Annotated in this window: 50 protein-coding genes and 1 tRNA gene (2 of these 51 running past the window's edge); 40 read left to right on the top strand and 11 right to left on the bottom strand. The window is 75.8% G+C overall.

The window, feature by feature from the left end; all coding sequences use genetic code 11:
• The 4 genes from HNR12_RS13580 to HNR12_RS13565 all read left to right on the top strand — a co-directional run.
• Positions 1–1003, top strand: partial view of a M20/M25/M40 family metallo-hydrolase gene (locus HNR12_RS13580; protein WP_179767826.1) — the 3' portion only. 320 nt of this gene lie to the left of the window's left edge; the window shows 1003 of its 1323 coding nt (coding positions 321–1323); its start codon lies beyond the left edge, outside the window; its stop codon occupies positions 1001–1003.
• Between the two features lie 394 nt (positions 1004–1397).
• Positions 1398–2561: a hypothetical protein gene (locus HNR12_RS13575; protein WP_179767825.1), complete on the top strand. Its 1164-nt coding sequence runs from the start codon at positions 1398–1400 to the stop codon at positions 2559–2561.
• A gap of 165 nt (positions 2562–2726) precedes the next feature.
• Entirely contained in the window at positions 2727–3524 is a 798-nt protein-coding gene (locus HNR12_RS13570; RefSeq protein WP_179767824.1) for a chaplin family protein, read from the top strand.
• Positions 3525–3842: 318 nt separating this feature from the next.
• Positions 3843–5357 carry a chaplin family protein gene (locus HNR12_RS13565; protein ID WP_179767823.1) on the top strand — a complete coding sequence of 505 codons (1515 nt, stop codon included), beginning with the start codon at positions 3843–3845 and terminating at the stop codon, positions 5355–5357.
• Positions 5358–5694: 337 nt separating this feature from the next.
• Here the strand turns inward: HNR12_RS13565 and HNR12_RS13560 are convergent, their stop codons facing one another.
• Positions 5695–5880 carry a DUF5703 family protein gene (locus tag HNR12_RS13560; RefSeq protein ID WP_179767822.1) on the bottom strand — a complete coding sequence of 62 codons (186 nt, stop codon included), beginning with the start codon at positions 5878–5880 and terminating at the stop codon, positions 5695–5697.
• 233 nt (positions 5881–6113) lie between these two features.
• On the opposite strand from HNR12_RS13560, the gene topA reads away from it, so the two are divergent.
• The 7 genes from topA to HNR12_RS13525 all read left to right on the top strand — a co-directional run bounded on the left by topA (position 6114) and on the right by HNR12_RS13525 (position 16313).
• Positions 6114–8918: a type I DNA topoisomerase gene (gene topA / locus HNR12_RS13555; protein WP_179767821.1), complete on the top strand. Its 2805-nt coding sequence runs from the start codon at positions 6114–6116 to the stop codon at positions 8916–8918.
• A 407-nt stretch (positions 8919–9325) separates the two neighbouring features.
• Positions 9326–11728 carry a dTMP kinase gene (tmk, locus tag HNR12_RS13550; protein WP_179767820.1) on the top strand — a complete coding sequence of 801 codons (2403 nt, stop codon included), beginning with the start codon at positions 9326–9328 and terminating at the stop codon, positions 11726–11728.
• A gap of 128 nt (positions 11729–11856) precedes the next feature.
• A complete protein-coding gene (locus HNR12_RS13545) occupies positions 11857–13038 on the top strand; it encodes a DNA polymerase III subunit delta' (protein WP_179767819.1) in 1182 nt (393 codons plus the stop codon).
• 86 nt (positions 13039–13124) lie between these two features.
• Complete coding sequence (locus tag HNR12_RS13540; protein ID WP_179770601.1) at positions 13125–14696, top strand: alpha/beta hydrolase; 1572 nt, start codon at positions 13125–13127, stop codon at positions 14694–14696.
• Positions 14697–14782: 86 nt separating this feature from the next.
• Positions 14783–14855 (top strand) — tRNA-Thr (locus HNR12_RS13535).
• A gap of 164 nt (positions 14856–15019) precedes the next feature.
• On the top strand, positions 15020–15373 hold the full coding sequence (locus HNR12_RS13530; RefSeq protein ID WP_179767818.1) for a hypothetical protein: 354 nt from the start codon (positions 15020–15022) through the stop codon (positions 15371–15373).
• 538 nt (positions 15374–15911) lie between these two features.
• Complete coding sequence (locus HNR12_RS13525; RefSeq protein WP_179767817.1) at positions 15912–16313, top strand: helix-turn-helix domain-containing protein; 402 nt, start codon at positions 15912–15914, stop codon at positions 16311–16313.
• 248 nt (positions 16314–16561) lie between these two features.
• Here HNR12_RS13525 and HNR12_RS13520 read toward each other — a convergent pair whose 3' ends face one another.
• Positions 16562–17941 carry a 6-phospho-beta-glucosidase gene (locus tag HNR12_RS13520; RefSeq protein WP_179767816.1) on the bottom strand — a complete coding sequence of 460 codons (1380 nt, stop codon included), beginning with the start codon at positions 17939–17941 and terminating at the stop codon, positions 16562–16564.
• Between the two features lie 142 nt (positions 17942–18083).
• On the opposite strand from HNR12_RS13520, the gene HNR12_RS13515 reads away from it, so the two are divergent.
• Positions 18084–19313, top strand: a complete 1230-nt coding sequence (locus HNR12_RS13515) for a carbohydrate kinase family protein (RefSeq protein ID WP_246425073.1) — start codon at positions 18084–18086, stop codon at positions 19311–19313.
• An 83-nt stretch (positions 19314–19396) separates the two neighbouring features.
• On the opposite strand, the gene HNR12_RS13510 is transcribed toward HNR12_RS13515, so the two are convergent.
• The 4 genes from HNR12_RS13510 to HNR12_RS13495 form a co-directional block, all read right to left on the bottom strand.
• Positions 19397–19558, bottom strand: a complete 162-nt coding sequence (locus tag HNR12_RS13510) for a hypothetical protein (protein WP_179767815.1) — start codon at positions 19556–19558, stop codon at positions 19397–19399.
• Positions 19559–19686: 128 nt separating this feature from the next.
• Positions 19687–19962, bottom strand: coding sequence for a response regulator transcription factor (locus tag HNR12_RS13505; RefSeq protein ID WP_394353913.1), 276 nt, complete (start codon positions 19960–19962; stop codon positions 19687–19689).
• Positions 19963–20005: 43 nt separating this feature from the next.
• On the bottom strand, positions 20006–20254 hold the full coding sequence (locus HNR12_RS13500) for a hypothetical protein (RefSeq protein ID WP_179767813.1): 249 nt from the start codon (positions 20252–20254) through the stop codon (positions 20006–20008).
• Between the two features lie 32 nt (positions 20255–20286).
• Positions 20287–21138, bottom strand: a complete 852-nt coding sequence (locus tag HNR12_RS13495) for an exonuclease domain-containing protein (RefSeq protein WP_179767812.1) — start codon at positions 21136–21138, stop codon at positions 20287–20289.
• Positions 21139–21516: 378 nt separating this feature from the next.
• Between HNR12_RS13495 and HNR12_RS13490 the strand changes: the two genes are divergently transcribed.
• Together HNR12_RS13490 and HNR12_RS13485 are read left to right on the top strand one after the other, a co-directional pair.
• On the top strand, positions 21517–21774 hold the full coding sequence (locus HNR12_RS13490; protein ID WP_179765511.1) for a hypothetical protein: 258 nt from the start codon (positions 21517–21519) through the stop codon (positions 21772–21774).
• 469 nt (positions 21775–22243) lie between these two features.
• Entirely contained in the window at positions 22244–22633 is a 390-nt protein-coding gene (locus tag HNR12_RS13485; protein ID WP_179767811.1) for a hypothetical protein, read from the top strand.
• Positions 22634–22762: 129 nt separating this feature from the next.
• On the opposite strand, the gene HNR12_RS13480 is transcribed toward HNR12_RS13485, so the two are convergent.
• Both HNR12_RS13480 and HNR12_RS13475 read right to left on the bottom strand, forming a co-directional pair.
• Positions 22763–23416, bottom strand: a complete 654-nt coding sequence (locus HNR12_RS13480; RefSeq protein WP_246425072.1) for a hypothetical protein — start codon at positions 23414–23416, stop codon at positions 22763–22765.
• Positions 23417–23968: 552 nt separating this feature from the next.
• Positions 23969–24628 carry an SDR family NAD(P)-dependent oxidoreductase gene (locus HNR12_RS13475; RefSeq protein ID WP_179767810.1) on the bottom strand — a complete coding sequence of 220 codons (660 nt, stop codon included), beginning with the start codon at positions 24626–24628 and terminating at the stop codon, positions 23969–23971.
• A gap of 380 nt (positions 24629–25008) precedes the next feature.
• Here HNR12_RS13475 and HNR12_RS13470 point away from each other — a divergent pair, with 380 nt between their 5' ends.
• Positions 25009–25488: a hypothetical protein gene (locus HNR12_RS13470; RefSeq protein WP_246425071.1), complete on the top strand. Its 480-nt coding sequence runs from the start codon at positions 25009–25011 to the stop codon at positions 25486–25488.
• A gap of 192 nt (positions 25489–25680) precedes the next feature.
• On the top strand, positions 25681–26349 hold the full coding sequence (locus HNR12_RS13465; RefSeq protein WP_179767808.1) for an RNA polymerase sigma factor: 669 nt from the start codon (positions 25681–25683) through the stop codon (positions 26347–26349).
• A 185-nt stretch (positions 26350–26534) separates the two neighbouring features.
• Here the strand turns inward: HNR12_RS13465 and HNR12_RS13460 are convergent, their stop codons facing one another.
• On the bottom strand, positions 26535–27056 hold the full coding sequence (locus HNR12_RS13460) for an inorganic diphosphatase (RefSeq protein WP_179767807.1): 522 nt from the start codon (positions 27054–27056) through the stop codon (positions 26535–26537).
• 190 nt (positions 27057–27246) lie between these two features.
• Between HNR12_RS13460 and dacB the strand changes: the two genes are divergently transcribed.
• The 14 genes from dacB to HNR12_RS13390 all read left to right on the top strand — a co-directional run bounded on the left by dacB (position 27247) and on the right by HNR12_RS13390 (position 43254).
• Positions 27247–28497, top strand: a complete 1251-nt coding sequence (dacB, locus tag HNR12_RS13455) for a D-alanyl-D-alanine carboxypeptidase/D-alanyl-D-alanine endopeptidase (RefSeq protein WP_338119761.1) — start codon at positions 27247–27249, stop codon at positions 28495–28497.
• A gap of 116 nt (positions 28498–28613) precedes the next feature.
• Positions 28614–29723 (top strand): zinc-dependent metalloprotease, encoded by a 1110-nt coding sequence (locus HNR12_RS13450; protein ID WP_179770598.1) that lies wholly within the window; start codon positions 28614–28616, stop codon positions 29721–29723.
• Between the two features lie 28 nt (positions 29724–29751).
• Complete coding sequence (gene tilS, locus HNR12_RS13445) at positions 29752–30750, top strand: tRNA lysidine(34) synthetase TilS (RefSeq protein ID WP_179767805.1); 999 nt, start codon at positions 29752–29754, stop codon at positions 30748–30750.
• Between the two features lie 191 nt (positions 30751–30941).
• Positions 30942–31496: a hypoxanthine phosphoribosyltransferase gene (gene hpt, locus HNR12_RS13440; protein WP_179767804.1), complete on the top strand. Its 555-nt coding sequence runs from the start codon at positions 30942–30944 to the stop codon at positions 31494–31496.
• 380 nt (positions 31497–31876) lie between these two features.
• Complete coding sequence (ftsH, locus tag HNR12_RS13435; RefSeq protein WP_179767803.1) at positions 31877–33985, top strand: ATP-dependent zinc metalloprotease FtsH; 2109 nt, start codon at positions 31877–31879, stop codon at positions 33983–33985.
• A gap of 19 nt (positions 33986–34004) precedes the next feature.
• The gene (gene folE, locus HNR12_RS13430; protein WP_179770597.1) at positions 34005–34601 is read left to right on the top strand and encodes a GTP cyclohydrolase I FolE; all 597 of its coding nucleotides are present in this window, start codon (positions 34005–34007) and stop codon (positions 34599–34601) included.
• Between the two features lie 287 nt (positions 34602–34888).
• Positions 34889–35740 carry a dihydropteroate synthase gene (gene folP, locus HNR12_RS13425; RefSeq protein ID WP_179770596.1) on the top strand — a complete coding sequence of 284 codons (852 nt, stop codon included), beginning with the start codon at positions 34889–34891 and terminating at the stop codon, positions 35738–35740.
• Positions 35737–36183, top strand: a complete 447-nt coding sequence (locus tag HNR12_RS13420; RefSeq protein WP_179767802.1) for a nuclear transport factor 2 family protein — start codon at positions 35737–35739, stop codon at positions 36181–36183. The genes folP and HNR12_RS13420 overlap by 4 nt, the downstream gene beginning before the upstream one ends.
• Positions 36180–36551, top strand: a complete 372-nt coding sequence (gene folB, locus HNR12_RS13415) for a dihydroneopterin aldolase (RefSeq protein WP_179767801.1) — start codon at positions 36180–36182, stop codon at positions 36549–36551. Before HNR12_RS13420 ends, folB begins: the two co-directional genes overlap by 4 nt.
• Before the next feature lie 59 nt (positions 36552–36610).
• A complete protein-coding gene (gene folK / locus HNR12_RS13410; protein WP_217781238.1) occupies positions 36611–37069 on the top strand; it encodes a 2-amino-4-hydroxy-6-hydroxymethyldihydropteridine diphosphokinase in 459 nt (152 codons plus the stop codon).
• Positions 37070–37074: 5 nt separating this feature from the next.
• Positions 37075–37674, top strand: coding sequence for a DUF3180 domain-containing protein (locus HNR12_RS13405; protein WP_372451044.1), 600 nt, complete (start codon positions 37075–37077; stop codon positions 37672–37674).
• Positions 37675–37920: 246 nt separating this feature from the next.
• The gene (locus HNR12_RS13400; protein WP_179767799.1) at positions 37921–38397 is read left to right on the top strand and encodes a DUF5946 family protein; all 477 of its coding nucleotides are present in this window, start codon (positions 37921–37923) and stop codon (positions 38395–38397) included.
• 309 nt (positions 38398–38706) lie between these two features.
• The gene (locus tag HNR12_RS13395) at positions 38707–39240 is read left to right on the top strand and encodes a PH domain-containing protein (protein ID WP_308118912.1); all 534 of its coding nucleotides are present in this window, start codon (positions 38707–38709) and stop codon (positions 39238–39240) included.
• Between the two features lie 2523 nt (positions 39241–41763).
• Positions 41764–43254 carry a PH domain-containing protein gene (locus tag HNR12_RS13390; RefSeq protein WP_179767798.1) on the top strand — a complete coding sequence of 497 codons (1491 nt, stop codon included), beginning with the start codon at positions 41764–41766 and terminating at the stop codon, positions 43252–43254.
• Between the two features lie 76 nt (positions 43255–43330).
• On the opposite strand, the gene HNR12_RS13385 is transcribed toward HNR12_RS13390, so the two are convergent.
• Positions 43331–43723 (bottom strand): VOC family protein, encoded by a 393-nt coding sequence (locus tag HNR12_RS13385; protein ID WP_179767797.1) that lies wholly within the window; start codon positions 43721–43723, stop codon positions 43331–43333.
• Between the two features lie 63 nt (positions 43724–43786).
• Here HNR12_RS13385 and HNR12_RS13380 point away from each other — a divergent pair, with 63 nt between their 5' ends.
• From HNR12_RS13380 to HNR12_RS13335, 10 genes are all read left to right on the top strand, one after another.
• Positions 43787–44842: a WYL domain-containing protein gene (locus HNR12_RS13380; RefSeq protein WP_179767796.1), complete on the top strand. Its 1056-nt coding sequence runs from the start codon at positions 43787–43789 to the stop codon at positions 44840–44842.
• Positions 44843–45195: 353 nt separating this feature from the next.
• Entirely contained in the window at positions 45196–45438 is a 243-nt protein-coding gene (locus tag HNR12_RS13375) for a chaplin family protein (protein WP_179767795.1), read from the top strand.
• A 503-nt stretch (positions 45439–45941) separates the two neighbouring features.
• Positions 45942–46184, top strand: coding sequence for a chaplin family protein (locus HNR12_RS13370; protein WP_179767794.1), 243 nt, complete (start codon positions 45942–45944; stop codon positions 46182–46184).
• A gap of 308 nt (positions 46185–46492) precedes the next feature.
• Positions 46493–47383, top strand: a complete 891-nt coding sequence (locus HNR12_RS13365) for a Rossmann-like and DUF2520 domain-containing protein (protein WP_179767793.1) — start codon at positions 46493–46495, stop codon at positions 47381–47383.
• A 46-nt stretch (positions 47384–47429) separates the two neighbouring features.
• A complete protein-coding gene (gene panC / locus HNR12_RS13360; RefSeq protein ID WP_179767792.1) occupies positions 47430–48290 on the top strand; it encodes a pantoate--beta-alanine ligase in 861 nt (286 codons plus the stop codon).
• A gap of 37 nt (positions 48291–48327) precedes the next feature.
• A complete protein-coding gene (locus HNR12_RS13355) occupies positions 48328–50928 on the top strand; it encodes an L-aspartate oxidase (RefSeq protein WP_179767791.1) in 2601 nt (866 codons plus the stop codon).
• A gap of 33 nt (positions 50929–50961) precedes the next feature.
• Positions 50962–51741 carry a type III pantothenate kinase gene (locus tag HNR12_RS13350; RefSeq protein WP_179767790.1) on the top strand — a complete coding sequence of 260 codons (780 nt, stop codon included), beginning with the start codon at positions 50962–50964 and terminating at the stop codon, positions 51739–51741.
• A gap of 85 nt (positions 51742–51826) precedes the next feature.
• A complete protein-coding gene (gene lysX / locus HNR12_RS13345; RefSeq protein ID WP_179767789.1) occupies positions 51827–53323 on the top strand; it encodes a bifunctional lysylphosphatidylglycerol synthetase/lysine--tRNA ligase LysX in 1497 nt (498 codons plus the stop codon).
• Positions 53324–54007: 684 nt separating this feature from the next.
• Entirely contained in the window at positions 54008–54268 is a 261-nt protein-coding gene (locus tag HNR12_RS13340; protein ID WP_179770593.1) for a LuxR C-terminal-related transcriptional regulator, read from the top strand.
• Between the two features lie 135 nt (positions 54269–54403).
• Positions 54404–54961, top strand: a complete 558-nt coding sequence (locus tag HNR12_RS13335; RefSeq protein WP_246425070.1) for an amino-acid N-acetyltransferase — start codon at positions 54404–54406, stop codon at positions 54959–54961.
• Positions 54962–54989: 28 nt separating this feature from the next.
• On the opposite strand, the gene HNR12_RS13330 is transcribed toward HNR12_RS13335, so the two are convergent.
• Positions 54990–57671, bottom strand: the 3' portion of a protein-coding gene (locus HNR12_RS13330) for a UvrD-helicase domain-containing protein (RefSeq protein ID WP_179767788.1). 762 nt of this gene lie beyond the right edge of the window; 2682 of the gene's 3444 nt are visible here — the last part of the coding sequence; its start codon lies beyond the right edge, outside the window — the gene reads right to left on this strand; the stop codon is at positions 54990–54992.

Here is a 57671-nt window from a genome sequence, read left to right as displayed (position 1 = left end):
GGTCGACGGGTGCGTCTGGGGCCGCGGCGCCGTGGACATGAAGGACATGGACGCCATGGTCCTGGCCGTCCTGCGGCAGCGGCTGCGCGAGGGGCGCACGCCGCCCCGCGACATCGTGCTCGCCTTCCTGGCCGACGAGGAGGCCGGCGGCACCTGGGGCGCCAAATGGCTCGTGGACCAGCACCCCGAGCTGTTCGCCGACTGCAGCGAGGCCATCAGCGAGGTCGGCGGCTTCAGCGTCACCGTCGCCGAGAACCGGCGCCTCTACCTGATCGAGACCGCCGAGAAGGGCATCGCCTGGATGCGCCTCAAGGCGCGCGGCACCGCCGGGCACGGGTCCATGGTCAACGACGACAACGCCGTGACCGAACTGGCCGACGCGGTCGCCCGGCTCGGCCGGCACCGGTTCCCCGTCCAGCTCACCACCACCGTGCGGACGTTCCTCGAAGAGGTCTGCGCCGAGTTCGCGATCCCGTTCGACGAGGACGACGTCGAGGCCACCGTCGCCCGGCTGGGCACGGTCGCCGGTATGATCGGCGCCACCCTGCGCCACACCGTCAACCCCACCGTGCTCAACGGCGGCTACAAGGCCAACGTCATCCCCGGCACGGCCACCGCCGAGGTCGACGGCCGGTTCCTGCCCGGGCTTGAGGACGAGTTCTTCGCCGAGGTCGACCGCCTTCTGGGGCCCAAGGTCACCCGCGAGTTCATCCACCACCTGCCCGCCGTCGAGACCGAGTTCGAGGGCGGGATCGTCAGCGCGATGTCGCAGGCGCTGATGGCCGAGGACGACGGCGCCAAGGCGGTGCCCTACTGCCTTTCGGGCGGCACCGACGCCAAGAGCCTCCAGACCCTGGGCATCAAGAACTACGGTTTCGCGCCGCTGCGGCTGCCTCCGGAGCTGAACTTCTCCGGGATGTTCCACGGCGTGGACGAGCGGGTGCCGGTGGACGGGCTGCGGTTCGGCGTCCGGGTCCTGGACCGCTTCATCGACCTGAGCTGAGCCGGCTCCGCTCGGCCCCGTCCGCGCCCGCCGCGCCGCGCTCCGCGTGCCCCGCAGGCGCGGCCGCGCGGCCCCGGCCGCGTGCCGGTGCTCGGCGGTTCGGGCGGTGTGGAACCCGATGGCCGATGAACGGCGATGTGCCGCCTGACCTGCCGATCATCCCTTTTGCGGCGGTCCTTGGGGAACCCCGCGGGAAATTCCGCGGGGTTCCTTCGTTTCTCACCCGGCATTGCGTTCGGTGATGCTATGGTGACTTTCGGTTGGCAGGAGCGGTGCTCCTCGGCCGGTCCCGCGGTGTCCCACGCCGCCTCCGGTCGGCTTACCGGCCGGATCTCCCGTCGCCTTCGCGCGGCGCGTCGTCCCGGTCGTCAGCGTGTTCAGCGGAAGAGGGTCCATGGTGCTCGGAGTGCGCAAGCGGCGGGTCGGTCCCGCCCTCGCGGGCTGCCGTCCCGTGGGCGACACCCTCCTGCGCCTGGGCGTGCTGAGCGGGATCGCCGCCGTGGGCTGGCTGCTGGGCGGAGTCGTCGCCGTCGCGGCCGACGAGCTCCCCGGCGCCGGCCTCGCGTCCGTCTCGGAGATCACCGACGCCGCCCCCGTCCAGCAGGTCGGCGCGGCCGTCGCACGCGGCCACGCGGAGTCCGCACAGGCGGAGGCCGCGGCCCAGACCGCCGAATCCGCGTCCGCCGCCCCGGCCCCGGCCGACGGCGGCCCGGTCGCCGGCGGCGCACCCGAGGGCGCCTCCGGTGCCTCCGGCGGCGCCGTGCGCGGCAGCGGACCGCTCGGCGGCCCGCTGCCCTCCGCCATCGGCGCCGCGCTCGCCGAGCACCGCGCCGACTCCGGCGCCGCCGCCCCGGGCGACTCCCGGCGCGGCGGCCGGCTCCTCGGCACCGTGGCCCGCACCGGCGAAGCCGCCGGCGCCGGAGCCCGCGACGTCGTCGAGCGGGCCGCCCGCGGCACCGGCGAGGTCGTCACCGGCACCGTCGAGGCGGGCAGCCGCGTCGGCGGGTTCGCCGACCGCTCGCTGCGCGAGTCCCGGCTCACCGGCCCCGTCCACCAGGGCCTGACCGGTGAGACCGCCCGGCTCAACGACCGGCTGGGGCAGGCGGTAGGCGCCGGATCCCCGGTCGACCTCGGCGTGGTCGGCACCACCCTGTTCCCGTCGGCCGGTCCGCCCGCCGCCATCGGCGCCGAGCCGCTGCCGGTGCCCGAGGCCCGCGCGTCCGCGGCCGAGCCCAACGCCAGGCCCGCCTCGGAGCGCACGGCACCCGCCGGCCCCGCCGAGGGCCCGTTCGGCTACGCCGTCGACACCGCGGGGGCCGCGGCCGCCCGCTCGGCCGACTCCGCGGGCGGTTCGGCTCCCGCCGCCGCCCCGGCCTGGCACGACACCTCCGACTCCACCGGCGCGGTGTCGTCCTCGCCCTTCCCCGCGGCTCCCGCGGGCTTCCTGATGACCCGCGGCCACACGCTCGGGCTCATCGCGCAGCGCGTCGCGCTGCCGGACGACCCGTCCGTGGTCGTCCGCTACACGGCGGACGACCCGTCGTTCTCTCCTGACTAGTCAGCGCCGCACCGGCGTGCTGACCGCGCACGCCTGACTCGCGGCGCGCTTCAGCGTGCCCGCCGTCGGGCCGCGCACACTCACCGCCGCGGGCTCCCGCCGCCCGACGCTCTGCGCATTCGCTGCTGTCTTCCTCGTATCGGACCGACTTCAAGGATTCGTCACATGTCCAGGAAAACCACGACAGTGTTCGCCGCCCTCATCGCGGCCGGCCTCTTCTCCGTCGCACCCGTCAGCCACGCCGACACCACCACGAGCGGCAACGGCTCCATCGGAGGGGGAAACCAGCTCGGTGCCGACGCCGACGTGCCGGTGAACGTCTGCGGCAACGCGGTGGCCGTGCTCGGCACCGCCGGAGCCCAGTGCCAGGGCGGCGGGGCCTCCACCGGCTCCGGCCACTCCGACCACCCCGACGGCTACGGGGGCCACGGCGGCGGCAGCGGCCCCGGCTCCGGCGCGCACGTCCGCGGCAACGACGGCGGCACCACCACCAGCGGCAACGGGTCGATCCTGGGCGGCAACCAGGCGGTCGTCGACGGCGACATCCCCGTCAACGTCTGCGGCAACGCGGTGGCCGTGCTCGGCACCGCCGGCGCCTCCTGCTCGGACGGCGCGGCGCCGGCCCCCGGCACCCAGGACCAGACCAAGCCCGAGGACCCGACCATCCCGCAGGACTCGCCCGCCTCGCCCGAACCCAGTCCGTCCACCCCCGCAAGCGCGCCGACGGAGACCAAGGGCGAGGCCGGCGCCCCCGACTCCGCCCCGCCCGCGGCCGCCCGGGTCGACGCCGCCGCCGACGACGACGGCGCCGCGCCCGCGGCGGACGACCCGGCCGCCGCCGGCGACCAACTCCCGCTCACCGGCATGGGCGTGCTGCCGCTGGTGGCCGGCGCCCTCGCCGCCCTGGTGGCCGGCGCCGGGATCCTCCTGGCGGTCCGCCGCCGGGGCCGGCGCTCGGCCTGACCCGGCGCATCGGCTTCCCGGTCCGCGTGGACCGGGGGCTGACGCGAGTCCCGCGACGCGGCCAGGCCGCGGGGCTCACGTCAGCCTCTCCTCAGCCGGAGGGGAGCTGCCCGAGTGTGCGGCACGGCCTCCGCGCGGACCAGCGCGGCGGCCCGGCCCGCCTTCCGTTCCACACGGCACGTACCCCCCAGGTGCGCGGCCACGGGACGACGTCTTCGGCACGGCACGCGCCGCTCCCGCCAGGAGCGCGCCCGGCCGCGGCCGTACACGATCCATCTCACTCTCAGCTGCATCTACGTTTCGAAAGGAACCTCCCACATGGGTAAGTGGGTTCGCACCTCCGCCACGGCCGCTGCGGTGGCGGCCGGGTTCGTCGCCTTCGGCACCGGCGTCTCCTTCGCCGACAGCACCGCCACCACCTCGGGCAACGGCTCCATCGGCGGCGGCAACCAGCTCGTCGGCAACCTCGACGTGCCGGTGAACGTGTCGGGCAACGCGGTGAGCCTGATCGGCGGCGTCTCCGGCGCCCGCTCCGACGACACCGGCGCGGTCATCCACGACCACGCCGCCGAGGGCCCCAGCACCACGGGCAACGGGTCGATCCTGGGCGGCAACCAGGCCGTCATCGACGGCGAGGTGCCGGTCAACATCTCCGGCAACGCCGTGGCGGCGGTGCTGGGCGTGGCCGGCGCCGCCTCCGACGACACCGGCGCGGCGGTCCTGGAGCACGGCCACCGCCACCACCAGAGCGACGACGTCTCCACCAGCGGCAACGGGTCGATCCTGGGCGGCAACCAGGCCGTCATCGACGGCGACATCCCCGTCAACATCTCCGGCAACGCCGTCTCCGCGGTGCTGGGCGTGGCCGGCGCGGCCTCCGAGGACACCGGCGCGCTGGTGCTGGAGGGGGGCCACCACGGCCACCACCACGGCCACGGCGCGCACCGCGGCGCCGGCCTGGACCTGGGCCAGGCGGCCGGCAGCGCCAAGGCCGACGGCTACCACCGCACGGCGCAGGCCGCCCCGGAGCCCGGTGCCGGCCTCCTGGTCGACACCCTGAGCGGCCTGGGCCGCCCCATCCACATCAGCTCGCGCAGCATCGACGCCGGCCCCATCCTGCACCAGCGAGCGGGCCAGGAGAGCGAGGTCGTGCACCAGCGCGCCGGCCACGGCGGCGACGAGGTCAGCACCTCGGGCAACGGCTCGATCCTGGGCGGCAACCAGCTCGTGGTGCCCCTGGACATCCCGGTGAACATCTCGGGCAACGCGGTGGGCGCGGTCGGCGGGGTCGCGGGCGCGGCCTCCGACGACACCGGCGCCGTGATCCTGGACAAGGGCGGCGACGAGGTCTCCACCAGCGGCAACGGGTCGATCCTGGGCGGCAACCAGGCGGTCGTCGACGGCGACATCCCCGTCAACATCTCCGGCAACGCCGTCTCGGCCGTGCTGGGCGTGGCCGGCGCGGCGTCCGAGGACACCGGTGCCGCGGTGGTCGAGGGCTCCGGCGGCGGGGTGCGCCACACCTCCCACGAGCAGGCGGCCCCCGCGGCCGAGCGGACCGCGCCCGAGCAGCCGGGCCTGCCCGCGCCGGGCGAGGTCGTCGGCCAGGTCACCAGCGAGCTGCCGCTGCGCAGCGAGCTGCCCGACCCCACCCAGGTGCTGCCGCTGCAGGCCGAGGTGCCCGCCGAGATCCCCGGCAGCGAGGCCGTGGAGTCGCAGGTGCCCGTCGACCTGCCGCAGCCGGGCGAGCTGTCGGGCCTGCCCCAGGCCGCCACGGGCGAGGCGGCGAGCCTCGACGCGGTCGGCCAGGCCACCGAGTCGCTGGGCCTGTAGCCCGGCGCGCGGCGCCCCGCCACGCGGGCGGGTCGGCCGCGCCAGATGAAGGAACCGGCTGAGCGGCCGGTGCCGCGGCCGTCCCGCCGCAAAGGTCGTGGTGGACCGGCGGGCGGCGGGCGGCCATCGGCCGCGTCAACCGGTGCGGAGGCGTCCCGGTCGGCGCCGCGCTCTCCTGCCGCACGGTCGTGGTGGACCGGTGGGCGGGTGCGGCGGCGGACCGCGACGCGGCGACGGCGAGCCCTCTCGGACGCTCCGAGGGGGCTCGCCGCTGTGCTGGGGCGGGCGGACCGGATCCGGCCACCGCCGCCGCACACCGAGAGAACTGTGTCGTAAATCACAACAAGCGGAGTTGCCGGATGATCTTCCGGCGCAGTGTCACCTTGCGGCTTCCGTCGGGGAACAGGCGTACCCGGGCAAGTTCCCATTTCCCGTACTCGGCCTGGTCGGTCAGCGCCTGTCGGGTGGCGTTACGCGACGTGCCGCGCGGGAAGCGGATCTCCCGGTATTCGTACTCAAGCATCATTCTTATTCTGCGACCGCCATGCGCGTTCGTGCCATACCGTTCGTACACGTGAGCGCCGCGACGCCGCGGCCGGCCGCCGCCCGCCGCGGCGCGGGAGCGACCGATCACGCCGACGCGGGCGGCGCGGCGCGGTGTCGTCGGTTACCGTCAGTGGCTGGGAATCCATCGGCCGGCGATCCGCGTTGACCGGTCGCACACAGACAGCGCAAGGCGAGATGTAGGGGAAGAGCGTGCCACCCAAGAAGGGCAGCGCCGGCGACAACGGCTCGAACGACAGTGAGCGGCGGGGCGGCAACCGCCTCGTCATCGTCGAGTCGCCCGCCAAGGCGAAGACCATCGCCGGCTACCTCGGCCGGGGATACGTCGTGGAGTCCAGCATCGGCCACATCCGCGACCTGCCCACCAAGGCCGCCGAGATCCCGGCGCGCTACAAGGGTGAGCCGTGGGCGCGGCTCGGTGTCGACGTCGACCACGACTTCGAGCCCCTCTACGTCGTCAACACCGACAAGAAGTCTCAGGTCAAGCGGCTCAAGGAGCTGCTGAGCGAGGCCGACGAACTCTTCCTCGCCACCGATGAGGACCGCGAGGGCGAGGCCATCGCCTGGCACCTGCGCGAGGAGCTCAAGCCCAAGGTCCCCGTCCGGCGCATGGTCTTCAACGAGATCACCAAGGACGCCATCCGCCGCGCCGCCGAGAACACCCGCGACCTCAACCTCCGGCTGGTCAACGCCCAGGAGACCCGGCGCATCCTCGACCGCCTCTACGGCTACGAGGTCTCGCCGGTCCTGTGGAAGAAGGTCATGCCCAAGCTGTCGGCGGGCCGGGTGCAGTCGGTGGCCACCCGCCTGGTGGTCGAGCGCGAGCGCGAGCGGATCGCGTTCGTGCCCGCCGACTACTGGGGCGTCAAGGCGGTCTTCGACTCCGTGTCGGGCCGGGGCACCGGCGACGACCCCGCCGCCTTCACCGCCCACCTGGTGTCGGTCGACGGCGCCCGCGTGGCCGTGGGCCGCGACTTCACCAGCGCCGGCGAGCTCCGTTCGGCCGCGGGCGTGCTGCACCTGGACGAGGACGCGGCGCGCGGCCTGGTGCGCCGGCTCGACGGCAGCGACTTCGCGGTCCGCACGGTCGAGAGCAAGCCCTACAAGCGCTCGCCCTACGCGCCGTTCCGCACCACCACCCTCCAGCAGGAGGCGTCGCGCAAGCTGAACCTGTCGTCCAAGCAGACCATGCAGGTGGCCCAGCGGCTCTACGAGAACGGCTTCATCACCTACATGCGCACCGACAGCACCACGCTGTCGGAGAGCGCCGTGGCCGCGGCGCGCGACCAGGCCACCCGCCTCTACGGCGCCGACTACGTCCCCGCCAAGCCGCGCGTCTACGCCAGCAAGGTCAAGAACGCCCAGGAGGCCCACGAGGCCATCCGCCCCGCCGGCGACACCTTCCGCACGCCCGCCGAGACCGGCCTGTCGGGCGCGGAGTTCCGCCTCTACGAGCTGATCTGGAAGCGCACCGTCGCCTCCCAGATGAAGGACGCCGTGGGCGAGTCGGTCACGGTGAAGGTCGAGGGCACCTCCAGCACAGGCGAGGTCGCGGAGTTCACCGCCACCGGCAAGATCATCAGCTTCCACGGGTTCCTCAAGGCCTACGTCGAGGGCTCCGACGACCCCAACGCCGAGCTGGACGACCGCGAGCGCCGCCTGCCCCCGATGGAGGAGGGCGACCCCCTCAAGGCCGAGGCCCTGGAGGCCGAGGGCCACAGCACCCGCCCGCCGGCGCGCTACACCGAGGCGAGCCTGGTCAAGGAGCTGGAGGACCGCGAGATCGGCCGGCCCTCCACCTACGCCTCGATCATCGGCACCATCCTCGACCGCGGCTACGTGTTCAAGAAGGGCTCGGCCCTGGTGCCGTCGTTCCTGGCGTTCGCGGTGGTGCAGCTGATGGAGCGGCACTTCGGCAACCTGGTCGACTACGACTTCACCGCGCGCATGGAGGACATGCTCGACGACATCGCCCGCGGCGAGACCGAGAGCGTGCCGTGGCTGCGCCGGTTCTACTTCGGCGCCGAGGAGGAGACCGGCCTCAAGACGCTGGTCGACGACCAGCTCAGCGAGATCGACCCCAAGGAGGTCAGCTCCTTCCCGCTGGCCGGCACCGACATCGTCATCCGGGTCGGCCGCTACGGCCCCTACATGGAGCGCCTGAGCGACGGCCAGCGGGTGAACATCCCCGAGGACATCGCCCCCGACGAGCTGACCCCCGAGAAGGCCGAGGAGCTGTTCGCCCAGCCCAGCGGCGACCGCGAACTGGGCACCGACCCTGAGACCGGGCGGCGGATCGTGGCGCGCAACGGCCGCTTCGGCCCCTACGTCACCGAGGTGCTGGAGGAGCCCGACGACTCCGCCGAGGCGGGCGGGGCCAAGGCCAGGTCCAAGGCGAAGGCGCAGGCCAAGCCGCGCACCGCCTCGCTGCTGAAGTCGATGTCGCTGGACACGGTCACGCTGGAGGACGCGCTGCGGCTGCTGTCCCTGCCGCGCGTGGTCGGCGAGATCGACGGCGAGGAGGTCACCGCGCAGAACGGCCGGTTCGGCCCCTACCTGCGCAAGGGCACCGACAGCCGCTCCCTGGAGACCGAGGAGCAGATGTTCACGGTCACCATCGAGCAGGCCCGCGAGCTGTTCTCCAAGCCCAAGCAGCGCGGGCGGCGCGCGGCGGCCGCGGCGCCGCTGCGCGAGCTGGGCAACGACCCCGAGACCGGCAAGCCGATGGTGATCAAGGACGGCCGGTTCGGCCCCTACGTCACCGACGGCGAGACCAACGCCTCGCTGCGCAAGGGCGACGAGGTGGAGTCCATCACCGACGCCCGCGCGGCCGAGCTGCTGGCCGAGCGGCGGGCCAAGGCCCCGGCGAAGAAGGCGCCCGCCAAGCGGAGCACCGCGAAGAAGTCCGCCACCACCACGGCCAAGAAGCCGGCGGCCAAGGCGAGGTCGGGCGCCGGCGCCAAGGACGGCACGCCCAAGGGCGGCGCGGGCGCCTAGCGCGGGCCGTACGGATACGCGCCCTGCCGCGCGCGGCGCCCCCGGCGGGGTCCCGCCTCCGCCGTGCCACCGGAGCCCCGGCGGGCGTGGTCGGCGGAGCCGGTCCGCCGCACGGAGGCCGGCAGGGCGCCGCGCCGGTCCCCGCCCGGCCGCGTGCCGGGGTGGCGCCCGCACCGCCCCGGCAGTACAGTTCCGCGAACGCTGTATCGCCCCGCGGGGCGGCGGCGCCCGCGAGCGCCGCACGCCCGCGCCGAGCGCGCGGCCGCCTTCTTCACGTTTCGCACTAGGCTGGCGCTGGAGTCCCGGCGCCGCCGCACCGTCCGGCCCCGTCGGGCCGCCGCACCATCCGGCCTCGGCCGTCGCACAGCCCACGTCCCCGTATCAGAACAGTCGATACCCTCACCGCTATGAGCAGATCTGCCCCCTTTGGAGCGCCGGGCGAAGCGCGCGGTGTCCTCGCGATCAAGCCGTTCCGCCGCCTGTGGATCTCGCTGTCGCTCTCCAGTCTCGGCGACTGGCTCGGCCTGCTCGCTCTTGTCGCGCTGGCCGCGGTCCTCACCCGCGACCTCGACCCGCTGACGCGGTCCTACGCGATCGCGGGCGCCGCCGCCGTGAAGCTCGGCCCGCCGGTGCTGCTGAGCCCGCTCAGCGGGCTGCTCGCCGACCGGTTCGACCGGCGCCTGACCATGGTCGCCGCCGACGCCCTGCGCGGCCTCCTCTACCTCTCCATCCCCATCGCAGGGCGGCTGGACTGGCTGCTGATCGCCGGCTTCCTCGCCGAGCTCGCCGCCCTGGCGTGGACCCCGGCCAAGGACGCCGCGCTCACCGACCTGGTCCCCAAGAAGAAGGTGCCGCAGGCCGCCCGCCTGGGCCTGCTGACCGCCTACGGCGCCGCCCCGGTGGCCGCCGCGCTGTTCGCGCTGCTGGCGTCGCTGAGCTGGCTCATCGGCGCCGCGCTGCCGGGCGGCCGGGCGCCCGCGGGCGACGCTTTCCTCAACCCGCAGGCCGACGCCGCGCTCTACGCCGCCGGGGTGGTGTTCGTCGCCGCCGCCGTCACGGCCTGGCTGCTGCCGGCCTCGCGCCGCGAGAGCCTGGAGACCCCGCCGACCGCCGCGCCCAAGCCGAGCGCGTCGGCGGCCACCCGCGAGGTCCCGGTGGCGCCCCCGCCCGACAACGAGCGCACCACGCCGCTGCGCACCACCGACCCGCTGGCCAACGAGCGCACCGCGCCGCTGGCCACCACGGGCGGGCACGCCGCCGAGAGCAACGAGCGCACCGCGCCGCTGGCCACCACCGGCGAGCAGGCCGCGGCCGGCGACGACCGCACCGCGCCGCTGGTGCCCGCCGGGGCCGAGATCCCGCCGGGCCCGGAGCTGCCGCCCGGTCCGGGTGCCCAGCGCCCGGCCAAGGAGCGCTTCCGCCCCGAGAACCTGCTGCGCACCCTGTGGCAGGGCGGCCGGTTCGCCGCCACCACGCCGCTGGTGCGCGGGCTGCTGACCGGTATGGCCGGCGTCTTCCCGGCCGTCGCGGCGGTGGCGGGCGTGGGCCGCGTGCACGCGGCCGGCCTGGGCGCGGGCAACGCCGGGTTCGCCGTGCTGTTCGGCGCGGCGTTCGCGGGCATGGCGCTGGGCATGATGGCCGGGCCGCGCATCCTGCGCCACCTGAGCCGGGCCCGCCTCTTCGGCGTCGGGATCGCCGCCTCCGGCCTCGCGCTGCTGGTCACCGGGCTCATCCCGAACATGGCGCTGGCCGCGGTGCTGGTGACCGCGGCGGGTGTGGCGGCCGGCGTCTCCTGGGTCACCGGGCTGACCCTCATGGCCCAGGAGCTGGAGGACGACGTCCGCACCCGCACGCTGGGCTACCTCAGCGCCGTGGCGCGCGCCCAGCTGCTGCTCGTCATGGTCGCCGCGCCGCTGCTGGCCGCCGCCGTCGGCGACCACACGCTGCGGCTGGGCGAGCTGACGTATGAGTTCCTGGGCACCGGCGCGGTGCTGCTCATCGCCGCCGTGGCGGTCCTGGCGGCCGGGTTCCTGGCCGCGCGCCGGGTCGACACCGGCGCCGACGTCCCGCTGCGCCGGGAGCTGTTCGCCGCGCTGCGCGGCGTGCCGCTGCCGGCCGACACCGCCGAGGAGGAGCGGCCGCCGGGCACCTTCATCGTCCTGGAGGGCGGCGAGGGCGCCGGGAAGTCCACGCAGGTGGGACAGCTGTCGGTGTGGCTGCGCGAGGAGGGCTTCGAGGTCGTCTCGACCCGCGAGCCCGGCTCCACCAAGCTGGGCATGCGGCTGCGCGCGCTGCTGCTGGACCGCGAGCACACCGGCATGTCGGCGCGGGCCGAGGCGCTGCTGTACGCGGCCGACCGGGCCGAGCACGTCTCCAAGGTCATCCTCCCGGCGCTGCGGCGCGGTGCGATCGTCATCAGCGACCGCTACATCGACTCCACACTCGCCTACCAGGGCGCCGGCCGCGAACTGGTGCGCGAGGAGGTCGAGCGGATCAACGAGTGGGCCACCGGCGAGTTGGCGCCCGACCTGACCGTCCTGCTGGACATCCCGCCGGACGAGGGCCTGGCCCGGCTGGGCGGCAGCACCGACCGCATGGAGGCGGAGTCCGCGGAGTTCCACGCGCGGGTCCGCAAGGGCTTCCGCGACCTGGCCGACCGCGACCCCGCCCGCTACCTGGTGCTGGACGCCCGCGAGCCCGCCGAGGAGATCACCCGCGCGATCCAGCGGCGGCTGCGGCCGATCCTGCCCGACCCGGTGCCCAAGGACGCCGAGGCGATCACCGGCATGCTGCCCACGATCAAGGACTAGCGCCGCGGCGCCGCCGCGTACCGGCCGCCGAGGGGTCCGCCCCTCGGCGGCCGGCGTGCTTCCACGGGGCCGGGTCGGCGCGGTGCCGCCGGGCGGGGGTGTCGGCGGGACTGCCTATGCTGGGTCGGGTGAGCGTCTTCGATGACCTGGTCGGCCAGGACTCCGTGGTCGACCAGCTGCGCGGTGCCGTGCGCGGGGCCGGCGGCCTGCTGGCCGGCGGCGCCGGCGAGGGCATGACCCACGCCTGGCTCTTCACCGGCCCGCCGGGGTCGGGCCGCGCCGAGGCCGCGCGCGCCTTCGCCGCCGCCCTCCAGTGCCCAGAGGCACCCGACACCGGCTGCGGCCGCTGCGACTCCTGCCACCAGGTGATGGCCGGCACCCACCCCGACGTGCTCTACGTGCGGCCCAGCGGGCTCAGCTTCGGCGTCGACAAGACCCGCGAACTCGTGCTGCGCGCCGCGTCGCGGCCCACCGGCGGCCGGTTCCGGATCGTGCTGTTCGAGGACGCCGACCGCGCCACCGAGGCCGCGTCCAACGCCCTGCTCAAGGCGGTCGAGGAGCCCTCGCCGCGCACCGTGTGGCTGCTGTGCACGCCCACCGCCGAGGACCTGCTCGTCACCATCCGCTCGCGCTGCCGCCTGGTGACCCTGCGCACCCCGCCCACCCAGGCGGTCGTCGACCTGCTCGTCAACCGCCACGGGGTGGCCCCCGACCAGGCGGCCGAGGCCGCGCGGGCGGCCGCCGGGCACGTGGAGCGCGCCCGGCAGCTGGCCACCGACCCCGCCGCGCGCGAGCGCCGCTCGGAGGTCCTGGCCATCCCGGCGCGCTTGGACGGCACGGGTGCGTGCGTGGCCGCCGCCGCCCGCCTCTACGAGCTGGCCGAGGCCGAGGCCAAGGCCACCACCGCCGGCCTTGACGACCAGGAGCGCTCCGACCTCAAGGCCGCCTTCGGCGAGGGCTCCACCGGCAAGGGCGTGGCCAAGGCCGTGCGCGGCGCGGCCGGGGCGCTGAAGGACCTTGAGGAGCAGCAGAAGCGGCGGGCCACGCGCATCAAGCGCGACACCTACGACCTCGCGCTGATGGACCTGGTGGCGTTCTACCGCGACGTGCTGGCCGTGCAGCTGGGCGCGCGGGTGGAGCTGTCCACGGCCGCGCACCAGGTCGACCTCCAGCGGGTCGCCCGCTCCTCCACGCCCGAGTCCACCCTGCGCCGCATCGACGCCGTCATGACCTGCCGCGCCCGGATCGCCGCCAACGTGCACCCGCAGATCGCCATGGAGGCCATGACCGCCGCCCTGTACCAGGGCTGACCCCTCCCACCGGGCGGGCCGGGCGCACAGCCTGTGGACAACCGGCGCGCGGGCGGGCGCGGCGCGGCTAGGGTTGCGGCGTGGACATGGGGACGGTGGCCGAACCCGCGGTGCGCCGCGGCCCGCGCGCGCGGCGCGCGGCCTGCGCGGCACTTGCTCTGGCGGTGGTGCTCGCGGGCTGCGGCGGGCCCAACCGCCCCGGCGGCTCCGAGGACGCCCCCGGCGGCCTGGCCGCGTTCTACGACCAGGAGATCGCCTGGTCCGACTGCGGCGACGGCTTCGAGTGCGGCGCGTTCGAGGTCCCGCTCGACTACGCCGACCCCGGGGGCGAGCGCCTTGACATCGCGGTGCGCCGCCTGCCCGCGGCCTCCGGCGACCCGCTGGGCTCCCTGGTCGTGAACCCCGGCGGGCCGGGCGGCTCGGGCTTCGACTACGCCGCCATGGCGCCCTCCGCCGTCAGCGCCGACGTGCGCGACCGCTTCGACGTGGTCGGCTTCGACCCCCGCGGCGTGGGGCGCAGTTCGCCGATCACCTGCCTGGAGCCCGCCGCCATGGACGACTTCCTCGGCGTCGACTACCTCAGCCGCGACGGCGACTCCGACCCCGCCGAACTCACCGCCGCGGGCGTGGCCGAACTCGTCGACACCAACCGCGCCTTCGTCGCCGGCTGCCGCGAGCGCGCCGGCGAGCTGATGCGCCACCTGGGCACCGCCAACGTCGCCCGCGACATGGACGTCCTGCGCGCCGCCCTGGGCGACCACCGCCTGACCTACCTCGGCAAGTCCTACGGCACCTACCTCGGCGCCCACTACGCCGACCTGTTCCCCGACCGCGTGCGTGCGCTGGTCCTCGACGGCGCCATGGACCCCTCCCTGGACGTGGTCGACCTCGGCGTGCAGCAGGCCCAGGGCTCCGAGACCGCGCTGCGCGCGTTCACCGCCCACTGCCTGGACCTCCCCGACTGCCCGCTGGGCGGCTCCGGCGACTCCGTGGAGTCCGGCATCGACCGCATCGAGGACATGCTCGACACCGCCGGGCGGCGCCCGCTGCGCAACGGCCTCGACAACGGCCTTGAGGCCCGCCGCTCGTGGCTGGAGCTGGGCGTGCTCTCGGCCCTCTACAGCGAGTCCTACTGGCCCCGGCTGAGCACCGCACTGGCCGACGCCTTCGACGGCGACGGCACCGGACTCCTGCGGCTGGCGGGCGACCTCTACAACCGCGACGACCCCCGGCACTACGCCAACTACACCTCGGCGCTGGTGGCGGTGAACTGCTCCGACCGCCCCGCGCCGCGCGCCGTCGACGCCTACACCGATGCCGTCGCCGACGCCGAGGACGCCTCGCCGGTCTTCGGCGCCGGCCTCACCTGGGGTGCGCTCACCTGCGCCTACTGGCCCCAGGACGCGGTCGCCGACCCCGAGCCGCTGGACGCCCCCGGCGCCGCGCCCATCCTGGTGGTGGGCACCACGCGCGACAACGCCACCCCCTACGCGTGGGCCGAGGCCCTGGCCGGCGACCTTGACTCCGGCGTCCTGCTCACCCGCGAGGGCGACGGCCACACCGCCTACCTGCGAGGCGACCCCTGCGTGGACACCGCCGTCGACACCTACCTCCTGCGCGCCGACCCGCCCGCCGACGGCACCGTCTGCCCCGAGTAGCCCCCGCCCCGACCGCCCCCGAATCCGTGTACCGGCCCGCCGCCGGAACACGTTAGACTGGGCACCGCCCCGCTGGTCGGGGCCGTGCCGCCTTAGCTCAGTCGGTAGAGCGATTCACTCGTAATGAATAGGTCGTCGGTTCGATTCCGACAGGCGGCTCCGCCCAAGGCCCCCTCCGGTCCCCGGAGGGGGCCTTCGCCGTGTCAGCGGCGCGGGTCCGCGGCCCGGTCCCGTGGGGCGCTCCCGCGCGCCCGCCCCCTTCCCGTGCGGGACGGCGGGGCGCGCGTGCGGCTGAGGGGCGCTGGCGTGGGTACAGGCCCGGTATGAGCCTGCTGATGATGCTGCTGGCCCTGCTGGGCGCGGTGGCCGTGCTGGGGCTGGGGAGTTGGGTGACCGGTCGGCTGCGGCGCTCGGGCGGGGCGGTCGACGACGGCGGGGCGCCCGCGCCGGCCGTGGAGGCGGCGGGGGCCGTGCCGCCCGCGGGCGGCTACACCCTGCTGGAGGAGCCGGGCGCGCCCGCGGTTCCGCTGTCGGCGGAGGACGTGGAGCGGGTGCGGGCGCTGCTCGCCCAGGGGCGCGGCAACGAGGCCGTCGGCGCGGTGCGCGACGCCACCGGCGCCGACGAGGAGCGTGCTGCGCACATCGTGCGGCGGATCCGCGCCACCGGCCGCCCGTGATGGCCACGACAGGCCATCCCGGCGGGAATTGAATTCATTTCACTCTGGAAATTCCGGCATTCCTGTCCTGTTTTATGGCGATGTGGCGGTGTGGGCGACCGGCTTCGCCACAAAACGGAATTTCGGCGCGTTCCCCTGCTGGAGAAACGGCGGGAAAGTGCACTGACGTGCACGAAAGTGCGTATGAGCGGAGTTGATCAAGATGTGCGCTGGGTGCGGCCGCTGGTGGATTGCTCCACCGGTGATCATCCTGTAATCTCGGCTGTGTCGGGCTGGAGAAGGAGGTACATCGCACCTCCTCGGCCGCGCGGAGCGCTCTGGCGCCCGCCCGCTCGCCCGGATCCACTTATAGGAGACGCGGGATCCTCCCGCAGGGTTTTCGCCTTCTCAAGTACGAATGAGCTACGTTCCTTCGTCGCTCGTCTACCCGAGAACGAAAAGACCCCGGCCTTGGTGCTGGCACACCAGAAGCCGGGGTGCGAACTGTTCGACCCAGATGCACGGACAGCACACCTTCAGCACATCTCAAAGGAGACTGATGTCAAACAAGTTCGATTGGCAGGATAACATTCCCACTCAGTCCGAGGAAACCCGCGCCGAGCACCGGAGTGCCCCCGGCCGTGCCGACAGCCCTGGTCACGGCCCCGACGGTGCCGATTCCGGCTGCGACCGCTCCTACCATTTCTTCGGCTCCGGGCCCAACGCCCCCGCCTACGTCTGCCGCGACGGCGAGCACCCGCAGTGGCTGCTGACCGTCGCCGACACCGCCTGCGCGCTGAACGTCTCGGTGCGCACGGTACGCGAGCTGATCGCCTGCGGCGACCTCGCCTCGGTCAAGATCCGCCGCAACCGCCGGATCGAATGGCGCGCCCTCCGGTCCTACATCGAGCGCCAGGCGCGGGTCGCCGAAAACCCGCGGCCGGCCGACGACCGGGCGTAAGGCGGTGGCCCCCGCGACCGAGCCCTGCCGGCCGCCGCGCGCGCGGCGGCCTACCTGCCCATCCTGCACCGCACGCGCGTCGACTCCGCCGTGGCGGTCGAGCGCCGCCGCCCGGACGAGCTGAGCGCGCTGCGCGCGGCCGTCGAGAGCCTGCGCGACCGCGGGCGCTGACCCCGCCCCCAAGTCCGGCGGCCGTCCGGTCCCCCTCCGGGCGGCCGCCGTCCCTCCTCCGCCGCCCGCGCGCCGCCCTAGGCGCGGGGCAGCACGTCCCGCAGTCCGGGGAACGCCTCAAGGTAGCCCTCCAGCAGCGCGCGCGCCCTGCCCACCGACCCCACCAGCGGGTGCGTGGCGAACGCCCGCAGCGCCCGCGCCCGCGACCCCGTGCGAACGGCCGCCAGCACGTCGCGCTCCACCCCCTTCACCGTCTGGACCAGGCCGAGCTGGTGCCCGCTCAGCGGCGCCACCGCCAGCGGCCGCGCGCCGTTGGCGTCGACCACACAGGGCACCTCGACCACCGCGTCGTCGTCCAGGCCGGCGAGCGCGCCCCGGTTGCGCACGTCGAGCACCAGCCGCGCCGGCTCGTCCAGCGCCACCGCCCGCATCACCGCCAGCGCCACCTCCTCGTAGCCGCCGCCGGCCAGGTCCTCCTCGGCGCGGTCCACGCCGCCCGCCGCGCGGCGGTTGTCGGCCATGTAGCCGCGCTCGCGCTCCAGCCGCGCCCGCTCCCACAGCTCCAGCGCGGCCTCGGGGCGCTCGGCCGCCTCCCGGTAGAACCCGCGCTGCTGGGCCGCCAGCTCCTCGCCGCGCGTGCGGCCCGCCCGCGCGGCCTCCGCCGCCGCGGCCTCCGCCTCGCGCGACCAGTAGTAGTAGTGCAGGTACTCGTTGGGCAGCGCCCCCAGCGCGCGCAGCCACTCCGCGCCGAACAGCCGCCCCTCCTCGAAGGACTCCAGCGCGGCGGTGTCGGCCAGCAGGTCGGGCAGCCGATCGCGCCCGCCGCTGCGCAGCCCGCGCAGCCAGCCCAGGTGGTTGAGGCCCGCGTAGTCGAGTTCGACCCGCGCGGGGTCCAGGCCCAGCGCGCGGGCGGCGCGCCGGCCCAGGCCCACGGGGGAGTCGCAGATGCCGATGACGCGGTCGCCCAGCACCGCCGACATCGCCTCGGTGACCAGCCCGGCCGGGTTGGTGAAGTTGACGACCCAGGCGCCGGGCGCCCGCTCGGCGACGGTGCGGGCGATGCGCTCGGCTACGGGCACGGTGCGCAGCCCGTAGCTGATTCCGCCCGCCCCGACCGTCTCCTGCCCGAGCACCCCCGCCCCCAGCGCCACGCGCTCGTCGCTGACGCGGCCCGCCATGGCCCCCACGCGGACGGCCGAGAACACCACCCCGCTGCCCTCGACCGCCCGCCCGAGGTCGGTCTCGACCCGTACCGTCAGCGGCGGCTCGCCGTGTGCCGCGCGGTGCGCGTCGCGCTGGCGCTCCAGCACCGCGCCGATGCCGCGCAGCCGGTGCTCGTCGGTGTCGTGCAGCACCACCTCGGTCACCACGGCGCCGCCCCGCAGGGTGTCGGCCAGCAGCGCGCGGTGCACCAGGGGCACCCGGAACCCGCCGCCGCCCAGGATCGCCAGCCGCACCTTCGTGTCTCCTTTCCGCCGGTGGCGCCGTCATGATCACCGTAGTGTGCCCGGGGATGCGGGTGGCGCGGGTGTGCCGGGAGGGTCCGGCTTGCGTACCCTGCACACCTGGACACAGGTAACGGGGCCGGCGATTGCGGGGATGACCATGGCGGTGGACGCGCACACGCCCGTGGACGGGCAGACGGGCGGCGAGGCGGGCAGGGCGCGCCGGGCGGGCAAGGCGCACCGGCCCGCCAAGCCCCACCTCTCGGGCAAGGCCAGGGGCAAGCTGGAGTCGGCGCCCCTGGTGGGCAAGCCGCACGACGTGCTCGCCGGCAACCGCGCGGCCGACGGCCCCGCGATCGACCTCGCGCTGAGCGGCACGGTCTTCTTCGACATCGTGCTCACCGGCCTGGCCGCGCCGCCCGCCTCGGGCACCGAGGTCGGCGCCGAGGGCATGGGCTCCTGCCCGGGCGGGGTGGCCAACCTCGCGGTGGCGGCCTCGCGGCTGGGCCTGCGCACGGCGGTCGCCGCCGCCTTCGGCGAGGACGTCTACGGCGACTTCGTCTGGGAGACCCTGGAGACCCAGGAACGGGTGGACCTGTCGGCGTCGCGCCGCATCCCCAACTGGCACTCGCCGTTCACCGTCTCCCTGGCCTACCGGGGCGACCGCAGCATGGTGACCCACGAGCACCCCTCGCCGGTGCCCCAGGAGGAGATGGCCTGCGCCCTGCCGCGGGCCCGCGCGGCGTTCGTCAGCCTCGACGAGGACCACGGCGTGCCGAAGTGGGCGCGCGATCAGGCGGAGTACGGGGCCCGGATCTTCGCCGACGTGGGGTGGGACGACAGCGGGGCCTGGAGCGGGTCGGTGCTGGAGCAGTTGCGGTACTGCCACGCGTTCATGCCCAACGCCATCGAGGCGATGTCCTACACCCGCACCGGAAGTCCCGCCTCGGCGCTGTCGGCGCTGGCGGAGTACGTGCCGGTGGCGGTGGTCACCGACGGCCCGCGCGGCGCGCTCGCCGTGGACCAGTGCACGGGGGAGTCGGCCGAGGTCGAGGGGCTGGTGCTGGAGGCCATCGACACCACCGGCGCGGGCGACGTGTTCGGCGCGGCGTTCATCGTCGGGACGCTGGCGCACTGGCCGCTGGAACAGCGGCTGCGCTTCGCCAACCTGGCGGCGGCGCTGTCGCTGCAGCACACCGGCGGCTCGCTGTCGGCGCCCGGCTGGGCCGACATCGCGGCCTGGTGGGGGCAGGTGCACGCGGGCCGCTCCGAGGCCGACCGGCGGCTGGCGCGCGACTACGGCTTCCTGGCCGACCTGGTACCGCTGCCGTGGCTGCCCACCGACCGGCGCCGCGCCAGCGCCACCATCGGCCTGCGCCACTAGCCGACCGGGGCCGCCAGCGTCGGCGCCCAGGGGGCGCGGGCGCCGCACGGCGGAGCGCCGGACCGCGGCGCGCGGCCCGGCCGTCAGCGGGTCGAGCCGCGCTGGCGCTGCCACCAGCCCCACGCGGCGGTGACGACGAAGAGCACCGCCGCCAGGACGGTCAGCCAGATGAGGCCCCGGACGACCGCGCCGAGGATCGCCAGGACGAGCCAGATCGCCAGCAGGATGAGGACCAGGCGGAGCACGGCGGACCTCCTTCTCCACTCGGGGTACGGACCCCGCGGCCGCTACCCCGCACCGCGGCGCGCATGCGGAAGGCGCCCGCCGCCCGGGGCTGGCGGCTCCCCGCATCGCCGCGCCGGGGCGCAGCGGGTCAGTCGGCGCCGTCGGCCCGCACCACGCCGGACTCGTACGCCGCGATCACCAGTTGCGCGCGGTCCCGGGCGCCGAGCTTGGCCAGCAGCCGACCGATGTGGGTCTTGACCGTTGCCGCGCCCACGTGCGGCTCGGCGGCGATCTCGGCATTGGACAGCCCGCGCGCCGCCGGCACCAGCACATCGCGCTCCCGCGCGGTGACCGCCTCCGGCAGGGCACCCGCGCCGGAGCCAGCGCCGCCGCACCCACCGGCCCGAGCACGCGCGACCGCCACGCGCCGAAGGCCGGCACCACCCACCCGGCGAGGACGGCCGCGTTCAGCGCGCTGACGACGTGGTAGGCGCCGTAGCCCTCGGTGGCACCGCTGGACCGCTGGACCGCACGAGTTGGAAGGCCAGGTGGCCCGCGCCGGCGTGGAACGCCCGGGCGAACAGGCCCAGCAGCGTCAGCGTGCCTCCCCAGGCGGCGAGTCCGGGGTGGTGCCGGCCGATGCGGGCGGCCACGGCGACCACGGCCGGCCCCAGCAGCACGGTGGCGGCGACCACGGCGCTGTAGGCCGCCGCCATCCGGGCGGGGTGCGCGGCGGGTCAGCCGGCGGTCAGTCGGTGTGCGTGTAGGGCCAGGTGCCGTCGACGACCGTGCCGTGGCCGGGGCGGCGCTTGTCGAGCCACTCCTGGCGGTCGCGCGCGAAGGCGGCGGCCCACTCGACCTGGCGCTGGTGCAGCACGGGCAGGTCGAGGGCGGCGATCTCGGGGCGGCGGGCGCCGATCTCGCGGGCCAGGGCCAGGCACGCCGACGCGTCGCCGCTGGCGGTGTGGGCGTCGTGGAGGTCGACCCCGTAGAACTCGCACATGGCCGAGAGGTTGCGCGGGCCCCGGCGGTAGGGGTCGGCGCCGCGGTCGATGACCAGGGGGTCGATGATCGGTGCGGGCGCGGCGCCGCCGAGCCGGTCGGTCAGCGGCGTGAGGTCGTGCCGCTTCAGCTCGCCCGCGAGGACCCGGAGGTCGAAGGGGGCGTTGAAGATGACGAGGCCGCGCTGGGCGAGGAGGTGGGTGCAGACGGCGTCGGCGATCTCCTCCAGCGCCTTGACGGCGGGCATGCCCTCGGCGCGGGCGCGTTCGTTGGTGATGCCGTGGACGGCGATGGCGTCGTCGGGGATGCGGCGGTCGCCGGGGTCGACCAGCCACGTGCGGGCGGTGCCCGAGGAGTCGACCATGGCGGCCGAGACCAGGAACGCCTCGCGGGGGTCGCGCGAGGAGGTCTCGCAGTCGAAGCCGGCGAGGACGCCGGTGTGCCAGCCGAGGTGGTCGGCGCGCGGAGGGGGAGTGGGGCGCGGCTCGTGTTCGGCGCAGTAGGTGCGCCACCGGCCGTCCTGCTTGAGGACGACCCCCGCCTCGGCCTCGACCGAGGTGCCGCAGCTGGTACAGGTGCCCGGGTAGCGGTTGCGCATGGTGTCCCCCTGCTTTCTTCGAGTCCCGGTCATGCTAGCGGCGGGCACCGACGATCCCGCGCAGCTCAGGGGTTCCGCGCACGCCGGGGGCCCCGCGGCCGGCCCGGGCGGCGGTCCGGCGGCGGGCGGGCGCGGCGGGCGGGCGCGGGTGAGGGCATAGCGGGGCGGAGCGCGGGGTAGCGCGCGCGGTGTCGGCGGTGAATCCGCAGGTCACCGCGTTGCCGGCCCGGCCGGGGCGGTGGCGGCGACATGAGCCCCCGTCACGCGGGTAGACACCCGTAACGCGCGGTTCCTCCCGGTGGATGATTCGCGCATGGAGCACCCGGAACCCGACCGTCGCGGCCGATCCGACCGCGCGAACGCAGAGAAGGGGAGACCATGAGCCTGGATGAAGCGGGACGCCAGCTGGAGGCCGCCATCCACGACGCCCGCGTGTCGTTCGACTGCATCGCCCTGGGCGAGCTGGAACGGGCGCACACCAACGCCATCACCGCCCGCGCGGCCGTGGACGCGGCGGAGTACGCGATCCGCGTGGAGGTCGAGCGGCGCAAGCACGAGGGGGAGAGCCCGGTGGCGACGGACGACATCGGCCCCTCGCCGGTGGAGGCGCCGTCCCCGGAGGGCCAGGTGGAGTAGCGGCGGACGCCGGGCTGACCAGGCCGGTCGGGCGGAGCGGTCCGCACGATGCGGGCGGGCGGAGTACGGGGGAGTGGAGCGGCGGGGGCGTCCGCACCCGCCGCGCGGCGCACCGGGACCCGGGGGCTGGGTGTGCCGGTCCGCGCCGCAGTCGTAGGCGGAGCGCGCCCGCCGCCCCGGCAGGGGGCGCCGGGCGCACTCCGCTGCGTGCGCGCGGGTGCGGCGCGCCCGCGGGTCCGTGTTGCCGCCGGCCTCGGGGGCGACTCCGCTCCGGCGGGTCCTCGGATGTGCCCGGGCGTGCGCCTCGCCGCCCTTCGGCGACCCCTCCACGCGTGGTGGAACGGACCCCTGGAGCGGGCGCGTGTCCGGCCTTCCCCGGCGGCCGCGCCGCCGGCGGGCGCGGTGGCGGATCGGCCGAGCGGGGCGCTTCGGACCTTCGTCCCATCGAACGTCTGTACTACTGTCGGGTATGCTGTATTGCATGCCTGACCAGCAGTTATCTCCGGATTGGCCGGAGAGCGTGCATCCTCCGGGCTCGGAGTCGTTCGAGCAGACCGCCACCGTGTGGCTGTTCGACCAGGTGCCCGCCGACTACCGGCTGCACGGCGTCCTGCGCCGGCACCCGGTCGCGCTCTCGCGGCTGGCGCGTCAGCATGTGGCGGCCACGCTTGAGGGCGCCCGCCAGGGCTACCGCACGGCCCGCGTGGACCTGCGCGACCACCTGCCGCCCCACGCCCTCGACCAGGTCATGAACGCCTACCAGGCCGAGGGCAAGCGGATGGCGGCCGTCCTGCGGGCGATCGAGGCCGTCGACGACGCCCTGCGCGCGGCGGCGGGAGGCGCGGCGGCCTCGGCGTGACCGCGGGCACACCGCCTGCGCGGGCCGGGGGCCGCGGCCTCGGCGGGGGCCCCGTCCGGTCGGGCCCGCACGCCCGCCCCGCACCCGTGGTCCGGGGCGCGGCGGCCGGGACCGGCGCGGGCGGCGGTGTCAGCGGCCGCTCACGCGTACGAGCAGGGCGGGCTCGTCCCCGGTGTTGACCACGCGGTGCCCGCCGTCCGCCCCCAGGACACGGGTGCGGCCGGGTTCGAGTCCGCGGGCGGCCGCCGCCGAGCGGTCCCCGCCCAGCGCCTCCACGCGCACCCGGCCCCGCGCGAGCCGCAGGGCCGTCTGGTGCCGCCCCTGCGCGGCGGGCAGGACGACGGCGGCGCCGGGGGCCAGGAGCAGGGAGTTCACCCGTGCCCGCCCGGACGCGCCGCGCCGGGCGGCGCGCGGGGCCGGCTGCCAGCGCCCGTGCCGACGCGGCCACAGCGCGTGCCGCTCCAGCGCCGCCGCCGCCTCGCGCGCGGCGGAGACCAGGCGCCCGACCGTGGGCGCGGGGCGCGTGCGCAGGTGCGGGTAGGGCGAGGGCTCCCCGGCGAGGACGATGTCCCCGATCCCGTCCGGCGACAGCGCCGCCGGACGGGCGGACCCGGCCGGGGCCCCGGGCGCCGGGGCGGGATCGGCGGGGCCGATGACGGGCGGCAGGCTGGGCACCACCGGCACGACGACCGGAAGCGGCGTGCGGTCGACGGCGCGCACCGGGCGTTCGAGCGTGCTGGTCGGGGCGGCCGTGGCGGCGGCCTCGTGGGACACGTGGGACATGAGGCGAAAGGTCCTTCAGGGCTGGGCGGCGCCGGACACGCGGAACCGGCGGCGCGGAGTCGGAGAAGGGCCCGGCTCGTGGACCGCGCCACGGCGCGTCGGGCACCGGACGCCGTTGGGCGGAGCGCATGGAGCACGGGCGGCCGGAGCGGATCGACGCGGCGGCGCGGCAGCCGGGAACCCGGAGAGCAGCGGAGGCGTGCGCGCGCCGGCACCCGAGGGGCGCGGCGGCTAGGGCACGGCTGGGATCAGCGGCGGTCGCGGCGGCGCGGACAGCAACACAGACACGGCGCACCGACCACACGGCGAGCGCCGACGGCGCTGCGAGCCATGGTGGATCGAACCGAAAGGGTGCGCGGGTGCATGCGTCACAGCAGATCAGCCCCGCCGCCCCATGTCAAGCCGACCCGTCCGGCCCCCTCCGCCCCCAGCGGGAGCCGTGCGACGGCCCGGCGCACGGCGGCCGCGCGGCTCCGGCGGAGGGCGGCGGGACGGCGCCGGTCACGGCATCCGGCAGCGGCACGGCCCCGGCCCCGCGCGGTGTCGCCGGGCTCAGACCGCCTGGTCGGTGTGCAGGACCTCGTGGCGCCAGCGCTCCCGGGGTTCGGTGTGCAGGTGCCAGTAGTGCTCGGCGATCAGGTCGGGGTCGAAGGCGGTGCCCGCCGCGACCGGGCCGTCCACCGTGACCGAGGCGGCGTGCACGTTGGCGGGGCCGTACTGCAGGTGGAGCAGGTCCACCAGGGTGCGGACCGCCGCCTTGCCCAGGGACAGGCTGGCGTAGGCGGCCTTGGCCCGGGGCATCCCGCCGGTGACGATGAACGTCCCGCCGCCGCGCGCGGCCATGCCGGGGGCGGTGTGGGCCGCCGCCGTGAGGGCGCCCAGCACGTTGACCGCGTAGGTGTCCAGGTGCTCGCGCGCGGACAGGTCGCCGACCGCGTCGGCGCGGACCACCGCCGCGTTGTACACCACGGCGTCGGGCGGCCCGAGCCGCTCGGCCGCCGCGTCCAGGGCGGCGCGCAGCCCGTCCTCGTCGGCGCTGTCGGCGCGCAGGCCCGCGGTCGGCACCCCGAAGGGCGCCAGGGCCGCCTCGGCCGCGCGCACGGTCTGCGCTGTGCGGGCCAGCACGGCCACCGCCATGCCCTCCCGGGCGAACCGGCGGGCCACCGCCTGCCCGATCCCCGGCCCCGCTCCGATGACCACCGCTCCGGACATGTCCCGGCCTCCCCTTGCCGCAGGTGTCGCCCCCGGCCGCCGCCGCGGGCGCGCCCGACGCTAGAAGATGACATCGGTGTGAAGGTCAAGCCTCGTCGCCCGATGCCCGGAATAGAGGGATCTGTCCGGACCAAATTTCGGCAAACGCGTTGCGATGCCGAGGGTTTCGGTGATGGCATAAGAGACCGCCGAGGACCAAAACCGCGCGCTGAACGCAGGTCTGAGCGGGCGTCTGCCGATGAGGATCGTCGCGCCGGAGGTGATCGTTGGGGGGCGGGGGCCACAGCCGGCCCGGGTCAACCGGGGCATCCTCCGCCGCGCCCGGCGCCCGATTGGCGCGGTTTGTCGCACGGGGCGCCGTCGCCGTCGCCTTCGGGGTGATGGCGGCGGGCTTCCTGGACTGGCGGGCCGGCGCGCTGGTGGCGGTCCTGACCGCGGTGACCTACGTGCTGCTGGACACCGTCCCCCGGGCCGACGGCGCCCGCTCCCTGCGGTCGCTGCGCGGATCGGGCTACCGGCTGCTGCGCGACGGCCCCCACCGCTACCTCGCCATCGGCCCCGGCGGCGCCTACCTGGTCTTCGCGCGGCTCGACCCCGTCTCGCCCGGCCGCCGCATCGGGGGCGTCCCCGCCGAGCGGGTCGCCGAACGCGCCGCGGCCCACGCCGCGCGCCAGGAGCGCGCCCTGGGGGCCGAGGTGGTGCCGGTGGTGCTGGTCACCGGCCGCCTGCCGGAGCCGGTGATGCGGCTGGACCACGTGGTGGTGGCGCGCCCGCGCGACGCCGTGCGGCACATCCTGAGCAGACCCCAGGCCCTCGACGACGGCGACGTCCGAAGACTCGCCGAGCGCCACCGCCCGTGACACCGCCCGCCCCGGCGCCGCCCTCGCCCCGCGGCCGATGCCCGCCGCCGCCCCGGACCGAGGACGTCCGACCATCCCGCTATCGGGCGCCCGCCCCGCGTCCGGCCGCCGGACGCGTTCCCGCCGCAGGGCCCGGACGCGTGTTTCGGCACAATCCCGCCGTCCGCCGCGCGGCCGCGCGACCATGGGCGCATGACCGATCGGGAGCTGGTGGCCGCCCTCCGCACGCGCGCCGACGGCGCCTGCGCGCGGCTGTTCGACGCCTACGGGTACGAGCTCTACGCCGAGTGCCTGCGGCTTCTCGGCGACCCCGAGGCCGCGCAGGCGGCGCTGCGCGACACGCTGGTGGTCGCCACCGCCCACGCCGACCGCCTCGCCGGTCCCGGCCGGCTGCGCGAGTGGCTGCTGGCGCTCGCCCGCGCCGAGTGCCGCCGGCTGCCCGGCGCCGACGGCCGCGGCCCCGCCCGGGCGGCGCGCCCGGCGGTCCCCGCGCCCCGCACACCCCCCGCGCCGGCCGCCTCCGCCGGATCAGCGGCGGCCCGCACGCCCGACACGCCTGCCGCGCCTCCTGGTCCTGCTGCGTCCTTCGTGCACCCCGCCTGCCTGCGGGTGCGCATCCTCAGCGCCGTCACCGGCCCCGGCACCGACGGCTACCGCCGGCACGTGGCGGCGCGCGGCGCCGACCTCGACCGCCGCGGCTTCCCCCGGCGGCCCGCCCGCTCGCGCTCGCGGGGCCGCGGAGCGCTGGCGCAGCTCGCGCCCGGCCTGGCCGTGACCCTGGCGGCGCTGCTGCTGATCGGCCTCGCCTGCCTGGCCGGGGCCGACCTGTCCCGCGGCGCCGGCCGGCCGCCGGCGTACTGAGCCGGGGCGGGCCGAGGGCGGCGGTGCGGCCCCTCAACGCCGCCGGCCTGGCGCCCCGCGCGGGCGGTTCCGCCGGGCCGGCGGGCCCCTCCCGTACGCGGCGGCGCGGCACGCGCGCTCCGCGTGCCGGACGCCCGGCCGTCGCGCCGTCCGCCCCCGCCGCCCGCCGCGTCGTCCGGGTCCGGCTACTCGCCCACCTTGATGTGCGAGGTGTCGCCGTGGACACCGGCGGCCTCGGCGCGCTTCACCGAGGCGATGACCTCCTGCTCGGCGTCGTGGCGGCCCACCCAGGTGGCACCCTCCACGGACTTCCCGGGCTCCAGGTCCTTGTAGACGGTGAAGAAGTGCTCGATCTCCAGCCGCTCGAACTCGTTGACGTGGTGAATGTCACGCAGGTGCTCCATGCGCGGGTCGGTCGCCGGCACGCACAGCAGCTTGTCGTCGCCGCCCGCCTCGTCGCGCATGCGAAACATGCCGATGGCGCGGCAGCGGATGAGGCAGCCCGGGAACGTCGGGTGCTTCAGCAGCACGAGCGCGTCGAGCGGGTCGCCGTCGTCGCCCAGCGTGCCCTCGATGAACCCGTAGTCGGCCGGGTAGCTGGTGGACGTGAACAGCATCCGGTCAAGACGGATCCGCCCGGTTTCGTGATCCATCTCATATTTATTACGCTCGCCCTTGGGGATCTCGATGGTGACGTCGAATTCCATGCTGATCTCGGCTTCCTCTACGGCTAGTGTCGCTACATCAGTCAAAGGTCGTCGCATGCCAATGGAAGGCAGGTCCAGGGTGCGGCAGGTACGGGCCCGAGCGCTGCTCTGTTTGGCCGTCCTCAACATATTCGTGCTGGTCGCGGGGTTTGTCGCCCTTGATGTGGTGCGATCGCGGCCACCGGCGACCATGCCCTACCCTGTCGCCTTCGCCGAGGACGCGCCCGACGCGGCACCGCAGGACGCCCCCCGGGTGGACCCCGAGCGGCTCGCAGACAAGCTCGATGATCCCATGTCGGATTCGGGCTTCGCCGACGGGCTCACGGCCTTTGTCGCCGACGCCGAGACCGGCGACCGCCTCTTCGCCCGCGACGGCGACCAGACCGCCGTCCCCGCCTCGACCACCAAGATCGTGACCGCCGTGTCGGCCCTGCACGCCATGGGTCCCTCCGCCCGGCTGTCCACCGACGTCGTCCGCGACGACAACGGCGGGATCGTCCTGGTCGGCGGCGGCGATCCCACCATCTCCGCCGACGGTACCTTCGAGCACTACCCGCGGCCCGCCACCATGGAGGACCTCGCCATCAAGACCGCCGCGGCGCTGCGCGACGACGGCGTCGACTCCGTCAGCCTCAGCTACGACGAGTCCCTCTACAGCGGCTCCGACATGCCCCCCGGCTGGAAGTCCACCTACGTCACCGAGGGCAGCGCCGCCACCGTGCACGCCCTCATGCTCGACGGCGGCCGGGTCTACCCCGAGCAGCACTACAGCGAGCGCGTCGAGGACCCGCCGTCGGTGGCCGCCGACGCCTTCGCCGAGCAGCTGGAGGAGGCCGGGATCGAGGTCGCGGGCGCCCCCGCGCCCGGCGAGGCCCCCGACGGCGCCGACCCCATCGCGTCGGTGCAGTCCCCTCCGCTGTCGGAGCTGGTGGAGTGGATGATGCTGGAGAGCGACAACAACATCGCCGAGGCGCTGTTCCGCCAGGTCGCCCTCGCCCAGGGCCACGACGCGTCCTCCGCGGGCGGCACCGAGGCCGTTGACGAGATCATGACCGAACTGGGCATCGACGACGTCCACATCGAGGACGGCAGCGGCCTGTCGGTCAACAACCGGATCACCCCCAAGGCCCTGGTCGACCTCGTCCTGCTGGCCGCCGACCCCGAGCACCCCGGCCTGCACGCCGCCCTCACCGGCCTGCCCACCGCCCACTTCACCGGCACCCTCGACGACCGCTACTCCCCCGAGAGCGGCAGCTACGCCGGAGCCGGGGTGGTGCACGCCAAGACCGGCACGCTCAACGGCGTCAGCACGCTGGCCGGCACCGCCCAGACCGCCGACGGCCGGCTCCTGGCGTTCGCCTTCATGGCCAACGACCCCGCCGCCGTGGCCAGCACCCTCGACACCTTCACCAGCGTCCTCGCCGAGTGCGGCTGCTCCTAGGCGCCCAGCTCGCAGGGCCCCTCTCCCGCGCCTCCGGCCGATCCCTGACGAAACCCGGAATTCGCCGCGCGCACCCGCGCCCCGGCGGGATCAGTGGGTACGGTGAAGGCGTGAATCTGATCGACTGGGACGTAGCCGTCAACACCGGTGTCCGCCTCGTGCGGCCCGGGCCGCAGGTGGACCTCGCCGACGCGCGCCAGGCCGTCGCCCAGCTCCGTGAGCTGTCCGCCGTGGCCCAGGGGCACGTGCGCGATTTCACCCGTCTGCAACCCCTTGAACCGGCCGGACCAGCGGTCATCGTCGACCGTCCGGGCTGGATCAAGGCCAACGTCGACGGGTTCCGGGTCGTGCTGGAACCCATCCTCGACCGACTCAGCCGCGAGCGGGCCGGCAACGGCACCGCCGCCAACCTCACCACCGCCGTGGGCTCCCGCGTCACCGGGGTCCAGCTCGGCGCCGTGCTGTCCTACCTCGCCGGGCGCGTGCTCGGCCAGTACGAGCTGTTCCTTCCGCCCGACCCAAGCGGCGCCGCGCCCACCGGCCGGCTCACCCTGGTCGCGCCCAACATCGTGCACGCCGAGCGCGAACTCGACGTCGACCCGCACGACTTCCGGCTGTGGGTCTGCCTCCACGAGGAGACCCACCGCGTCCAGTTCACCGCCAACCCCTGGCTGCGCGAGTACGTGCAGACCCAGATGCAGGAGATGCTGCTCACCGCCAACGTCGACGCCGGCGAGCTGCTCACCCGGCTGCGGGCGGCCGGCGAGGCGGTCGCCGACGCCGTGCGCGGCGGCGACTCCAACCTCATCCAGGCGTTCCAGAGCCCGGAGCAGACCGAGATCATGGACCGCATCACCGCGGTCATGAGCCTGGCCGAGGGCCACGGCGACTACGTCATGGACGCCGTCGGACCCGAGGTCGTGCCCACGGTCACCGAGATCCGGCGCCGCTTCCAGCGCCGCCGCGAGGGCGCCAACCCGATCGAGAAGGTCATCCGCCAGCTCCTGGGCATCGAGCTGAAGATGAAGCAGTACGAGGAGGGCTCGGCGTTCGTCCGCCACGTGGTCGCCCACGTCGGCATGGCCGACTTCAACCGCGTGTGGGAGTCGCCCGAGAACCTGCCCACCCTCAAGGAGATCCGCGACCCCGACGCCTGGATCGCCCGGGTGGCGCGGCCCGCCGCGCTGCCCGACGCCGGGCCCGCCGGCGGATCCGCCGGGGAGTGAGCCCCGCCGCTGCGGCGGGGGCCCGGCCGTGACCGGCCCCCCGCCAGCGGTGGCGGCCGTGCGCCGCGCGGTGCGGCGCGCCCTCGGCCGGCTCGGCCCCGGCGACCTCGTGCTGGTGGCGTGCAGCGGCGGCGCCGACTCCCTCGCGCTGGCCGGGGCCGCCGCGTTCGCCGCGCCCCGCCTGGGGCTGCGCGCCGGCGGCGTCACCGTCGACCACGGGCTGCAGCCCGGCTCCGCCGAGCGGGCCGCCGCCGTCGCCGCCACCCTGCGCGGCCTGGGCCTGGACCCCGTCGACAGCGTCGCCGTGCGGGTAGGCGCCGAGGGCGGCCCCGAGGGCGCCGCGCGCACCGCCCGCTACACCGCCCTCGACACCGCCGCGCGCCGCCACGGGGCCGCCGCCGTCCTGCTCGGCCACACCCGCGACGACCAGGCCGAGACCGTGCTGCTGCGGCTGGCCCGCGGCTCGGGCGCGCGCTCGCTGGCGGGCATGCCCGCCGACACCGGGCGCTACCTGCGCCCCCTGCTGGGCCTGCCCCGCGCCCAGGTCCGCACCGCCTGCGCCGACATGGGCCTGACCGCGTGGGCGGACCCGCACAACGCCGACTTCGCCTACGCCCGCGCGCGGGTCCGCCACGCGGCCCTGCCCGCCCTGGAGGAGGCGCTGGGCCCCGGTGTCGCCGAGGCGCTGGCCCGCACCGCCGACCTGCTGCGCGACGACGCCGACGCCCTGGAGGAGTGGGCCGACAGCGCCGAGGCCGGCGCGCGCGCCGGCGGCCCCGGTCTGGACGCCGCCGCCCTGGCCGCGCTGCCGCGCGCGGTGCGCACCCGGCTGCTGCGCCGGGCCGCCCTGGCCGCGGGCTGCCCGGCGGGCGCGCTGGGGGCGGTGCACGTGGCCGGACTCGACCGGCTGGTCACCGCGTGGCGCGGCCAGTCCCACGTCGACCTGCCCGGCGGGCGGCGCGGCCGGCGCGCCGGCGGGCGGATCCTCGTCGACGCGCCCGGGGACCCCGGGTTCGCGCGGGCATGATCGCGGTCACATCCGCGGCGGCCGCCGCGGGCCCGCCGGGCGCTCGCGGCCCGGCGGCGCGGCCGGACCCGGCCGGGCCCGCGTCCGGGGGCGCCCCGCCGGGCGGGCGGCCGCGCGCGGCGGGGGCGCCGCGCGCGTCTATTCTGGGGGCGTCCTGCCAACCCGGAGTGCGATCAGCGAGGTCAGTCAGCGTGGACGCGAAAGACATGGGCGCGGACCTGGAGAAGATCCTGGTCACCGAGGACCAGATCAGCGCCAGGCTGGCGGAGGTGGCCGCCGAGATCGACGCCGACTACGCCGGGCGCGACCTGCTGCTGGTCGGCGTGCTGAAGGGCGCCGTCATGGTGATGGCCGACCTCGCGCGCGCCCTGCACCACCCCTGCTCCATGGACTGGATGGCGGTGTCCTCCTACGGCGCCGGCACCACCTCCTCGGGCGTGGTGCGCATCCTCAAGGACCTCGAAACCGACATCAAGGACTGCAACGTCCTCATCGTCGAGGACGTCATCGACTCCGGCCTGACCCTGTCGTGGCTGGTGGGCAACCTCCGCTCGCGCGGTCCGGCCTCGGTCGAGATCTGCACCATGGTGCGCAAGCCGCTCGCCCTGGACGTCGACCTCAACGTGCGCTACGTGGGGTTCGACCTGCCCAACGAGTTCATCGTCGGCTACGGCCTGGACTACGCCGAGAAGTACCGCAACCTGCCCTTCATCGGCACCCTGGCCGAGCACGTCTACCAGCGCTGAGGCGGACCCGGCGCGGTGCGCACCGCGGCGCCCGGGGAACAACCCGCCCCTTCCCGCGCGTTGGTCTGGGGACGGCTGTACACCGGCAGCGAACGCGGGGTGCGTGAGTGCACCCGGTCACGAACGGGGTGTACCGTCGAATATCCCGGCGTTGCAGTAGGGAGACTGCGGACGGAGCGCGGGTCCACCGCGGCCCGACCGCACAGGAAGTGTCCGATAGGTTCCGCTTTCCGGTGGCCACATGGGGCCCGCCGGCGGGGCGGTGGAGTCCGGCAAGGCGCGCGCGCCGGGCCGGGCGCCGCGGCCCCGCCGCACCCGTGCGGTCCACGGGGTGCGGGCCGCCTGGTCAGGAGGGACGGACCCAGCGGGGTTCCGGATAGATGAATCTCAAGCGCTTGTACCGCGGGCCGTGGCTGTGGATCCTGGCCATCGGCCTCTTGCTCTTCGCCGTCTTCCAGTTCACCGAGCTGGGCTCGGGCTCCGAGCCGGAGAAGGTCGACACCTCCAGGGTCTATGACCTGATCGCCCAGGACGAGATCGACAACGCCAGGCTGATCGACAAGGAACAGCGGATCGAGCTGACCACCACCGACGGCCAGGTGTACGAAGCGTACTGGGTCGCCGGCCAGGGGCAGCAGCTCGCCCAGCAGCTGGAGGACCTGGAGCAGGACGGCAACCTCCAGTCCTACGACGTCGAGGTCCCGCAGGACAGCATGTTCGTGTCGCTGCTGTTCAGCTTCCTGCCGCTGATCATCATCATCGTCATCTTCCTGTTCATCATGAACCAGATGCAGGGTGGCGGCGGCCGGGTGATGAACTTCGGCAAGTCCAAGGCCAAGCTGATCACCAAGGACACGCCCAAGAGCACCTTCGCCGACGTAGCCGGGGCCGACGAGGCCATCGAGGAGCTGCAGGAGATCAAGGAGTTCCTGCAGAACCCGGCCAAGTTCCAGGCCATGGGCGCCAAGATCCCCAAGGGCGTGCTGCTGTTCGGCCCGCCCGGCACCGGCAAGACCCTGCTGGCCCGCGCCGTGGCGGGCGAGGCCGGTGTCCCCTTCTACTCCATCTCCGGCTCCGATTTCGTCGAGATGTTCGTCGGCGTGGGCGCCTCCCGCGTCCGCGACCTGTTCGAGCAGGCCAAGGCCAACGCCCCCGCCATCATCTTCATCGACGAGATCGACGCGGTGGGCCGCCACCGCGGCGCCGGCATGGGCGGCGGCCACGACGAGCGCGAGCAGACCCTCAACCAGATGCTGGTCGAGATGGACGGCTTCGACATCAAGGGCGGGGTCATCCTCATCGCGGCCACCAACCGGCCCGACATCCTCGACCCCGCGCTGCTGCGTCCGGGCCGCTTCGACCGCCAGATCGTCGTGGACCGCCCCGACATGGAGGGCCGCAAGGGCATCCTCCAGGTGCACGTCAAGGGCAAGCCGGTGGCCGACGACGTCGACCTCGACGTCATCGCCCGCCGCACCTCCGGCATGACCGGCGCCGACCTCGCCAACGTCGTCAACGAGGGCGCGCTGCTGTCGGCGCGCGCCGGGCGCTCCCAGATCGACATGGCCACCCTCGAAGAGGCCATCGACCGCGTCATGGCCGGCCCGGAGCGCAAGACCCGGGTCATGTCCGACGCCGAGAAGAAGGTCATCGCCTACCACGAGGGCGGGCACGCCCTGGTGGGCCACGCGCTGCCCAACGCCGACCCCGTGCACAAGATCACGATCCTGCCGCGCGGGCGCGCCCTGGGCTACACCATGTCGGTGCCGCTGGAGGACAAGTTCCTCACCTCGCGGTCGCAGATGATGGACCAGCTCGCCATGATGCTGGGCGGGCGCGCCGCCGAGGAGATGGTCTTCCACGAGCCCACCACGGGCGCGGCCAACGACATCGACAAGGCCACCAGCCTGGCCCGCAACATGGTCACCGAGTACGGCATGAGCGAGCGGCTGGGCGCCCGCAAGTTCGGCAGCGGCAACACCGAGCCGTTCCTGGGCCGCGAGATGTCGCACAGCCGCGAGTACTCCGAGGAGATCGCCTCGGTCATCGACGAGGAGGTCCGCCGCCTCATCGAGTCCGCCCACGACGAGGCGTGGGAGATCCTGCTGGAGTACCGCGAGGTCCTCGACGACCTCGTGCTGCGCCTGCTGGACAAGGAGACCCTGTCCAAGGAGGAGGTGCTGGAGGTGTTCGCGCCGGTGGTCAAGCGCCCCGCGCGCGGCTCCTACACCGGCTACGGCAAGCGGCAGCCCTCCACCCAGCCCCCGGTCAAGACCCCCAAGGAGCTGGCCCTGCTGGGTCCGCGCGACGTCGAGGAGCTGTCGGCGGGCAACGGCCAGAGCGGCTGGACCGGCGACTCCTGGACCGGCGCGGGCGAGCGCCCCGCGGAGCCGGCCGACCGCCCCGGCAACCTCGGGTCCGCCGGCGGCGTCAACGGCCGCCAGGTCGGCGAGCCCGAGGACGACCCCGGAGACCAGCGTGAGCGCTGAGGCTCCCGGCCCCGACGAGATCCCGCTGGTGGTCCCCGCCCACAAGGCGGTGGACCAGCCGCGGATCGAGAAGGCGGTCCGGGAGATCCTGCTCGCCATCGGCGAGGACCCGGACCGCGACGGCCTGCGCGACACCCCCGCGCGGGTCGCGCGGGCCTACGAGGAGCAGTTCGCCGGCCTGCACCAGAACCCCGAGGACGTCCTCACCACCGTGTTCGAGGCCGGCCACGAGGAGATGGTGCTGGTCCGCGACATCGAGCTGTACTCCACCTGCGAGCACCACCTGGTGCCGTTCTACGGCAGCGCGCACGTGGGCTACATCCCCAACAGCACGGGCCAGATCACCGGGCTGTCCAAGATCGCGCGGCTGGTGGACGTCTTCGCCCGGCGGCCCCAGGTGCAGGAGCGGCTGACCACCCAGGTGGCCGACGCGATCATGTCGCACCTGGACCCGCGCGGGGTGATCGTCGTCATCGAGGCCGAGCACCTGTGCATGACCATGCGCGGAGTGCGCAAGCCCGGCGCCAAGACCGTGACCTCGGCGGTGCGCGGCGACTTCCGCAACCGCGACCGCACCCGGGCCGAGGCCATGAGCCTCATCCTGGGGCGCGGCTGACCCCCGCCCGCGCCGCGGCCGGGGGCCGCCGGTTTTTCCGCAAGATCACCGTCCGGGCGGGTCGCAGCGGCGCGGGGGCGTCTCGTAGGCTGATCGGCAAGATCCCCTTGCGAGGGGGTCGGCCGGTCACGCGGCGCGGCACGAGCGGAGGGGATGAGACCATCACGGCTATGGAAGCGCACGGACCGCGCACACCGGACCGCGACCACGCCGAGCGGGGCCCGGCCGCCCCGCTTCCACCGGGCCGCGGCCTGCCCGGGCTGCCCGAGCGGCGGCGGTGCCTGGTCATGGGGGTCGTCAACGTCACCCCCGACTCCTTCTCCGACGGCGGCTCCTGGTTCGACACCGGCAAGGCGGTCGAGCACGGCCTCCACCTGGCCGACCAGGGCGCCGACATCGTGGACGTGGGCGGGGAGTCCACCCGCCCCGGCGCGCAGCGCGTCTCCCTGGAGGAGGAGCTGCGCCGGATCGAGCCGGTGGTCCGCGAACTCGCCCGGCAGGGGGTGGCCGTCAGCGTCGACACCATGCGCGCCGAGGTCGCCGACCGCGCCGTGGCGGCCGGGGCGCGCCTGGTCAACGACGTCAGCGGCGGCCTGGCCGACCCCGCCATGGCGCGGCTGGCGGCCTCCACCGGAGTCGCCTACGTGCTGATGCACTGGCGCGGGCACAGCCACCGCATGGAGGACCGCGCGGTCTACGCCGACGTGGTCCAGGAGGTCCACGACGAGCTGCGCGACCGCATGGCGGCCCTGGTCGACGCCGGCGTCGACCCCGCGCAGATCGTCCTCGACCCCGGCCTGGGGTTCTCCAAGCGGCCCGAGCAGGCGCACAACTGGGCGCTGCTCGCCCACCTCGACCGGTTCGCCGACCTGGGCCGGCCGGTGCTGGTCGCCGGGTCGCGCAAGCGCTTCCTGGGCCGGCTGCTCAGCGACGCCGAGGACCGGCCGCGCGACTTCACCGCCTGCGACGACGCCACCGTGGCGCTGACCACGCTGGCGGCCGACCGCGGCGCCTGGTGCGTGCGCGTGCACGACGTGCGGCCCAACGCCGACGCGGTGCGGGTCGCGGCGGCCTGGCGCAGTGGCGGGGCCGACCTCGACGCCGGGCGCGGCGAACTCGTGGGCCGGGGCGGCCTGTGAGGTCGCGGCAGGAGGTCATGGAGCGCGTCGCCGAGGCCAACGCGCACTTTTACGAGGCCATCGAGAACGGCGACATCGACCTGATGCGCCGGGTGTGGGCCGAGGAGGACGAGGCCCCCGACCTGGTGTGCGTCAACCCCGGCTGGCCGCTGCTGCGCGGGCGCGCCGAGATCATGCGCGCCTGGGCGCTGATCATGGCCAACGTGCCCTACATCCAGTACGTGCTGACCGAGACCCACATCGGGGTCAGCGGCGAGGTCGCCATGGTCACCTGCGAGGAGAACGTGCTCACCGCCGAGGACGACACCCCCGGGTTCGTCGCGGGCGGCCAGGTGGTCACCACGAACATGTTCGTGCGCACCCCGGCGGGTTGGCGCATGTGGTCCCACCACGCCTCGCCGGTGCTGCTGGACGACGAGGACGCCGACGAGGAGCCCGCGTGAGCGCGGACGGCGACCGCATCCGGCTCACCGGGCTGCGCGCCTACGGCCGGCACGGGGTGCTGCCCCGCGAGCGGGCCGAGGGCCAGGAGTTCACGGTGGACGTCGTGCTCGCCCTGGACCTGCGCGAGGCGGGGCGCACCGACGACCTCGCCCGCACGGTGCACTACGGCGAGCTGGCCGACCGGCTGGTCGCGGTGGTCGGCGGCGAGCCCGTGGACCTCATCGAGACGCTGGCCGAGCGGCTGGCCGAGGTGTGCCTGGCCGACCCGCGGGTGCGCGAGGCCGAGGTCAGCGTGCACAAGCCGCACGCGCCCATCGCCCACCCCTTCGACGACGTCGCGGTCACGATCGTGCGGAGCGCGGGGTGAGCGCGCGGTCGGCGGCCCGGCGGGTGGTGCTGGCGCTGGGCAGCAACCTGGGCGACCGCATGGCGGCCCTCCAGGGCGCGGTCGACGCGCTGTTCGAGGCGCGGCTGCTGGTGCCCCGGGCGGTGTCGCCCGTCTACGAGACCGCGCCGGTGGGCGGGCCCGAGCAGGGGCCGTTCCTCAACGCGGTCGTGGCCGCCGACACCGCGCTGCCCGCCGAGGCGGTGCTGGAGCGCGCGCTGGCGGTGGAGGAGGCGTTCCAGCGGGTGCGCGAGGTGCGCTGGGGGCCGCGCACGCTCGACGTCGACATCATCGCGGTGGCGGGGGAGCGCAGCGACGACCCCCGGCTCACGCTGCCGCACCCGCGGGCGCACGAGCGGGCGTTCGTGCTGCGGCCGTGGGCCGACATCGACCCCGGCGCCGAGATCCCCGGGCGCGGCGCCGTGCGCGAGCTGCTGGCCGCCGTCGCCGACCAGGAGCTGCGGCGGCGGGACGACCTTGAACTGCGGTTTCCGGACTGAGGCGTATGTACCACGATGACGACCGGCGCGCCGCGGGCGGCCACTGGCACGCGATGCACGGCGGCGCGTGGGAGCCGGGCGAGCCGGGGCCCGAGGACCCCGGCCGCGGCGGCGCGGCCCGCGAGCCCGGCGACGGCGGGGGCCGGGTGCGTCCCACGGGGTGGCGCATGCCGGTGGTGGTCATCGTGCTCAGCGCGCTGGCGGGCTACCTGCTGGTGGACCGGTTCTACGGCGACATCCCGCTGCTGCCCTGGACGGCCATCCCGACCCTCGGTCTGCTGGCCGTGGGCGAGGGGATCACCGCCGTGCACACCCGACGCCGCATCCGCCGGGTGCCCGGAACCGAGCCGATGGAGCCGCTGAGCGCGGCCCGGCTGGTGGCGCTGGCCAAGGCCAGCGCGGTGTTCGCCTCGGTGGTGATCGGCGCCTTCGGCGGCATGCTGGTGGTCCTGGCCGACCGGCTGACGGCCGCGGACGTCCGCGCCGACGCGTTCACCGCGGCGGGCACGCTGGCCTCCGGCGTGCTGCTGCTGGCGGCCGCCCTGTTCCTGGAGCACGCCTGCCGGGTGCCGGGCGAGGGGCAGCCCGGCGGCCCCCGGACATGAGGGCGCGGCCGGCGGGCCCGCGGATCGCGGTCCGCGGGGCGCGGGCCCGGAGGTGCGGGCGGCGCCGGTCCCGCCGTTGACCCTCCCGTGAGGGGAGGCCCTACGCTGACGCCCCGGCGCCGCGGAGTCCGCGTAGGAGCGGTCGGCGCCGTTGGCGGCGGCCGAGGGGCGGCCGTGCGAGCAGGGGAAGGCGCGCGCGGTGCCCGCGCCGCCGCGTGATCGGAGGTGGGCGCCATGGAACGGCCCATGGCACGGTGTCCCGAGTGCGGTGCCCCGGCGGGCCCGCCGTCGTGCGAGGAGCTGTTTCACGCCGTGCTCGCGCTGGACCACGCGCGGCGGCCGCCCTGGGGCCCGCTGCACGGTGTCACGGTCTCCTGCTACCTGCTCCAGCACGCGGGCCGGCGGCCCGCCGCCGACCGGGACCGGGCCTGGGCGCTGCTGACGGCCTACCTGGACAGGGGCGCCGAGGCCGCCGTGCGGATCTCCGAGCGCTCCCGGCGCGCCAACTCCCACCGCAACCGCGGCGCGGCGCTGCCGGGACTGTTCCCGGGCGCGGACGCTCCCGCGGTGGCCGCGCCGCCGGCGGCCTTCGCCGTCACCATCGCCGACGTCGCCCAGGACGGCACGTTCCCGGCCGAGGGGTTCGCGGACCGGCTCACCGACTGGGCGCGGGCAACGGTCACGGCCTGGCGCGAAGCGGAGCCCGAGCGGCCGCGACGCTGAGCCCCTGGCCGCGGGCCGCGGCGGCCGAGGCGCGCGGGCGTGGGCCGGGGCGGCCGGCGGCGTCCGTGCGGTGGGTGGCCGGTGCCGGGTGCCCGAGCCGGTGAACGGCGGGTTCGTGGGCCGGGGCGGGCACGGTGCGCGCGAAGTGGCGCCGCCCCGGGCGGAACGCGCCCATCCGGGGGCGTATGTGCGCCGTGCCGCCGCGGAGTGGCATCGGGATGATTGACTGGAATCGTGGACTTTGCCGCGTCTGAGTCAGCACCGCAGCGGACCGAATCCGGTCCGCGCTCCGACGACGCCCCGTCGGCCGTGTCCGCCGACGACCCCGGCGGCCGCTCCACCGCGCGCTCCGCGCTGGAGACCGCCTTCGCTGCGCCCGAGGGCACCTCGTGGAGCCGCGTGTCGGCCTCCCTGACCCTCTACCGGCGCCTGACCCTCCTGGCCGTGGCCGTGCCCGCGCTCCTGCTCGGCGGCGCCGCGCTGTGGACGTGGGGGTGGCCGTGGGCCGTGGTGTGGGTCGTCCTGCTGGTGGCCGCCTCCGCGGGGGGCTGGGTGCTCGCCGAGCGCGTGTGCGCCTCGTGGGGCCACGCCGAGGGCGAGACCGACTTCTACCTGACCTACGGGGTGGTCACGCGCCAGCTCGTCGTCATCCCCTACGGCCGGATGCAGGTGGTGGACGTCACCTCCAACCTGCTCGAACAGGCGCTGGGCATGGCCACGGTGCGGGTGCGCACGGCCGCCACGACCGCCGACACCCGCATTCCCGGACTCCCGCTGGACGACGCCGTGCGCCTGCGCGACCGCCTCGCGGCGCGGAGCGAGACCTTCTCGACGGGGCTGTAGCCGATGCGGTCGGCCGCTCGGCCGCGGCGCCGCGCCCGCGCAGGGCGTCCCGCGCACCCGGTCCGGACCGCCGCTCGCGGCGGAGGGCAGAGGGCCGAGCGGCGCGCCGCACGGGATCGCGGCGCGTCTTCGGGCACCGTATGCGGAGTGCCGCGCGTTCTGCCCGGGAGCGGGCGGCGCACCGCGAAGTCCGCCGCGCGGGCGGAGCGCGCGTGCGGCAGCCGCGTGCGCCGACCCGGCACGCCGCGCGAGCGGGGCGGCCGCGCCGATGCCGTCGACCGGTAGGACCAGCGGCCGCAGAACAGGCCCGCCAGCACGGGGAGGAAGCCAACGGTGAGCGACGCCAAGGACAACGCCGCGTCCGAACCGCGCGAACCCGACGACGGGCGCGGGCGGGGGGCGGGTCTTCCGCCGGACGCGCGCTGGTTCGGCGATCCCTCGGGGGCGGACGAACCGGCGGCCGCCAGGGGCGCCCCCCGATCCGGTGCGCCGGAACCGAGCGGTCCCGGTGACCGAAACCGGGAGCACCGGGAGGCGGCGCAGCCCGCCGCCTCGGGCGCCGAAGCCGCCCCCGCGGCGGAGCCCGAGGTCCCGCCGAACGAGCGCGGCGGCCCGGTGGACACCGCCGCCCCCGCCCGCCCCGAGGAGCGGCCGCCGGGTGCACCCGAGCACGGCCCCGCGGACGGCCGCACCGCCCACGCGGACCCGGTGCCCGGCCCTCCGCCGCCCGCACGAGGCGCCGGCCGGGACCCCGCCGAAGCCCGGGCCGCGGCCTCCCCCGGCGATGAAGGCGCCGCGTCGGCGCGCGCCGACCACGCGGCCGGCCCCCTCCCCGAGGGCGCCGAGTCCGCGCGCCCCGAGCGCGGGACCGGGGCCCCGACCGACACCGGAGCGGGCGGCGGCCGCGCCGGGCGCGGTGGACGGGACGCCGAGGCACGCGCCTGGGGCGACGCCGAAGGGCGGCGCGGCGGCCAGACCCTGGCCTGGTTCACCGACCGTCCCGGCACGCCCGGCCCCTCGGGCCTGCGGCCGGCCACCGCGCCCACCGACACCCACCGCCCCGAGCACATCCCCCGGCCGCCGGTCGTCGACCGGCCGTACTACTCGTCGGCGGCCGCGGCGTTCGTGCAGAGCGGACCCGACACCGTCGGCGCCGATGGCGGCCGGTCGGCGTTCGGCGCCGAGGGCGCGCCCGGGGGACGCGGGCGGCGAGCGTCCGGCGGCGGGGATCCGACCGGTCCGGGTGACGAGGGCCGTGCCGTGCCGCCGGGCGGTCGGCGGTCCCCGGCGGCGGGCGACCCCACCGGCCCTGAGCGCGACCCCGTGAGCGGCGAGGGCCACGACGCCCCCGCCGCGCGCCCCGGTGCGGGAACCGCGCGGGGCGGTCCCGGCGGAGGGGCGTCCGTGCCGGAGACCGGTGCCGGCGGGGACCTGGGGCCGGGCGAGCCGTCCGGCGGCGCGCGGGGACCGGGCGGCGCCGAGGAGCGCGGCGCGGGCGACGACGACCTGGCGGTGCCGCCGCCGGTGGTCGACCGGCCGTACTACTCGCCGGCGGCCGCGGCGTTCGTGCAGAGCGGGCCCGACCCCTCCGGTGCGGGCGTGGGGCCGTTCGCGCGGCGCGGGGAGGACCCCTCCGCGCCGGGTGGCGGCGCAGGCGGCGCAGCCGCCGGAGCGCCGCGCGAGGGCCGGGCTCCCGCGCCGGAGGGCGGGGGTGCCCCGGCGGAGGGTGTGCCGCGCGGCGGCGGATCCGCTGAGGAGCCGCCCGAGTCCGCGTCCGGTGCCGATGGCGGCTCCGAGCCCGACGGGGGGTCCCGGCCGGGCCGAGGGGCCGTGGCCGGCGGCGGCCGTGGCGACGATGCCGGGGACAGTGCGGTGACCTGGTACCGGGGCGCCGGCGAAGGGCGGCCGACCGAGGACGCCGAAGGGCCGGGTGCCCCCGGTGGCGCCGACCGGGCCGGGCCGCCGGGGGGAGGGCGCCGGCGGCCCCGGCTGGTGCCCGCCGCGACCGGGCCCGTCGCCGGTGCCTACCCGGTGCCCGCCGCCTACGCGGGTCCGTACCCGTCCGCCGCTCAGCACACCGGGTACCCGCACGCCGCGCAGGGCCGGCACCCCCACCCCGCTCAGGGCCCGTACCCGCACGACGCCTCGGGCTCGCGTCCGCAGGCTGCTCCGGGCCCGGACCGCCCGGCCGCCGGGTCCTCCGGGGCCCCGGACGGTCCGAGCGCGTACGGATTCCCCTCGCCGCACGGCTATCCGTCGGTTCCCGGCGGGCCGTGGGCCCACGGGCACTCCTCCGCCCCGGGACGGCCCGGCGGTCCCGGCGGGACCGGAGGCCCCGGGGGCCCGGGGGATACCGCCGGCCCGCCGGGCGCGGGACCGCGCCCGGGGGCGGGAGGCCCCGAACCCTCGGGGCCCGGGCGTCCGGCAGACCCCGGTGCGCCCGGCCCCGCCCCGGCGGCGCCGCCGGGGCACCCCGCCGGTCCGGCCCCGGCGCCCCACCCGCTCGGCACCGCCGCCGGCCCCATGGGTCACCCCGGGTCCGTCGCCCACCCCGCGAGCCCCGCCGGGTTCGCCGCGGCCCACCACGGGGCACCGGGCGGGCCGCCCGGCGGCGCCTCCGTGCGGTTCCTGCCGCCCTCCACCGGGCCGCAGGGGCCGCACCACGGCCACCCCGGCTCCCCGGGGTACCTGGGAGAGCCCGACCGGCCGCGCCGCCCCGAGCCCGACATCACGCGCGGCGCCCACCGCACCCACTGGGCCACCGTCCCGTTCCAGGTCGTCCTGGTCACGGTGGTGTTCATCGCCCTGCCCGGCCCGCTGCTGAGCGAGCTCGGCCTGGGCTGGCTCTTCCTGGCGACCGTCGCCCTGGCCTGCGGCACCACCGCGTTCGCGCTGCTCTCCTGGTGGCAGTCCTCGTTCGGGCTGCGCGAGGACCACCTCGTGGTCCACTCCGGCCTGGTGCGCCGCTCCTCGCGCGAGATCCCGCTCAGCCGCCTCCAGGCGGTCGACGTCGTGCGGCCGCTGCTGATGCAGGTCCTCGGCCTGGCCGAACTGCGGGTCGAGCTGGCCGGCGGCGACGCCAGCGAGATCCGGCTGCGCTACCTGCGCTGGGAGACCGCCGAGCGGTTCCGCGCCGCGCTGCTCGCCCACGCCGCCGGGCTCTCGGGCAGCACGCCCGAGGCGCCCGAGGCGCCCTTCTACAAGCTCCCGTTCGGGCTGCTGCTGGCCGCCATGACGTTCCGGCTGCCGGTCCTGGGCGCCACCATGCTCTTCCTGCTGCTGGTGGTGGCCGGGTTCGCCATGGGCGAGCCCGGGGTCCTCGGCGGCGCCATCCCGCTGATGCTGGGCCTCATGCGCGGCTTCCTGGGCCCGCTCACCCGCTACACCGACTTCTACGCGTCCCTGTCGCCGGACGGCCTGCGGCTGCGCTACGGCGTGTTCCAGGCCCGCATGCAGACGGTCCCGCCCGACCGCGTGCAGGCGGTGCGGATCGTGGAGCCGCTGCTGTGGCGCTCGCTGGGCGTGGTGCGCGTCGAGGCCAACGTCGCCGGCTACGTCGGCGAGCGGCAGATGGACTCCTCCACGCTGCTGCCGGTGGCCCCGCGCGAACTGGCCTACGCCCTGGTCGACGAGCTGTTCCCCGGCACCGACGCCCGCGGGGTGGCGCTGCACCCGGCGCTGACCGGCCGCCCGCGCGACGGCGCCCTCGGCGTCGACGAGCACCTGTACGTGGCCCGGCGCGGCCGGCTGTGCGAGGTCACCGAGATCGTCCCGCACGCGCGGACCCAGACCATCCGGATGAGCGCCGGCCCGCTCGCCCGGAGGCGCGGGGTGGCGGAGGTCGACGTCGACACCCCGCCCGGCCCGATCCGGGCGCGCGCCACCGGGCGCGAGATCACCGAGGCCCGCCGCGTGGTGGAGGGCATGGCGGCCTACGGCCACGACGCCCGCCGGAGGACCCCCGGCCCCGAGCGCTGGGCCACGCGCAGCGACACCCCCGCGGCCGACGACTGACGGCGCCGCCGCGCGGCCGCACCGCCTCGGCGGCCGGCCGCGCGGCGGCCCGGGGCGGGCCGTCCCCGCCCTCGGGTCAGACCATGGTGGAGATGCAGAACGGGTGCCCGGCGGGGTCGAGCAGGACCCGCCACCGGTCGGGGCTGGGCTGGAACTCCGGCGCGACCGCGCCGTTGGCGACCAGGTGGGCCTGGGCGTCGTCGAGGTCGTCCACGCCCAGTTCGATGTGGGCCTGCTTCTCCTGCGCGGGGTCCGGCCAGGTCGGGCGCCGGTAGTCCGCCAGGCGGTTGAACCCCAGCCCGGGCGCCCCCTCGCGGCCGAGCAGGACGAAGTGGTCGCTTGAGTAGACCACCGGCAGGCCGAGCAGGCCGCCGTAGAAGCGGGCCATCTCGGCGGGGTCGGCGCAGTCGAACGTGACGGCGGCGTAGCGGAAGGCGGGCGCGCCCGCGGGTGCGGCTTCGGAGTTCATGCAGGGACCCTAGAACCCGACCCGGACGAGTTGGGTCCGGGTCGGCTGCCGCACACTCAGACGGTGATCACCACGTCCGCCCGCCTGCTCCACCTGGTCGCCCTGCTGGCCGCGCGCCCGTCGTGGACGTGCGGCGAACTCGCCGAGCGGCTGTCGGTCACCGACCGCACGGTGCGCCGCGACATCGCGCGGCTGCGGGAGCTGGGCTACGGGGTGGAGTCCGACCCCGGCCCGTGGGGCGGCTACCGCCTCGGAGTCGGGCGGCGCATGCCGCCCCTGGTCCTGGACGAGGAGGAGGCGCTGGCGGTCGCCGTCGCCCTGCGCGAGGCCGCCGTCAGCGGGGTCCTGGGCGGCGACCAGGCGGCGCTGTCGGCCCTGCTGAAGCTGCGGCAGGTGCTGCCGGGGGTGGTGGCCGAGCGGCTGGGCGCGATGGACGCGGCGCTGGTGCACCTGCCCGGGCCCGCCGAGCCGCAGATCGCCCCCGGCACGCTGCTGGACCTGGCCGCCGCGTGCCGCCGGGGCGAGCGGGCGCGCCTGTCCTACCGCGACCGCGCGGGGCGCGCCACCGTCCGCGAGGTCGACCCCTACCGCGTGGTGCGGGCCGGGCGGCGCTGGTACCTGGTCGCCCGGGACGTGGCCCGGGGCGAGTGGCGGACCTTCCGGGGCGACCGGGTCCAAGGGCTGGAGCCGAGCGGGCGGCCCGTCGAGGCGGCCGGCGCGCCCGACCCCGCCGCGCTGGTCGCGCGCGCCCGGGCCGCCGCCACCTACCCGGTGTACGCGGTGGCGCGCCTGCCCGTGCCGATGGAGCGGGCCGTGCGCCTGGTCCCGCCGTCGGTCGGCACCCACCGGGCGGACGGCCCCGGCGCCACCGTCGTGGAGGTCGGCGGCCCCGACGCCGACGGGCTGGCCTGCTTCCTGCTGCGCCTGGGCACCCCGGTGCGCGTGCTGTCGCCCGACAGCGTGCGCGAGGCCCTGCTGCGCCGCCTGCGCGAGCTGTACGCCCACAACGCCGGCACCGCCGGCGGCACGCACGGCGCCGATGACGCGCACACCGCCGGCGGGACCGGGCCCGAGGGCGGCGCGCACGGCCGGGAGGGTGCCGGGCCCGGGCCGGGGTGAGCCGCGGACGGGCGGACCGGCGGCGCCCGCCCGCGGCGCGCCCTACCCCTCCGCCCGCCCGGGGGAGCGGCGACACACGGCCGGGATTCCGTGATGTGGTGTGTGTCACTCCCCGGGCGTGATGTCCCGGCATGCACGGAGAGTTATCGGCGGGAATGTCCGGACAAACGCGGGCAAGGCACGTGGGTGAATGATTCCCCCTGCTTATTCACTTTCGCGGGGTTGGTGGAAATGCGGGACACGCGTGACCGCGTGTGACTAGATTGAGTTTCGAACGCGATGTGTGATCGTGTTCCTACGAATAGTCAACGACGCCGGCCGGTCCTGTCCGACCGGCCTGGAGGGGAAACCACGTGCTGAAGAAGACCCTGGTCGCCAGCGCCATCGCCGCCGCCGCTGCCGGTGCGTTCATCGCCGGGGCGCCCGCCGCCTCCGCCGAGGTCGAGCAGGAGACGTCGGGCAACGGCAGCATCCTGGGCGGCAACCAGCTCGGCCTGGACCTGAACGTCCCGATCAACGTGTGCGGCAACGCCATCGCCGTGATCGGCAACGCCGGCGCCTACTGCGAGGACTCCGGCGCCTTCGTCAAGAACTGAGGGATCCCGGCCGCGGCTCGCCCTCCCGGGGAGCCGCGGTCAGCACGGGGCCGGTGCCGCTGCGCGGCGCCGGCCCTTTCGTGTCTCCGGGGCGGACGCCGCCCGTCCGGCGGTCGTGTCCGGTCGATACGCCCGTTCCGGTGCCTCTGGGGCGGTCCCGGTATGGATTCGCAACGTGCGTACGCCCGTGCTCGTTTCGCCCCGCCCGGAACCGGGTCGGAACTCTTCTCACCGAAACGCCGGATAGGCGGCGGGCGAAATCGGGCACATCGCATGTGTCCTCTCTCACATGTCGCTGCAGACAGCGGGCGGTACGCGGATCCAAATCCGGAAATGTGCGGCGACTCAGCGTCCCATTATCGTTCCTTAATGTGATCCGCGCTGGTGGCCGGCGGCGCGGACGGGCGTCGGTGTGCGTAGATGGGTGCCGAGCACAGCGCGTGCTCAGGCAGCAACCGCGACGGCCGGGCGACCCCCGCCCGGTCTGGAAGAGGGGAATCCACGTGCTGAAGAAGTCTCTCGCCGCCGGCATCGTCACCGCCGCCTCCGCGGCCGTCCTCCTGGCGGGCACCCCCGCCTTCGCCTCCGACTACGTCCAGACCTCCGGCAACGGCGGGGTCGTCGCCGGCAACCAGGCCGTCGTCAACGCCGACGTCCCCGTCAACGGCTGCGGCAACGCGGTCGCCGTGCTCGGCAACGCCGGCGCGAGCTGCTGGAACTCCGGCGTCATCGTCAGCAACCAGTAGGCCCCGCTCAGCGGAGCGCGCCCCAGGCGCCCGCGCGCGGTATCCGTGCCCGCACGCGGGCACCGGCGCCGGCCCCCCGCGGGCCGGCGCCGGTCGCCTCCCCGGCGGCCCCGCCCGCCGCGGCCTCCGGACACGGGGCCGGCCCCCGCGCGGCCCGCGCGGTCCCCGACCGCCCCGCCCGCCGCCGCCCCCGCCGGGCACCGCCCCGGCGGCGCGCCGCACCGGGGTGGCGCGACCGCGACGGCCGACGGCGCTCAGTAAGCTGGCCGCACAATGTCCGGTACCCGAGTGGACTGGAACGAGGTGCGATGCGGCCCCAGGAGAACTCCGAACGCCCGGCGCGGCTGCGCGTCGGGGTCGTCGGCGCCGGCCGGGTCGGCTCCGCGCTGGGCGCGGCCCTGGCCCGCGCCGGACACGAGGTGGTGGCCGCCTCGGCCGTGTCCGAGCGCTCCCGCCGCCTGGCCGAGGCCCGGCTCCCCACCGCCCGCCTCACCGACCCCTCCGACGTCGTGGACTCCGCCGACCTCGTGCTGCTCACCGTCCCCGACGACGCCCTGGAACCCCTCGTGCGCGGCCTGGTCGAGACCGGCGCCGACGTCACCGGCACCTTCCTGGTGCACACCAGCGGCGCCCACGGCCACCAGGTGCTGGCGCCCGCCACCGCAGCCGGGGCCCTGCCCCTGGCCCTGCACCCCGTCATGACCTTCACCGGCCGCGACGAGGACCTCGACCGGCTGGCCAGCGCCTCCTTCGGTGTCACCGCCCCCGACACCCTGCGGCCCATCGCCGAGGCGCTGGTGGTCGAGATGGGCGCCGAGCCCGTGTGGATCGCCGAGGAGCACCGCACCCTGTACCACACCGCCCTGGCCGGGGGCGCGAACCACCTGGTCACGCTGGTCGCCGAGAGCGCCGCCCTGCTGGGCGCCGCCGGGGTGGACAACCCCGGCCGCCTGCTGGGTCCGCTGCTGGGCGCCGCGCTGGACAACGCCCTGCGCCTGGGCATGGACGGCCTGAGCGGGCCCGTGCTGCGCGGCGACACCGCCACCGTCGCCGCCCACATCGCCGAGCTGCGGCGGCACTCGCCCGAGAGCGTGCCCGCCTACATCGCGCTGGCCCGGCTGACCGCCGACCGCGCGCTGGCCGCCGGCCTGCTCAAGCCGCACGACGCCGAACGCCTGCTGGACGTGCTCCAGGACTAGGGCGGCGGCCCCCGGACCCCGGACCCGCACCCACGAAAGAGCCCCCATGAGCCACCCCATCCCCGCCCCCGCACTCGCCCGCACCCCCGAGGAGCTCGGCCGGCTGCGCTCCCGGCTCGGGCGGGTCGCGCTGGTGCCCACCATGGGCGCCCTGCACAACGGGCACCGCTCCCTCATCGCCGCCGCGCGCGAGCACGCCGACGCGGTCGTGGTCAGCGTGTTCGTCAACCCGCTGCAGTTCGGCCCCGGCGAGGACTACGAGCGCTACCCCCGCGACCTCGACGCCGACCTCGCCGTGTGCGCCGAGGAGGGCGTGGCGCTGGTCTTCGCGCCCTCGGTCGAGGACATGTACCCCGGCGAGCAGATCGTGCGGGTGGACCCCGGCCCCATGGGCGCCGTCCTGGAGGGCGCGTCCCGCCCCGGCTTCTTCGGCGGGGTCCTCACGGTCGTCAACAAGCTGTTCAACCTGGTGCGCCCCGACATCGCGGTGTTCGGCCAGAAGGACGCCCAGCAGCTCGCCCTGGTCCGCCGCATGGTGCGCGACCTCAACATGCCCGTCACCGTCGTGGCGGCGCCCACCATGCGCGACCCCGACAACCTCGCCTCCTCCAGCCGCAACGCCTACCTCAGCCCCGAGGAGCGGCGCAGCGCGCTGGCGCTGTCGCGCGCCCTGCTGGCCGGGGCGGACGCCTCGGTCACCGGGCCGGTGGGTATCCTCAGTGCGGCCCGGGCGGTCCTCGACGAGGCAGCTCAGGCCACTCCGCCGGTGTCGGTGGACTACCTGGCCCTGGTCGACGCCGGCACCTTCACCGAGGTGGCCGCCGACCACCGGGGCGACGCCGTGCTGCTCGTGGCGGCGTGGGTGGGCAGGACCCGGCTGATCGACAACGTGCCGCTCACCCTGTGACCTCGGCGAGGGCGGCGGCGGAACAAGGAGGACCGCGGTGCCGGACAACCCCTTCGCCCTGCCGCGCAGGCTCGCCGCGCCCGCGCCGGGCTGGACCGTCGAGACCGACGTCGTGGTCGTCGGCTCCGGAATCGCCGGGCTGAGCACCGCGCTGCGCTACACCGAACTCGCGCCCCGCGGCCGGGTGGTGCTCGTCACCAAGGACCTGCTCTCCACCGGCTCCACCCGCTGGGCCCAGGGCGGGATCGCCGCGGTCGTCGACCCCTCCGACGCCCCGCTGGCCCACATGGTCGACACCATCGTGGCCGGGCGCGAGCTGTGCGACGTCGCCGCGGTGCGCACCCTGGTCACCGCCGGGCCCGAGGCGCTGCGCTGGCTGGTCGAGCGCGGCACGGCCTTCGACCGCGCCGCCGACGGCAGCCTGGAGCTGACCCGCGAGGGCGGCCACCGGGCCCGCCGCATCGCCCACGCCGGCGGCGACGCCACCGGCGCCGAGATCGAGCGAGCGCTGATCTCCGCCGTCGCCGCCGAGCCGCGCATCGAGGTCATCGAGCACGCCTTCGTCCCCGACCTGCTGCCGGTGGCCCCCGCCTCCGGCGCCGAGGGGCCGAGCGCCGCCGCCGGGGTCACCGTGCACGTGATGGGTGAGGGCGAGCGCGACGGCGTGGGCCGGGTCGCCGCGCGCGCCGTGGTCCTGGCCACCGGCGGCATCGGCCAGGTGTTCGCCGCCACCACCAACCCCGAGGTCTCCACCGGCGACGGCCTGGCCGCGGGCCTGCGCGCCGGCGCCGAGGCCGAGGACCTGGAGTTCGTCCAGTTCCACCCCACCGTGCTGTGGCTGGGTGCGCAGGCCCGCGGCCAGCAGCCGCTGATCTCCGAGGCGGTGCGCGGCGAGGGCGCGTTCCTCCTCGACACCGAGGGCCGCCGGTTCATGGCCGACCGCCACGAGCTGGCCGACCTCGCGCCGCGCGACGTGGTGGCCCAGGGCATCGCCGCCGCCATGGCCGCCACCGGCGCCGACCACGTGCTGCTGGACGCCCGGCACTTCGGCGCCGCCATGTGGGAGGAGCGCTTCCCCACCATCCTGGCCGCGTGCCGCAAGCACGGCATCGACCCGGTGACCGAGCCGATCCCGGTCGCCCCGGCCGCCCACTACGCCTCGGGCGGGCTGCGCACCGACCTGCGCGGGCGCACCACGGTGGCCGGCCTCTACGCCGTGGGCGAGGTCGCGCGCACCGGCGTGCACGGGGCCAACCGCCTGGCCTCCAACTCGCTGCTGGAGAGCGTGGTGTTCGCCCACCGGGTCGCCGAGGACCTGGCCGCGGGCGGCGGCCCGGCCGTGAGCGCCCGCCCGGCCGCCGCGCCCGAGGGCCCCGGCGGGCTGGTGGCCCCCGAGCTGGTGCCGCGCGTCCGCGCGGTGATGTCCCGGCACGCCGGGGTGGTCCGCGACGCGGACGGGCTCGGGGCGGCGCTGGAGGAGCTGGGTGCCGTGGCCGCCGACCCCCGCAACGCCGAGGCCGTGCCCGGCACCCCGGCGTGGGAGGCCGCCAACCTGCTGACCGTGGCGCTGACCCTGGTGCACGCGGCGTACCGGCGGGCGTGCGCCGAGGCGGAGTCCCCGGCGTCCGCCGGCGCCGACCCCGCCGCGTCCCGGTTCGGGGTGCGGGCGGCGCTGGGCGGGCGGCCGTACGTGGTCGTCCGGCCCCCGGCCGAGCCCGCGCCGGAGGCGCTGCCGGAGCTGGCCGAGGTCGCCCGCTCGGGCGGCCACTCCGGCGGCGGCGCGGCGGCCGTGGTGGAGCGGGTGCGCGCCGCGCTGCGCGAGGACCTGCTGCCGCCCGGCGAGGGCGCGGGCACCGGCGTCGACGTCACCACCGCCGCCACCATCCCCGCCGCCCAGATCCGCACCGCCGACGTGGTCGCCCGCGCCGAGGGGGTCGTGGCCGGGCTGCCCGTGGCCGAACTCGTGTTCGCCCTGGTCACCGAAGGCGTCATGGAGGTCCGAAGACACGTCGCCGACGGCGACCGCGTGCGCCGGGGCGACGTGCTGATGACCGTCACCGCCCGCACCCGCCACCTGCTCACCGCCGAGCGCACCGCCCTCAACGTCCTCACCCACCTGTCGGGGATCGCCACCGCCACCGCCGCCTGGGTGGCCGCGGTCGCCGGCACCGGCGCCCGCGTCCGCGACAGCCGCAAGACCCACCTGGGCCTGCGCGCGCTGGAGAAGTACGCGGTGCGCTGCGGGGGCGGCGTGAACCACCGTTTCGGTCTGGCCGATGCCGCCCTCATCAAGGACAACCACGTGCTGGCCGCCGGCGGCGTGGCCGAGGCCGTGCGGGCGGTGCGGGCCGCCGGCCCCGGGGTGCCGCTGGAGGTCGAGGTCGACCGGATCGACCAGATCGAGCCCGCGCTGGCGGCCGGCGCCGAGGAGATCCTGCTGGACAACTTCACCGTGGAGCGGATGCGCGAAGCCGTGGAGCTGGTGGCCGGGCGCGCGCGCCTTGAGGCCAGCGGCGGGCTCGCCCTCGGCGACGCCGCGGCCGTGGCGGCCACGGGTGTGGACTTCCTGGCGGTCGGCGCGCTGACCCATTCCAGCCCAGCTCTGGACATTGCGCTCGATCTCCGGGACATTCACTGAGATCCTCCGGAACGGACCAGGAGAGGCCCACTGATGCTGCTCGCGATCGACGTCGGCAACTCGCACACGGTTCTCGGGCTCTTCGACGACGAGGACCTGCTGGAGCACTGGCGCGTCTCCACTGAGGCGCGGCGCACCGCCGACGAGTGGGCCGTGGTGCTCCAGGGCCTGATCGGCGGCAGTTCGATGATCGGCGCCGGCGCGGTCGACGGCATCTCGCTGTGCTGCTCGGTGCCCTCGGTGCAGCACGAGATGCGCGAGATGTTCCGCCGGCACTTCGGCGACGTCCCCGCCGTCATCGTGGAGCCCGGCGTCAAGACCGGGGTGCCGGTGCGCATGGACAACCCCAAGGAGGTCGGCAGCGACCGCATCGTCAACGCGCTGGCGGCCGTGCAGCTCTACGGCGGCCCGGCGGTGGTGGTCGACTTCGGCACCGCCACCACCTTCGACGCGGTCAGCGCCAAGGGCGAGTACGTCGGCGGCGCCATCGCCCCGGGCATCGACATCTCGGTCGAGGCGCTGTCGCGGCGCGGCGCCCAGCTGCACATGGTCGAGCTGGTCAAGCCGCGCACCGTCATCGCCAAGAACACCACCGAGGCGCTGCGCTCGGGCATCGTGTTCGGGTTCGCCGGGCAGGTCGACGGGATCGTGGACCGCATGGCCCAGGAGCTGACCGACGACGCCGACGAGGTCACGGTGGTGGCCACCGGCGGGCTGGCGCCGATGGTGGTCGACGAGTGCGAGACCGTCGACGTGCACGAGCCCTGGCTGACCCTGATCGGCCTGCGCCTGGTGTTCCAGCGCAACACGTGAGTGCCGCGGGCCGGGGCTGCGGCGCCCCGGCCCCGCCCGGGCGCGGGGGCCGAGCGCCCCTCCGGGCGCGGATAGGATCGGGGGCGTGACTGGAGTGCTGGACGAATCGTACGACGACCTGCCCGAACAGATGCGGGTCCGGCGCGAGAAACTGGACCGCATCCGCGCGGAGGGCACCGACCCCTTCCCGCTCGGGTTCCCCCGGACCACCACCATCGGCGCGGTCCGGGACAAACACGGCGGTCTCACGCCCGATTCGGCCACCGGCGAGCGCGTGGGGATCACCGGGCGCGTCATGCTCTACCGCACCGGCGGCAAGCTGTGCTTCGCCACCCTGCGCGACTCCACCGGCGACCTCCAGGTCATGCTCTCGCTGGACAAGCTGGGGCCCGAATCCCTGGCCGCCTGGAAGTCCGACGTCGACCTCGGCGACCACGTCGGCGTCGAGGGCGAGGTCATCACCTCCCGCCGCGGTGAGCTGTCGATCATGGTCGACTCCTGGGCGCTGACCGCCAAGTGCCTGCGCCCCCTGCCCGAGAAGCACAAGGGCCTGACCGACCCCGAGGCCCGGGTGCGCCAGCGCTACGTCGACCTCATCGTCAACCCCGAGGCCCGGCAGATGGTGCGCAGCCGCTCGGCCGCCATCCGCGCGCTGCGCCGCGGCCTGGACGAGCGCGGGTTCCTGGAGGTCGAGACCCCGATGCTGCAGCGGGTGCACGGCGGCGCCACCGCGCGGCCGTTCACCACGCACATCAACGCCTACCACCTCGACCTCTACCTGCGGATCGCGCCCGAGCTCTACCTCAAGCGGCTCGTGGTGGGCGGCATCGAGAAGGTCTTCGAGATCAACCGCAACTTCCGCAACGAGGGCGCGGACTCCACGCACAACCCCGAGTTCACGATGCTGGAGTTCTACCAGGCCTACGGCGACTACGACTCCATGGCCGACCTCACCCGCGAACTCCTCCAGGAGGCGGTCCGCGCGGTGTTCGGCACCACGGTGGTCGAGCGCGACGGCCGCGAGTACGACCTCGGCGGCACCTGGGGTTCGGTGACCCTCTACGGCTCGGTGTCGCAGGCCCTCGGCGAGGAGGTCACCCCGCGCACGCCCCTGGAGTCGGTGCGCAAGCTCGCCGACGCGCGCGGCGTGGAGTGGAACCCCGACTGGGGGCAGGGCAAGCTCGTCGAGCACCTCTTCGAGGAGCTGGTCGAGCACACCATCCAGGAGCCGGTCTTCGTCCGCGACTACCCGGTCGAGACCAGCCCGCTGACCCGCCGGCACCGCGACGACCCCCTGCTCACCGAGAAGTGGGACCTGATCGGGTTCGGCATGGAGCTGGGCACCGGCTACTCCGAGCTGGTCGACCCCGTGGAGCAGCGGCGCCGCCTCACCGAGCAGTCGCTGATGGCCGCCGGCGGCGACCCCGAGGCCATGCAGCTGGACGAGGACTTCCTGCGCGCGCTGGAGTACGGCATGCCGCCCACCGGCGGTGTCGGCGTGGGGATCGACCGGCTGCTGATGGCGCTCACGGGGCGCAACATCCGCGAGACCATCCTCTTCCCGCTCGTCAAGCCCGAGTGAGGTGCGGGGCGCCCGGCGGCACGTGCCGGGCGCCCCGGCCCATCTCGTTGCGGGATCGTGATATTCGGCTGAGCCCGAAAGTCGCAGCCTGCGAAGGCTGTCCTCGGGGCCATGTTGTGAATACCGGTCCAGGGGCCGAAAGCGCGTGAAATCCCCGGTAGTGAAGGTTCTTTTCGCAGGTCATTCTCAGCTCTGAGATTTTCTCGGAAATGGGCCTGTGACCTGCGATGATCGTCTCGTCACTTTGCGTAGTCGATTCGACCTTGACGGGTTGTGCTCCTCGGCTTAGCGTTTCGAGGCAAGCGGAGTATTCCTCCGCAGGTTTGCCGTAGTGGATCGACATGACGGTGAGTGAGGATGGCTGGGCACGGCTTCAGCGCGTTCTTGTCATCCTTTGCCGTGTGCGCCCACGCGCGATCTGTCCGTCCCAGATCGCGCCGACCGCGACCGCGCGCTTCCGTGCTCGCCGGTGTCCGCTTCTGTGCCAGAGGAGCGGGCCCACCGGAGGCCGGGAACCGGTCGCGGGGAACGTCGGCGTCCGCGCGCCAAGAGGCTCGCGCCTCCGCCCCGTGCAGGCCGCTGCGGCGACGAGTTGATGTTCCGCACTCACCACGGATGAGGGAGGACGGAGTGGAACAGGCCACACTCGTACGTCGTGCCGTGAAGGACCCCGGCGTGTCCCTGATGCGCGAGGGCATTGTCCCGGCGGTGCCGGCACCGGTGCCGGCACCCGAGGGGGCGCAGCCCCTTCCGGTCAGCCTGACCGACGACGAACTCCAGTTGCTGGCGGAGATCGCCACCGGCGTCACGACCGACGTCGCGGCGCGCCGGCTGGAGCTGAGCGCCCGCACCCTGCGGCGCCGTCTGCGCGCGATCTGCGACCAGCTGGGCGTGAACACGCCCATCGAGGCCGTTGTCTGGGCGGCCCGCAAGCAGCTCATCTAGCCGCACGGGCACACCCCGCCCGCACGGCGACGACCCCCACCGCATACCCCACGGGCCGCGCGCCGACCGCACAGGTCGGCGGGCGGCCCGTCCGCGTGACCGCCCGGTGCGGCCCCGACCCGCTCAAGTAAGCTGATGCGCGACATGCACGCCACCACCCAGGTCACCGTCCGCCGCGCGCGCACCGGCGACGTCCCCGCCATCCGGCGGCTGGTCGACTCCTTCACCGGCGAACGGCGCGTGCTCGCCAAGAGCACCGTCACCCTCTACGAGGACATCCAGGAGTTCTGCGTAGCCGAACTCGGCGAGGGCGCGGACCGCGCGGTGGTGGGCTGCGGGGCGCTGCACGTGCTCTGGGAGGACCTCGCCGAGGTCCGCACGGTCGCGGTCGACCCCGCCGTCCAGGGGCGCGGCGTGGGCCACCGCATCGTGTCGGTGCTGCTGGACCGCGCCCGCGAGCTGGGCGTGCGCCGGGTGTTCTGCCTGACCTTCGAGACCGCGTTCTTCGCCCGGCACGGCTTCCGGCCGATCCAGGGCACCCCGGTCTCCCCGCGCGTCTACGAGGAGCTGCTGCGCTCCTACGACGAAGGCGTCGCGGAGTTCCTCGACCTGGACCGGGTCAAGCCCAACACGCTCGGCAACACCCGCATGCTGGTCCACCTGGAGGAGCCCGCCGCCGCGCGCGGGCGCTGACCCGGTCCCGCCACCACCCCCGGTCCGCTCAGAGCAGCCGCATCTGGCGGTCGCGGGGCCGCCTGCGGGCGGCCGACTCCTCGTCCACCGGCATCGTCAGCGCGGGGTCGATCGCCTCCAGGAACACCGAGGGCGCCGCGTCGGCCGCCGCGCCGCGCCGGGTGCGCCGGCGCGCCCGCGACAGGTACAGCCGCTGCTGGGCCCGCGTCATGCCCACGAAGAACAGCCGCCGCTCCTCGGCCTCGTCGGTGTCGTCGGGCGCCGCCCCCGGCAGCCCGTGCGGCAGCAGCCCGTCCTCGCAGCCCACCAGGAACACCACCGGGAACTCCAGGCCCTTGGCGGCGTGCAGGGTGAGCAGCGCGACCCGGTCGGCGCGCGGGTCCAGGGCGTCGACCTCGGCGCCCAGGGCCAGCGCCGACAGGAACTCCGCCAGGTCCGCGCCGCACTGGCGGGCCAGCGGCAGCACCAGCTCCCCGGCCGTGCGCAGGTCGGCCGCCGCATCGGCGTCGGCCGCGTGCCGCTCGCACAGCGCCTCCACCGCCGCGCGCACCCGGTCGGCCACGGTCTCCCCGGCGCGGTGCGGCAGCTCCGCGGCCAGTGCCCGCACGCCCGGCCGCGCCAGCAGCCGGTCGTGCGACCGCTTCTGGTAGGGCACCCCGGCGGTGTTGAAGGCGCTCATGATGGCCTGGCTCTGGGCGTCGGTGCGGTAGAGCACGCAGATGTCGCTGAAGGACAGCCCGCCGTCGCCGTCCTCGGTCACCCGCCCGCTGTCGAGCGAGTGCCAGGAGGTCCCGCCCAGCAGCCGGTCGATGGCGCGCGCCACGAACGACGCCTCGGCGCGCTCGTCGGCGGCGGCGTGCACGCCGATCCGCGGCGGGTCGAGGAAGTCGCCGACGGCGCGCAGCTCCCGGCCCGGCACCAGCGACGCCGGCGCGATGGCCTGCGCGGCGGCGGTGACGATGGTGGCGTTGGAGCGGTAGTTGCGCGACAGCCGCACGGTGGCGGCGCCGGGGTAGTCGGCGGTGAAGCGGAGGAAGAAGCCCACGTCGGCGCCGCGGAATCCGTAGATGGCCTGGTCGGGGTCGCCGATGGCGGTGACGTTGGCCTCGGGCCCGGTCAGCATGCGCAGCAGGGCGTACTGCCGCTCGTCCACGTCCTGGTACTCGTCGACGCTGACCCAGGGCCAGCGCGCGCGGTAGGCGGCGGCCAGCTCGGGGTCCTCCTCCAGCAGCCGCACCGGCAGCGCGACCAGGCCGGTGAAGTCGACCAGGTCCAGTTCGCGCAGCCGCGCCTCGTAGGCGGCGAGCGCGGGGGCGGCCTCCGCCGGGGCGTCCTCGGCGCGGTCGCGCAGCGCCAGCAGCCGGCGGCCCTCGCGCTCGGAGCCGGCGACCTCGGCGGCGACCTCCAGCTGCCGGGCGGTGTCGGCGATCCCGAAGGCGGGGGAGAGGCCGGCGCGCTCGTGCTGCTCGCGCAGGATCAGCAGGCCCAGCCGGTGGAACGTGGCGACCGTGATCCGCGCGGCGGCCGGGCCGAGCAGGTCGGCCAGCCGCTCGGCCAGCTCCTCGGCGGCGCGGCGGGTGAAGGTGATCGCCAGGAAGCGCTCGGCGGGCACCCCGCGCTCGGCGACCAGGTGGGCGATGCGGCGGGTGACCGTGCGGGTCTTGCCGGTGCCGGGCCCGGCGACGATCAGCAGGGGGCCGCCGGGGGTCTCGGCGGCGGCGCGCTGCTCGGGGTCCAGGCCGTCGAGGATGCCCTGGGCGGAGGGGGCCGGCGGCGCCGTCTCGGGGAACAGCGCCGGCGCGTCCGGGACGTTGGTCCCTGGCGCGGCGGCCGAGGGTGCCGTAGGCGGCGCTGAGGCGGCCGCCAGCGCCCCGGCGGTGGCCGAGGCCGGGGACTCGACCAGAAGGGTCTCGGCCTCGGCGATGAGCATCTGGGCGCCGGCGGCGAGCGCGCCGGGCTCGCGCGGGGTCCGGGCGGGCGCGGCGCCCTCGCCGCCGGCGGGGGTGTCCTCGGGCGCGCGGGCGGAGGGGGCGGCGGGCGCGGCGCCGGAGCCCTCGCCGCCCGACCCGCTCGCTCCGTCCGACCCGGCGGAGCCGCCCGAGCGGCCGGATCCGCCGCGGCCCGCGGGTGCGCGCCGGGCCGCCTTGCCGGCGCGCGGCCGGGGCGCGGGCGGCCGCAGCTCGGAGTCGTCGAAGAGGGTCGGGGCGGCCGCGGCGGCGGACGCCAGTTCGCCCGGCTCGAACACGTGGATGGTGCCGTACTCCCCGTCGTAGCCCGCGTCGCGCACGACACGCCCGGCCCGCAGCCGGGTGATCGCCTCGCCCAGCAGCGTGCCCCCGGCGCGGGCGACGTCCTCCACCGGCAGGGCCGACAGGATGTCCAGTTCCGAGCCCAGTTCGGCGACCAGCCGGCCGACCTCGCCCTGGACCCGCTTGCTCTTGGGCCCCACCCCGACGATCTCGCTGACGATCTCGGGCAGCGGCACCAGGTTGGCGAACCCGGCGGCGCCCTCGGGCCGGTGGCCCAGGGGGCGGTCGGCCAGGTCGTAGATGCGGTGGGACACCCCCACGGTCACCGGCCGCCCGCACACCGGGCAGCGCCCGCCGTGCTCGCGGGTGGCGTGCGGCTCCAGGCGCACGCCGCATTTGCGGTGCCCGTCGAGATGGTATTTGCCTTCCTCGGGGAAGAACTCCACCGTGCCGCGGAATCC

This window comes from Streptomonospora nanhaiensis, from assembly GCF_013410565.1.
GTDB lineage: Bacteria > Actinomycetota > Actinomycetes > Streptosporangiales > Streptosporangiaceae > Streptomonospora > Streptomonospora nanhaiensis.
The sequence above is the reverse complement of the archived record's forward strand: the minus strand, read 5'-3'. Positions and strand labels throughout refer to the sequence as shown.

Coding starts and splice junctions, on each gene's coding strand:
- HNR12_RS13575 (WP_179767825.1), top strand. CDS start 1,398: ATGGTGCTCGGAGTGCGCAAGCGGCGGGTCGGTCCCGCCCTCGCGGGC.
- HNR12_RS13570 (WP_179767824.1), top strand. CDS start 2,727: ATGTCCAGGAAAACCACGACAGTGTTCGCCGCCCTCATCGCGGCCGGC.
- HNR12_RS13565 (WP_179767823.1), top strand. CDS start 3,843: ATGGGTAAGTGGGTTCGCACCTCCGCCACGGCCGCTGCGGTGGCGGCC.
- HNR12_RS13560 (WP_179767822.1), bottom strand. CDS start 5,880: ATGCTTGAGTACGAATACCGGGAGATCCGCTTCCCGCGCGGCACGTCG.
- tmk (WP_179767820.1), top strand. CDS start 9,326: ATGAGCAGATCTGCCCCCTTTGGAGCGCCGGGCGAAGCGCGCGGTGTC.
- HNR12_RS13540 (WP_179770601.1), top strand. CDS start 13,125: ATGGGGACGGTGGCCGAACCCGCGGTGCGCCGCGGCCCGCGCGCGCGG.
- HNR12_RS13530 (WP_179767818.1), top strand. CDS start 15,020: ATGAGCCTGCTGATGATGCTGCTGGCCCTGCTGGGCGCGGTGGCCGTG.
- HNR12_RS13525 (WP_179767817.1), top strand. CDS start 15,912: ATGTCAAACAAGTTCGATTGGCAGGATAACATTCCCACTCAGTCCGAG.
- HNR12_RS13515 (WP_246425073.1), top strand. CDS start 18,084: ATGACCATGGCGGTGGACGCGCACACGCCCGTGGACGGGCAGACGGGC.
- HNR12_RS13500 (WP_179767813.1), bottom strand. CDS start 20,254: ATGGCGGCGGCCTACAGCGCCGTGGTCGCCGCCACCGTGCTGCTGGGG.
- HNR12_RS13495 (WP_179767812.1), bottom strand. CDS start 21,138: ATGCGCAACCGCTACCCGGGCACCTGTACCAGCTGCGGCACCTCGGTC.
- HNR12_RS13490 (WP_179765511.1), top strand. CDS start 21,517: ATGAGCCTGGATGAAGCGGGACGCCAGCTGGAGGCCGCCATCCACGAC.
- HNR12_RS13485 (WP_179767811.1), top strand. CDS start 22,244: ATGCTGTATTGCATGCCTGACCAGCAGTTATCTCCGGATTGGCCGGAG.
- HNR12_RS13480 (WP_246425072.1), bottom strand. CDS start 23,416: ATGTCCCACGTGTCCCACGAGGCCGCCGCCACGGCCGCCCCGACCAGC.
- HNR12_RS13475 (WP_179767810.1), bottom strand. CDS start 24,628: ATGTCCGGAGCGGTGGTCATCGGAGCGGGGCCGGGGATCGGGCAGGCG.
- HNR12_RS13470 (WP_246425071.1), top strand. CDS start 25,009: ATGGCGGCGGGCTTCCTGGACTGGCGGGCCGGCGCGCTGGTGGCGGTC.
- HNR12_RS13465 (WP_179767808.1), top strand. CDS start 25,681: ATGACCGATCGGGAGCTGGTGGCCGCCCTCCGCACGCGCGCCGACGGC.
- HNR12_RS13460 (WP_179767807.1), bottom strand. CDS start 27,056: ATGGAATTCGACGTCACCATCGAGATCCCCAAGGGCGAGCGTAATAAA.
- dacB (WP_338119761.1), top strand. CDS start 27,247: ATGCCCTACCCTGTCGCCTTCGCCGAGGACGCGCCCGACGCGGCACCG.
- ftsH (WP_179767803.1), top strand. CDS start 31,877: ATGAATCTCAAGCGCTTGTACCGCGGGCCGTGGCTGTGGATCCTGGCC.
- folP (WP_179770596.1), top strand. CDS start 34,889: ATGGGGGTCGTCAACGTCACCCCCGACTCCTTCTCCGACGGCGGCTCC.
- folK (WP_217781238.1), top strand. CDS start 36,611: ATGGCGGCCCTCCAGGGCGCGGTCGACGCGCTGTTCGAGGCGCGGCTG.
- HNR12_RS13405 (WP_372451044.1), top strand. CDS start 37,075: ATGTACCACGATGACGACCGGCGCGCCGCGGGCGGCCACTGGCACGCG.
- HNR12_RS13400 (WP_179767799.1), top strand. CDS start 37,921: ATGGCACGGTGTCCCGAGTGCGGTGCCCCGGCGGGCCCGCCGTCGTGC.
- HNR12_RS13390 (WP_179767798.1), top strand. CDS start 41,764: ATGGGTCACCCCGGGTCCGTCGCCCACCCCGCGAGCCCCGCCGGGTTC.
- HNR12_RS13385 (WP_179767797.1), bottom strand. CDS start 43,723: ATGAACTCCGAAGCCGCACCCGCGGGCGCGCCCGCCTTCCGCTACGCC.
- HNR12_RS13365 (WP_179767793.1), top strand. CDS start 46,493: ATGCGGCCCCAGGAGAACTCCGAACGCCCGGCGCGGCTGCGCGTCGGG.
- panC (WP_179767792.1), top strand. CDS start 47,430: ATGAGCCACCCCATCCCCGCCCCCGCACTCGCCCGCACCCCCGAGGAG.
- HNR12_RS13350 (WP_179767790.1), top strand. CDS start 50,962: ATGCTGCTCGCGATCGACGTCGGCAACTCGCACACGGTTCTCGGGCTC.
- HNR12_RS13340 (WP_179770593.1), top strand. CDS start 54,008: ATGCGCGAGGGCATTGTCCCGGCGGTGCCGGCACCGGTGCCGGCACCC.
- HNR12_RS13335 (WP_246425070.1), top strand. CDS start 54,404: ATGCGCGACATGCACGCCACCACCCAGGTCACCGTCCGCCGCGCGCGC.